Source organism: Rhodovulum euryhalinum (genome assembly GCF_004342445.1).
Taxonomy (GTDB): domain Bacteria; phylum Pseudomonadota; class Alphaproteobacteria; order Rhodobacterales; family Rhodobacteraceae; genus Rhodovulum; species Rhodovulum euryhalinum.
In genome coordinates this window covers 1-53,705 of sequence record NZ_SLWW01000006.1, presented here as the reverse complement: position 1 = coordinate 53,705, position 53,705 = coordinate 1, and the positions used below count along the sequence as shown (strand labels likewise).

The 53,705-nt window shown below is 67.4% G+C and carries 66 protein-coding genes and 1 tRNA gene (1 of these 67 running past the window's edge); 34 read left to right on the top strand and 33 right to left on the bottom strand.

The window, feature by feature from the left end:
• The 5 genes in view from narH to EV655_RS08615 are tightly spaced (at most 12 nt apart) and all read left to right on the top strand, a layout consistent with a single transcriptional unit that may run on beyond the window.
• Positions 1-1,175, top strand: partial view of a nitrate reductase subunit beta gene (gene narH, locus EV655_RS08635; RefSeq protein ID WP_132543842.1) — the 3' portion only. 349 nt of this gene lie to the left of the window's left edge; the window shows 1,175 of its 1,524 coding nt (coding positions 350-1,524); its start codon lies beyond the left edge, outside the window; the stop codon is at positions 1,173-1,175.
• Complete coding sequence (gene narJ, locus EV655_RS08630; protein ID WP_132543840.1) at positions 1,175-1,888, top strand: nitrate reductase molybdenum cofactor assembly chaperone; 714 nt, start codon at positions 1,175-1,177, stop codon at positions 1,886-1,888. The genes narH and narJ overlap by 1 nt, the downstream gene beginning before the upstream one ends.
• 12 nt (positions 1,889-1,900) lie before the next feature.
• The gene (narI, locus tag EV655_RS08625; RefSeq protein ID WP_132543838.1) at positions 1,901-2,671 is read left to right on the top strand and encodes a respiratory nitrate reductase subunit gamma; all 771 of its coding nucleotides are present in this window, start codon (positions 1,901-1,903) and stop codon (positions 2,669-2,671) included.
• A 5-nt stretch (positions 2,672-2,676) separates the two neighbouring features.
• Positions 2,677-3,477, top strand: coding sequence for a peptidylprolyl isomerase (locus EV655_RS08620; RefSeq protein WP_132543836.1), 801 nt, complete (start codon positions 2,677-2,679; stop codon positions 3,475-3,477).
• Between the two features lie 11 nt (positions 3,478-3,488).
• The gene (locus EV655_RS08615; RefSeq protein WP_132543835.1) at positions 3,489-4,055 is read left to right on the top strand and encodes a hemerythrin domain-containing protein; all 567 of its coding nucleotides are present in this window, start codon (positions 3,489-3,491) and stop codon (positions 4,053-4,055) included.
• A 55-nt stretch (positions 4,056-4,110) separates the two neighbouring features.
• On the opposite strand, the gene EV655_RS08610 is transcribed toward EV655_RS08615, so the two are convergent.
• Positions 4,111-4,353: a DUF2478 domain-containing protein gene (locus tag EV655_RS08610; RefSeq protein WP_243645045.1), complete on the bottom strand. Its 243-nt coding sequence runs from the start codon at positions 4,351-4,353 to the stop codon at positions 4,111-4,113.
• A 20-nt stretch (positions 4,354-4,373) separates the two neighbouring features.
• On the opposite strand from EV655_RS08610, the gene EV655_RS08605 reads away from it, so the two are divergent.
• From EV655_RS08605 to EV655_RS08575, 7 genes are all read left to right on the top strand, one after another.
• Positions 4,374-4,787: a hypothetical protein gene (locus EV655_RS08605; RefSeq protein ID WP_132543833.1), complete on the top strand. Its 414-nt coding sequence runs from the start codon at positions 4,374-4,376 to the stop codon at positions 4,785-4,787.
• Positions 4,788-5,024: 237 nt separating this feature from the next.
• Positions 5,025-5,573: a hypothetical protein gene (locus EV655_RS08600; protein WP_132543832.1), complete on the top strand. Its 549-nt coding sequence runs from the start codon at positions 5,025-5,027 to the stop codon at positions 5,571-5,573.
• Positions 5,574-5,646: 73 nt separating this feature from the next.
• Positions 5,647-6,282 carry a hypothetical protein gene (locus EV655_RS08595; RefSeq protein WP_132543831.1) on the top strand — a complete coding sequence of 212 codons (636 nt, stop codon included), beginning with the start codon at positions 5,647-5,649 and terminating at the stop codon, positions 6,280-6,282.
• A 2-nt stretch (positions 6,283-6,284) separates the two neighbouring features.
• A complete protein-coding gene (locus EV655_RS08590) occupies positions 6,285-6,647 on the top strand; it encodes a GlsB/YeaQ/YmgE family stress response membrane protein (RefSeq protein WP_243645032.1) in 363 nt (120 codons plus the stop codon).
• Positions 6,648-6,740: 93 nt separating this feature from the next.
• Positions 6,741-7,046 (top strand): hypothetical protein, encoded by a 306-nt coding sequence (locus EV655_RS08585; RefSeq protein ID WP_132543830.1) that lies wholly within the window; start codon positions 6,741-6,743, stop codon positions 7,044-7,046.
• A 78-nt stretch (positions 7,047-7,124) separates the two neighbouring features.
• Entirely contained in the window at positions 7,125-8,723 is a 1,599-nt protein-coding gene (locus EV655_RS08580; protein ID WP_132543829.1) for an alpha/beta fold hydrolase, read from the top strand.
• Between the two features lie 18 nt (positions 8,724-8,741).
• A complete protein-coding gene (locus EV655_RS08575) occupies positions 8,742-9,113 on the top strand; it encodes a hypothetical protein (protein ID WP_132543828.1) in 372 nt (123 codons plus the stop codon).
• A gap of 423 nt (positions 9,114-9,536) precedes the next feature.
• Here the strand turns inward: EV655_RS08575 and EV655_RS08570 are convergent, their stop codons facing one another.
• On the bottom strand, positions 9,537-10,199 hold the full coding sequence (locus tag EV655_RS08570; RefSeq protein WP_132543827.1) for a helix-turn-helix domain-containing protein: 663 nt from the start codon (positions 10,197-10,199) through the stop codon (positions 9,537-9,539).
• Positions 10,200-10,623: 424 nt separating this feature from the next.
• Here EV655_RS08570 and EV655_RS18630 point away from each other — a divergent pair, with 424 nt between their 5' ends.
• The 9 genes from EV655_RS18630 (at position 10,624) to EV655_RS08535 (ending at position 15,740) form a co-directional block, all read left to right on the top strand.
• Positions 10,624-10,773 (top strand): hypothetical protein, encoded by a 150-nt coding sequence (locus EV655_RS18630; protein ID WP_165905308.1) that lies wholly within the window; start codon positions 10,624-10,626, stop codon positions 10,771-10,773.
• 39 nt (positions 10,774-10,812) lie between these two features.
• A complete protein-coding gene (locus tag EV655_RS18865) occupies positions 10,813-11,331 on the top strand; it encodes a hypothetical protein (protein WP_243645031.1) in 519 nt (172 codons plus the stop codon).
• The gene (locus EV655_RS19090; protein ID WP_341540301.1) at positions 11,223-11,462 is read left to right on the top strand and encodes a helix-turn-helix domain-containing protein; all 240 of its coding nucleotides are present in this window, start codon (positions 11,223-11,225) and stop codon (positions 11,460-11,462) included. The genes EV655_RS18865 and EV655_RS19090 overlap by 109 nt, the downstream gene beginning before the upstream one ends.
• 190 nt (positions 11,463-11,652) lie before the next feature.
• Entirely contained in the window at positions 11,653-12,981 is a 1,329-nt protein-coding gene (locus tag EV655_RS08560) for an SH3 domain-containing protein (protein WP_132543826.1), read from the top strand.
• Between the two features lie 94 nt (positions 12,982-13,075).
• Positions 13,076-13,372 carry a hypothetical protein gene (locus tag EV655_RS08555; protein ID WP_132543825.1) on the top strand — a complete coding sequence of 99 codons (297 nt, stop codon included), beginning with the start codon at positions 13,076-13,078 and terminating at the stop codon, positions 13,370-13,372.
• Between the two features lie 37 nt (positions 13,373-13,409).
• Entirely contained in the window at positions 13,410-13,682 is a 273-nt protein-coding gene (locus tag EV655_RS08550; protein ID WP_132543824.1) for a hypothetical protein, read from the top strand.
• A 31-nt stretch (positions 13,683-13,713) separates the two neighbouring features.
• Positions 13,714-14,016 carry a hypothetical protein gene (locus tag EV655_RS08545; protein ID WP_132543823.1) on the top strand — a complete coding sequence of 101 codons (303 nt, stop codon included), beginning with the start codon at positions 13,714-13,716 and terminating at the stop codon, positions 14,014-14,016.
• A gap of 60 nt (positions 14,017-14,076) precedes the next feature.
• A complete protein-coding gene (locus tag EV655_RS08540) occupies positions 14,077-15,054 on the top strand; it encodes a L,D-transpeptidase (protein WP_207901943.1) in 978 nt (325 codons plus the stop codon).
• A gap of 56 nt (positions 15,055-15,110) precedes the next feature.
• On the top strand, positions 15,111-15,740 hold the full coding sequence (locus EV655_RS08535) for a hypothetical protein (RefSeq protein ID WP_132543822.1): 630 nt from the start codon (positions 15,111-15,113) through the stop codon (positions 15,738-15,740).
• A gap of 590 nt (positions 15,741-16,330) precedes the next feature.
• Here the strand turns inward: EV655_RS08535 and EV655_RS08530 are convergent.
• From EV655_RS08530 to EV655_RS08515, 4 genes are all read right to left on the bottom strand, one after another.
• Positions 16,331-16,612, bottom strand: a complete 282-nt coding sequence (locus tag EV655_RS08530; protein ID WP_132543821.1) for a hypothetical protein — start codon at positions 16,610-16,612, stop codon at positions 16,331-16,333.
• Positions 16,573-16,932 (bottom strand): hypothetical protein, encoded by a 360-nt coding sequence (locus EV655_RS08525; protein WP_132543820.1) that lies wholly within the window; start codon positions 16,930-16,932, stop codon positions 16,573-16,575. Before EV655_RS08525 ends, EV655_RS08530 begins: the two co-directional genes overlap by 40 nt.
• Before the next feature lie 25 nt (positions 16,933-16,957).
• Positions 16,958-17,410: a hypothetical protein gene (locus EV655_RS08520; RefSeq protein ID WP_132543819.1), complete on the bottom strand. Its 453-nt coding sequence runs from the start codon at positions 17,408-17,410 to the stop codon at positions 16,958-16,960.
• Between the two features lie 746 nt (positions 17,411-18,156).
• Complete coding sequence (locus EV655_RS08515; protein ID WP_424511307.1) at positions 18,157-18,603, bottom strand: Lrp/AsnC family transcriptional regulator; 447 nt, start codon at positions 18,601-18,603, stop codon at positions 18,157-18,159.
• A 105-nt stretch (positions 18,604-18,708) separates the two neighbouring features.
• Between EV655_RS08515 and EV655_RS08510 the strand changes: the two genes are divergently transcribed.
• The 3 genes from EV655_RS08510 (at position 18,709) to EV655_RS08500 (ending at position 21,913) form a co-directional block, all read left to right on the top strand.
• Positions 18,709-19,308, top strand: coding sequence for a LysE family translocator (locus EV655_RS08510; RefSeq protein WP_132543817.1), 600 nt, complete (start codon positions 18,709-18,711; stop codon positions 19,306-19,308).
• A 541-nt stretch (positions 19,309-19,849) separates the two neighbouring features.
• Complete coding sequence (locus EV655_RS08505; protein WP_132543816.1) at positions 19,850-21,250, top strand: selenium-binding protein SBP56-related protein; 1,401 nt, start codon at positions 19,850-19,852, stop codon at positions 21,248-21,250.
• 3 nt (positions 21,251-21,253) lie between these two features.
• On the top strand, positions 21,254-21,913 hold the full coding sequence (locus tag EV655_RS08500) for a hypothetical protein (protein WP_132543815.1): 660 nt from the start codon (positions 21,254-21,256) through the stop codon (positions 21,911-21,913).
• On the opposite strand, the gene EV655_RS08495 is transcribed toward EV655_RS08500, so the two are convergent.
• The 5 genes from EV655_RS08495 to EV655_RS08475 all read right to left on the bottom strand — a co-directional run bounded on the left by EV655_RS08495 (position 21,910) and on the right by EV655_RS08475 (position 26,110).
• Positions 21,910-22,284, bottom strand: coding sequence for a DUF6538 domain-containing protein (locus tag EV655_RS08495; protein ID WP_132543814.1), 375 nt, complete (start codon positions 22,282-22,284; stop codon positions 21,910-21,912). The genes EV655_RS08500 and EV655_RS08495 overlap by 4 nt on opposite strands.
• A gap of 81 nt (positions 22,285-22,365) precedes the next feature.
• Positions 22,366-22,442, bottom strand: a tRNA-Arg gene (locus EV655_RS08490).
• Positions 22,443-22,524: 82 nt separating this feature from the next.
• Positions 22,525-23,940, bottom strand: coding sequence for a sensor histidine kinase (locus tag EV655_RS08485; RefSeq protein WP_132543813.1), 1,416 nt, complete (start codon positions 23,938-23,940; stop codon positions 22,525-22,527).
• Between the two features lie 27 nt (positions 23,941-23,967).
• Positions 23,968-25,380, bottom strand: coding sequence for a dihydrolipoyl dehydrogenase family protein (locus EV655_RS08480; protein WP_132543812.1), 1,413 nt, complete (start codon positions 25,378-25,380; stop codon positions 23,968-23,970).
• 1 nt (position 25,381) lies between these two features.
• Positions 25,382-26,110: a TVP38/TMEM64 family protein gene (locus tag EV655_RS08475; RefSeq protein WP_132543811.1), complete on the bottom strand. Its 729-nt coding sequence runs from the start codon at positions 26,108-26,110 to the stop codon at positions 25,382-25,384.
• A gap of 291 nt (positions 26,111-26,401) precedes the next feature.
• Between EV655_RS08475 and rpmH the strand changes: the two genes are divergently transcribed.
• The 3 genes from rpmH to yidD are packed head-to-tail and all read left to right on the top strand — an operon-like array spanning position 26,402 to position 27,218.
• Complete coding sequence (gene rpmH, locus EV655_RS08470; RefSeq protein WP_132543810.1) at positions 26,402-26,536, top strand: 50S ribosomal protein L34; 135 nt, start codon at positions 26,402-26,404, stop codon at positions 26,534-26,536.
• A gap of 23 nt (positions 26,537-26,559) precedes the next feature.
• Entirely contained in the window at positions 26,560-26,976 is a 417-nt protein-coding gene (gene rnpA, locus EV655_RS08465; RefSeq protein WP_132543809.1) for a ribonuclease P protein component, read from the top strand.
• The gene (gene yidD / locus EV655_RS08460; RefSeq protein WP_132543808.1) at positions 26,973-27,218 is read left to right on the top strand and encodes a membrane protein insertion efficiency factor YidD; all 246 of its coding nucleotides are present in this window, start codon (positions 26,973-26,975) and stop codon (positions 27,216-27,218) included. Before rnpA ends, yidD begins: the two co-directional genes overlap by 4 nt.
• A 4-nt stretch (positions 27,219-27,222) precedes the next feature.
• On the opposite strand, the gene EV655_RS08455 is transcribed toward yidD, so the two are convergent.
• A complete protein-coding gene (locus EV655_RS08455; RefSeq protein ID WP_132543807.1) occupies positions 27,223-28,143 on the bottom strand; it encodes an alpha/beta hydrolase in 921 nt (306 codons plus the stop codon).
• A gap of 125 nt (positions 28,144-28,268) precedes the next feature.
• Between EV655_RS08455 and ttcA the strand changes: the two genes are divergently transcribed.
• The 4 genes from ttcA (at position 28,269) to yihA (ending at position 32,608) form a co-directional block, all read left to right on the top strand.
• A complete protein-coding gene (ttcA, locus tag EV655_RS08450; RefSeq protein ID WP_132543805.1) occupies positions 28,269-29,126 on the top strand; it encodes a tRNA 2-thiocytidine(32) synthetase TtcA in 858 nt (285 codons plus the stop codon).
• A 220-nt stretch (positions 29,127-29,346) separates the two neighbouring features.
• Complete coding sequence (gene yidC / locus EV655_RS08445) at positions 29,347-31,215, top strand: membrane protein insertase YidC (RefSeq protein WP_132543803.1); 1,869 nt, start codon at positions 29,347-29,349, stop codon at positions 31,213-31,215.
• On the top strand, positions 31,212-31,958 hold the full coding sequence (locus EV655_RS08440) for an MOSC domain-containing protein (RefSeq protein ID WP_132543801.1): 747 nt from the start codon (positions 31,212-31,214) through the stop codon (positions 31,956-31,958). Before yidC ends, EV655_RS08440 begins: the two co-directional genes overlap by 4 nt.
• Positions 31,955-32,608 (top strand): ribosome biogenesis GTP-binding protein YihA/YsxC, encoded by a 654-nt coding sequence (gene yihA, locus EV655_RS08435; RefSeq protein WP_132543799.1) that lies wholly within the window; start codon positions 31,955-31,957, stop codon positions 32,606-32,608. The genes EV655_RS08440 and yihA overlap by 4 nt, the downstream gene beginning before the upstream one ends.
• 9 nt (positions 32,609-32,617) lie before the next feature.
• On the opposite strand, the gene EV655_RS08430 is transcribed toward yihA, so the two are convergent.
• Positions 32,618-33,349: an SDR family oxidoreductase gene (locus EV655_RS08430; RefSeq protein WP_132543797.1), complete on the bottom strand. Its 732-nt coding sequence runs from the start codon at positions 33,347-33,349 to the stop codon at positions 32,618-32,620.
• Between the two features lie 114 nt (positions 33,350-33,463).
• Here EV655_RS08430 and argB point away from each other — a divergent pair, with 114 nt between their 5' ends.
• Both argB and EV655_RS08420 read left to right on the top strand, forming a co-directional pair.
• A complete protein-coding gene (argB, locus tag EV655_RS08425; RefSeq protein ID WP_132543795.1) occupies positions 33,464-34,342 on the top strand; it encodes an acetylglutamate kinase in 879 nt (292 codons plus the stop codon).
• 24 nt (positions 34,343-34,366) lie between these two features.
• Complete coding sequence (locus EV655_RS08420; RefSeq protein WP_341540298.1) at positions 34,367-34,909, top strand: SixA phosphatase family protein; 543 nt, start codon at positions 34,367-34,369, stop codon at positions 34,907-34,909.
• A gap of 21 nt (positions 34,910-34,930) precedes the next feature.
• Here EV655_RS08420 and EV655_RS08415 read toward each other — a convergent pair whose 3' ends face one another.
• The 13 genes from EV655_RS08415 to EV655_RS08355 all read right to left on the bottom strand — a co-directional run bounded on the left by EV655_RS08415 (position 34,931) and on the right by EV655_RS08355 (position 47,401).
• Entirely contained in the window at positions 34,931-35,302 is a 372-nt protein-coding gene (locus EV655_RS08415; protein ID WP_132543791.1) for a 2Fe-2S iron-sulfur cluster-binding protein, read from the bottom strand.
• Between the two features lie 229 nt (positions 35,303-35,531).
• A complete protein-coding gene (locus EV655_RS08410) occupies positions 35,532-36,323 on the bottom strand; it encodes an amino acid ABC transporter ATP-binding protein (protein WP_132543789.1) in 792 nt (263 codons plus the stop codon).
• Positions 36,324-36,337: 14 nt separating this feature from the next.
• Positions 36,338-37,639 carry an amino acid ABC transporter permease gene (locus EV655_RS08405; RefSeq protein ID WP_132543787.1) on the bottom strand — a complete coding sequence of 434 codons (1,302 nt, stop codon included), beginning with the start codon at positions 37,637-37,639 and terminating at the stop codon, positions 36,338-36,340.
• 1 nt (position 37,640) lies between these two features.
• A complete protein-coding gene (locus EV655_RS08400; protein ID WP_132543785.1) occupies positions 37,641-38,897 on the bottom strand; it encodes an amino acid ABC transporter permease in 1,257 nt (418 codons plus the stop codon).
• Between the two features lie 147 nt (positions 38,898-39,044).
• A complete protein-coding gene (locus EV655_RS08395; protein ID WP_132543783.1) occupies positions 39,045-40,064 on the bottom strand; it encodes an amino acid ABC transporter substrate-binding protein in 1,020 nt (339 codons plus the stop codon).
• Positions 40,065-40,288: 224 nt separating this feature from the next.
• A complete protein-coding gene (locus EV655_RS08390) occupies positions 40,289-41,008 on the bottom strand; it encodes an ATP12 family chaperone protein (protein WP_132543781.1) in 720 nt (239 codons plus the stop codon).
• Positions 41,009-41,012: 4 nt separating this feature from the next.
• Complete coding sequence (locus tag EV655_RS08385; protein ID WP_132543779.1) at positions 41,013-41,678, bottom strand: HAD-IA family hydrolase; 666 nt, start codon at positions 41,676-41,678, stop codon at positions 41,013-41,015.
• On the bottom strand, positions 41,675-42,712 hold the full coding sequence (locus EV655_RS08380; RefSeq protein WP_132543777.1) for an RluA family pseudouridine synthase: 1,038 nt from the start codon (positions 42,710-42,712) through the stop codon (positions 41,675-41,677). Before EV655_RS08380 ends, EV655_RS08385 begins: the two co-directional genes overlap by 4 nt.
• Positions 42,709-43,089: a fluoride efflux transporter CrcB gene (gene crcB / locus EV655_RS08375; RefSeq protein ID WP_132543775.1), complete on the bottom strand. Its 381-nt coding sequence runs from the start codon at positions 43,087-43,089 to the stop codon at positions 42,709-42,711. Before crcB ends, EV655_RS08380 begins: the two co-directional genes overlap by 4 nt.
• Positions 43,090-43,305: 216 nt before the next feature.
• A complete protein-coding gene (locus EV655_RS08370; protein ID WP_132543773.1) occupies positions 43,306-44,625 on the bottom strand; it encodes a replication-associated recombination protein A in 1,320 nt (439 codons plus the stop codon).
• Between the two features lie 23 nt (positions 44,626-44,648).
• Positions 44,649-46,034: a trypsin-like peptidase domain-containing protein gene (locus EV655_RS08365; RefSeq protein WP_132543771.1), complete on the bottom strand. Its 1,386-nt coding sequence runs from the start codon at positions 46,032-46,034 to the stop codon at positions 44,649-44,651.
• A 107-nt stretch (positions 46,035-46,141) separates the two neighbouring features.
• Positions 46,142-46,732 carry an acyl-homoserine-lactone synthase gene (locus tag EV655_RS08360; protein ID WP_132543769.1) on the bottom strand — a complete coding sequence of 197 codons (591 nt, stop codon included), beginning with the start codon at positions 46,730-46,732 and terminating at the stop codon, positions 46,142-46,144.
• Between the two features lie 57 nt (positions 46,733-46,789).
• Complete coding sequence (locus EV655_RS08355; protein ID WP_132543767.1) at positions 46,790-47,401, bottom strand: autoinducer binding domain-containing protein; 612 nt, start codon at positions 47,399-47,401, stop codon at positions 46,790-46,792.
• 137 nt (positions 47,402-47,538) lie between these two features.
• Between EV655_RS08355 and EV655_RS18625 the strand changes: the two genes are divergently transcribed.
• Positions 47,539-47,688, top strand: a complete 150-nt coding sequence (locus EV655_RS18625; protein ID WP_165905307.1) for a hypothetical protein — start codon at positions 47,539-47,541, stop codon at positions 47,686-47,688.
• Positions 47,689-47,768: 80 nt separating this feature from the next.
• Here EV655_RS18625 and rplQ read toward each other — a convergent pair whose 3' ends face one another.
• From rplQ to rplO, 7 genes are all read right to left on the bottom strand, one after another.
• The gene (gene rplQ, locus EV655_RS08350; RefSeq protein ID WP_132543765.1) at positions 47,769-48,188 is read right to left on the bottom strand and encodes a 50S ribosomal protein L17; all 420 of its coding nucleotides are present in this window, start codon (positions 48,186-48,188) and stop codon (positions 47,769-47,771) included.
• Positions 48,189-48,343: 155 nt separating this feature from the next.
• Positions 48,344-49,360, bottom strand: a complete 1,017-nt coding sequence (locus tag EV655_RS08345) for a DNA-directed RNA polymerase subunit alpha (RefSeq protein WP_132543763.1) — start codon at positions 49,358-49,360, stop codon at positions 48,344-48,346.
• Between the two features lie 110 nt (positions 49,361-49,470).
• The gene (rpsK, locus tag EV655_RS08340) at positions 49,471-49,860 is read right to left on the bottom strand and encodes a 30S ribosomal protein S11 (protein WP_132543761.1); all 390 of its coding nucleotides are present in this window, start codon (positions 49,858-49,860) and stop codon (positions 49,471-49,473) included.
• A gap of 15 nt (positions 49,861-49,875) precedes the next feature.
• Entirely contained in the window at positions 49,876-50,244 is a 369-nt protein-coding gene (gene rpsM, locus EV655_RS08335) for a 30S ribosomal protein S13 (protein ID WP_132543759.1), read from the bottom strand.
• Between the two features lie 188 nt (positions 50,245-50,432).
• Positions 50,433-51,080, bottom strand: a complete 648-nt coding sequence (locus tag EV655_RS08330; protein ID WP_132543757.1) for an adenylate kinase — start codon at positions 51,078-51,080, stop codon at positions 50,433-50,435.
• On the bottom strand, positions 51,077-52,435 hold the full coding sequence (secY, locus tag EV655_RS08325) for a preprotein translocase subunit SecY (protein ID WP_132543755.1): 1,359 nt from the start codon (positions 52,433-52,435) through the stop codon (positions 51,077-51,079). Before secY ends, EV655_RS08330 begins: the two co-directional genes overlap by 4 nt.
• 106 nt (positions 52,436-52,541) lie before the next feature.
• On the bottom strand, positions 52,542-53,018 hold the full coding sequence (gene rplO / locus EV655_RS08320) for a 50S ribosomal protein L15 (RefSeq protein ID WP_132543753.1): 477 nt from the start codon (positions 53,016-53,018) through the stop codon (positions 52,542-52,544).
• Between the last annotated feature and the right edge of the window lie 687 nt (positions 53,019-53,705).

The following is a 53,705-nucleotide window of genomic DNA, read 5'->3' as shown; positions in this document are numbered from 1 at the left end:
TGGAGGCCTTCCCGACCGCGCGGCCCTATTCCAAGATCACCGGCGCGCGGATCGAGAAGATCGAATGGGCGCCGAACTGGGAGGAGATCCTCGGCGGCGAATTCTCGAAACGGTCGCAGGACTACAACTTCGAGGGCGTGCAGAAGGAGATCTACGGGGAATACGAGAACACCTTCATGATGTATCTTCCCCGGCTCTGCGAACACTGCCTGAACCCGACCTGCGCGGCCTCTTGCCCCTCGGGCGCGATCTACAAGCGCGAGGAGGACGGCGTCGTCCTGATCGACCAGGAGAAATGCCGGGGCTGGCGGATGTGCATCTCGGGCTGCCCCTACAAGAAAGTCTATTACAACTGGGACACCGGCAAGTCCGAGAAATGCACCTTCTGCTATCCGCGGATCGAGTCGGGCATGCCCACGGTCTGTTCGGAAACCTGCGTGGGGCGGATCCGCTATCTGGGCGTGATGCTCTATGACGCCGACGCGATCGAGGCGGCGGCGAGTTCCGAGAAGGTGACCGACCTTTACGGCGCACAGCTCGACGTCTTCCTCGACCCCAACGACCCGGTGGTGCGCGAGATGGCGCTGGCCGATGGCGTGCCCCAGGAATGGATCGAGGCCGCCCGGAACTCGCCGGTCTGGAAGATGGCGATGGAATGGAAGGTCGCCTTCCCGCTGCATCCTGAATACCGGACGCTGCCGATGGTGTGGTACATCCCGCCGCTGTCGCCGATCCAGAACGCCGCCGAGGCGGGCAAGATCGGCCATGATTGCGAGATGCCCGACGTGCGCAGCCTGCGCATCCCGGTCCGGTACCTCGCCAACATGCTGACGGCGGGCGACGAGGCCCCGGTGGTTTCCGCGCTGGAACGGATGCTGGCGATGCGCGCCTACATGCGCGCCAAGACTATCGACGGCGTCACCGACGAGGGCATCGCCGCGCGCGTCGGCCTTTCGGGCCGGGTGATCGAGGACATGTACCGGATCATGGCGCTGGCCAATTACGAGGACCGCTTCGTGATCCCGACGACCCACCGGGAACTCGCCGAAGAGGCGATGGACCTGCGCGGCGGCTGCGGCTTCACCGATGGCAACGGCTGTTCCACCGGCATGTCCGAGGGCTCGCTCTTCGGCGGCAAGAAGAAGAAATTCACCCTTCCGTCGGAGGCGTTCTGATGAAGATCACCCTGAAGGCCCTTTCGGCGATGCTGAGCTATCCCAGCGCCGAATTCAAGGCCGCCACCTGGGACATCGCCGACGCGATGCTGGTGGAAGACCTGCTGACCCCGGCCGTGCGCCGGCAGCTTCTGCCGCTGTTGGACGAACTGCACGACATGGATCTGCACGACCAGCAGGAGCGGTTCGTGTCGCTGTTCGACCGGTCGCGGTCGCTGTCGCTGAACCTGTTCGAGCATGTCCACGGCGAAAGCCGGGACCGCGGCAGCGCGATGGTCGACCTGATCGAGACCTATCGCCGGGGCGGGTTCGAGCCCGCGACCGAGGAACTGCCCGATCACCTGCCGGTGCTTCTGGAATTCCTGGCGCACCGGCCCAAGGCCGAGGCGCGCGAGACACTGGCCGATGCGGCGCATATCTTCGAGGTGCTGGCGCAGCGGCTGGACAAACGGCAAAGCCCCTATGCGGGCGTGTTCCGCGCGCTTCTGCATCTCGCGGGCGAGACGGCCGACGCCCGGACCGTGGACGCCCTGCTGGCGCAACCCGAGGACGACCCCGACGACCTCGCGGCGCTCGACGCCGTCTGGGAGGAAACCCAGGTCACCTTCGGCCCCGACCCCGGCGCGGGGTGCCCCCAGGTGCGCGACATGCTCGCGCGCATGGATACCCCCTGCAACGACGTTCCGGCCCCGGGCCGGCACGCATCCCACTGACGGAGGCACGTCATGCACAACTTTCTCTTCGGGATTTACCCCTACATCGCGCTGGCGGTGCTGGTCCTCGGGTCCATCGCGCGTTATGAACGCGACCCGTTCACCTGGAAATCCTCGTCCTCGCAACTGTTGCGGCGCAGGCAGCTGATCCTCGGCTCGGTGCTGTTCCATGTCGGCGTGATCGTGATCTTCTTCGGCCACCTGATCGGGCTTCTGACGCCGATCTGGGTGTTCGACGCGGTCGGCATCAGCCACGGCGCGAAACAGACGCTGGCCGTCGTCGCGGGCGGCATCGCCGGCGTGATGGCGCTGGCGGGCGGGATCCTCCTGTTCCACCGCCGCTGGACCGACCCGCGCATCCGCACGACATCGAGCTTCGCGGACATCGGCATCCTGGGGCTGCTGATCGCGCAGCTTGTGCTGGGCCTGCTGACGATCTTCGTCTCGCTGCAGCACCTCGACGGGCACGAGATGACCAAGTTCATGTCCTGGGCGCAGGGTATCTGGACCTTCGACAGCGCGGCGGCCAGCTACATCGCGGACGTGAACATCCTGTTCAAGCTGCACCTGTTCCTGGGGCTGACGATCTTCCTGCTGTTCCCGTTCACGCGGCTCGTGCACATGCTCTCGGTGCCGCTGCGCTATCTCTACCGGCCGGGCTACCAGATCGTGCGCTCGCGCCGCCGCGTGGCCCTGCCCGAGCGGACCGGCGCGGTCCCGCACCGCGCCCCCGAACGCCGCGGCGCCCCCGTCGCCGGCACCCAACCCCGACCGGCGGAGTAGACCCGATGAGCCCCCTGTTTCCCGAAATCACCGTGAACGGCGTCGCAATCGCCCCCACCGCCATTGCGGCCGAGGCGCAGAACCAGCCCGCACCCCCCGACAAGCCGGGGATCGCCTGGCGCAAGGCGGCCCGCGCGCTGGTGATCCGCGAGGCGATGCTGCAGGAGGCCCGGCGCGCCGGGCTGGCAGCCAGCCCGCACGAGCTTGCCCCCCACCGCCGCGAAACCGAGGACGAGGCCCTGATCCGCTCGCTGATGGAGGAACGCATCGACCCCGTCCCGGTCACCGAAGCCGCGATCCGCGCCGCCTATGACGCCGCGCCCGAGCGGTTCCGCACGCCCGACCTTTGGCAGGTGTCGCATATCCTCTATGCCGCGAAGCCCGAGGACGACACGGCGCGCGCCGAGGCACGGGCCCAGGCCGCGGCGGCGCTGCGGCGGCTGGCCGAGGCCCCCGACGCCTTCGGCCGCATCGCCGGGCAGGAAAGCGACTGCCCCTCGCGCACGGCGGGCGGGCAGCTGGGCCAGATCGCGCCGGGCGACACCGTTCCCGAGTTCGAGGCCGCGCTGGCCGGGCTGGCCGAGGGTCAGATCATCAGCGTCGAGACCCGCTATGGCGTGCATGTCCTGCGCGTGGATGCCCACGCGGGCGGCACGATCCGGCCCTTCGACCTGGATACCGTCCGGGCCGAGATCGCCGAGGCGCTGGAAAAGGCGGCCTGGGCGCAGGCGGCCCGCGACTTCGTCGCCGACCTGCTGGAGCGGACCCGCGTGACCGGGCTGGACCCGGCCCGCCACATCCTCTGAGGAGAAAGGCCATGTGCCCCCAGATCGACCACGCCCCGCCCCGCGACGACGGCACGCGGCCGGTCGATCTGCGACGCTATGCCAATCCGCTCGATGCGCTGGCCGCGGACCATTACCGTCAGCGGCTGATGCTGGCGGAGCTGGAGCGGCTGGCCGCGTCGGCAGGGCGCGACACCGCCCAGGCGGCGGCCCTGCTGACGCATATGGAAACCGAATTGCCCGTGCACACGCTCGACGAGGACCAGGACCTTTTCCCGCTGCTCAGGCGCCGCGCCGCGCCCGAGGACCGGATGGACCATCTTCTGGCGCAACTCGATGCCGAGCATGACGCGGTCAGACCCCAGGCCGCCGAGGTGCGCGGCATCCTGCGCGCGATCCTGGCCGGAGAAACGCCGCGCGACCTGGCCGCGCTGCGCGGCTTTGCCTCGGCCTATCGCCGCCACATGATCCTTGAAAACGCCGTCCTTTTGCCGCTGGCCCGCGCGCGGCTGACCCGCGCCGACCTTGCCGACCTGCGCAACCGGATGGCCGCCCGCCGCGGACTCGACCTGACACCGGGGACCGCGAACGCCCGGTGACCCGTTGCGCTGCAACGTGGCCTCAGGCAGCGATCGCATCCATTGCGTCGAGGCATCAGGCCCGGATGGCCTCTTGATCCGGCGGGAGGACTTCGGCCAGTCCGCCGGCGAAGTCGTCGAACGCTTCGAGATTGAAGCGACCGACACCCATCAGCACGGGAAGACCCCGTTCAGGCGCGCACGCGATCGAATCCCGGAACCCGCGCCCCTCTGCCTCGTGCGGCCCGAACTTGTTCAGAAGCAGGATTTCGACCGACCCTGAGAGCCGCCGATCGACCTCGACAACGGCGCGTGCCAGCGCGTCGGGGTTCAGGCGGCATGCGCACCGAGGCGGCCCTTGCGGCCGACCAACCGGGCGGTACGGCGCTGGTCCGTTCGGTCCAGACGCGGTTCAACCTCAACGCCACGGCGGGCGAGGGCGGGACCCATGTGGCGACCGTCAGCGCCAACCTCCTGGGCGACGAGATCCGGGCCACAACGCTGGACGAGATCACCGACCGCTGGCAGGCCGCGGGCGACGCGCTGCTGGCAGAGGTCGCGGCCTGTGGCGGGGTCTGCAACGCCACCCACGGCCTGCGCCCCGGCCCATCCGAACTGCGCCTGCGGCTGAAGGAGGGGGCGGTGGCGCTGAGGCTGACCGCGGCCGATGTCGCGGGGCAGGTATGCGCGGCCGAGGGCATGGACCTCGCGCGCACCGACTGGGACACGCCGCCCGAAAAGCGATCACGCTGACATTTCTTCGGTTCGCATATTTTCGCCCTTCTCGCAGCAACGACCTTGGTCAACGGTTGCAAAGCGTCGATTCTGGAGGGGACCGAAAAGTCGGGGATCGGCAATGCAGGCGCATCACCGCGCCAGGACGTTCACCTTTGCCGCAGCGGCCACGGTCGCACGGGATGCCGACGGGAAAGACGGCCGTATTTTTTTGCACCCAGACCGAAAATGAATATGCCTTGGAAGGACTTGTGAATGAACCGGACCGCAATCGCCGCGACGACAGTTCTGTTCGTCATGTCAACCCTGCCCGTCCACGCCAGCGAGGAGAGCGACAAGGCCGCCCTCGCCGCGCTCGCGATCCTCGGGATCGCGGCCTTCGCCCATCACGAAGACCATTCCCGCGAGGGCCATGCGCTGCAAACCGGCCAGGACAAGGCGGATTTCGAACGCGGCTATCGCTACGGGCTACATAACAAGCCCTACGATTCCGCATGGTCGAGCGCCGCCTATGGCTCGGGCTATGACCCCGGCCACACCGAACGCGCGAACCGGCTGGCCTACAAGCGGCACGATGCGGCACAGGGTGCGCCCAACCTCGCGATGCGGATCTGCGTAAGCGAGGCCTCGGCCCAATGGGGGCGCAACCCCCGCGACATCCACGTGGCCGGCTCGGCGATGGGAACCTTTTCCCAGGCGGGGGGGCAGGAATACCGGGTCGAGGTCGCCACCGGCCATCGGCATGGCGTCTGCAACGTCAACGCGGAAGGCACCGTCTTCAGCACCGAGGACGGACGTCTCTGACCGGGGCGGCCGGGCCCGGCTGCCGCATCCGCCAACAGTTTCCACGGCCCGATCGTTCATGGAGAACCAGAAGATGAAGACCTTCACATTCATCCTCGCGACAGCCTCGATGGCGATCGCCCTCGGGATCACCCCGCCCGCATCCGCCGACGAGCAGTTCGCGATCGACGGCTGCATCGAGCGGCTGCGCGCCGTGGGCGGCCCGGACGCCCAGGCCGGCGGTGAAGTCCTCAGCAGCGAATTCTCCGAGGCGGGCACGCTGGTGATGCTGCGCGACGGGGGCGGCACCGTCTGGCGCTGCATCGGCTACAATGACGGCTCGGTGGGCGAACTGACCGTCGCCGAGGGCGCCGAAGATGGCGGCGGGGCCATGGCCGGCGCGGCGTCCGAGCCAGCGACCTCGTCCGCGCGGGTGCGGTTCGACGCCGGCGCGTCGGGGGCTGAACTTACGGGCACGCTGTCGCCGGGCGGCAGCGCGCGCTACGTGCTCGGCGCCAAGGACGGCCAGAACCTCTACGTCCGCGTCGCGACCGGCGATGCCGGCGTCTCCTACCAGATCTTCAACCCCGACGGCACGTTCCTGCTCGAGCAGATGACGCCGGACCGCGAGTATCGCGGCCAGCTGTGGCAATCGGGCGATCATGTGGTCGAGGTCATCAACCGCGGCGGCGGCACCGCCGCGTACAACGTCATCTTCGGGATCGACTGACCATGAAACAGCTTCGTCTTTCGCTTTTCCCCGGTCTCGCCGCAGGGCCCGCCCTTGCCCAGGATCCGGCCGTGCAGGCCGCGCAGGCGGTCGGAGCCGGTGTGGGCTTTGTCATCGGGCTCGTCATCATGATCGCCGTGGGCGCCATCGTCGGCTGGCTCGCAAGCCTGATCGTCAAGGGCGGTGGCTCGGGCTTTCTGGTGGATGTCCTGATCGGGATCGGCGGGTCGGTCCTGGCCGGGTTCCTGTTTCCCGCGCTCGGGCTGTCGCTCGGCGGCGGCCTGGTCGGGGCCTTCGTGCCCGCAATCATCGGCGCGGTCCTGCTCCTGCTGGTCGTGCGCCTGATCCGCAGGCTTGCGGGCTGACCGGCGCCCTGCCGACATCCACGCCCTGCCGGGTCATGTCTGGCCCGGGAGACTCATCGCTACCGCTTTGTTCTTAAAAGGAAAGGAAAACCAATGACCCTGAAACTCAAACTCGCCGTGACCACCGCCGCGCTTGTCGCGCTTTCGGGCTGCGTCGAGGATACCGCCTCGACCGAGGCGGGCCGACCGATGGTCGGCAGCGAATACGACCTGTCCTCGTTCGAGGGCGCGCGGGCCGGTCAGGCCGAGATGGGCATCACCAATCTCGGCTACGAACCCGTCCGGACGCAGGGCCTGACGACGTGGTGGTTCAACCGCTCGACCGGCGCCTGTGCCCGGATCACCACCTCGAACGGCCGCTATTCCGACGTGACCATGCTGCCCGCACAGGATTGCTGACGGGAAACCGGCCCTCTCCCCCCGGGAGGGGGCCGACCCGCACGACCGGCCCGCGACCCCTGTCAAATGCTCGAAAGCGTGGACCCCGTGAACAACACCCATGACAGCCTCTTTGCGATGAACGGCGCCGCCCTGATCCGGGCGGCCGGCCTTGTCTGCCTCGGCGCGGCCTCAACGGCCACGGCCGCCGCGGCACAGGCGCGGGTCGAACCGCTGGCGGACTGCTTCTTCGCCGCCCCCGAGACCACGCCGCCGCTGACGCAGGAGTGCGGCTACGTGGTCGTGCCCGAGAACCCGGACCGGGCGGACAGTCCCGAAATCAAGCTGGGTTTCCTGCGGTTGTCCGCCCGGACGGACGACCCGCAAGCGCCGCTCTTCATGCTGTCCGGTGGTCCCGGCAACACCTTCATCAAGCCCGAAAGCCTCTTGCTGTTCGGGGACGGGTTCCTCGGCCCGGTCCTGGATGAACGCGACGTGGTCTTCCTCGACCAGCGCGGCACGGCGAACGCGGTCCCGGTGCTTGACTGCCCCGGGATCTACGGCCTGCCCTGGACCGCCCACGAGCGCGGGCTCGACGAGGCCGGAGCCCTGGAACTCGGCCGGGAGGCCCTGGCGGGCTGCGTCGCGGAAGCGCGCGCCGCCGGCATCGACCTTGCGCAATACAACAGCGTCCGGATCGCCGCCGACGTGGACGCGGCGCGCGCGGCGCTGGGCTATGACAGGATCGTCTATTACGGCGCCTCCTACGGGGCGCAGCTGGGCCAGCACTTCATGCGCGATTTCCCCGACAGCCTGCAGGCCGTCGTCCTCGACGGCGCCAATTCGCTGTCCCGGAAAAGCTGGGTGCAGGAGCGCGTGCGCGATGTCGACGTGGCGACCGACAAGCTGGCCGCGCTCTGTGCCGCCGACGCCAAGTGCGCCCAGGCCTATGACATTCCCGCGCTGATCGGCCAGGCGATGGCGCTGTTCGACAACGGCCCGATCCGGACGACCTACCAGGACCCGGCCGACCCCGGCATCCGGCTCGATCTGACGCTGACCGCGGCCGACCTTGCCAATACCATCTTCGGGTTCCAGACCGGCCAGATCGGCATCCGGTCGCTGCCGGCGGTTCTGACGGCCATCCTCGCCGATGGCCGGACCTCTGCCGCGGAGATCCTCGGCCAGCAGAAGGGCACCGCCATCGTCGCCTCGCGCGGGGCGACCAAGGGCGAGTCGGCGATTCTGATGCACATGGCCGTCGTCTGTTCGGACGATCCGGTGAATTCGGCCGACGACATGATCGTCGACCCCGACGCCAGCGCCTATGCCCGTGCCTACGGCGCCGCGGTGCTGGAGGAATACATCGAGTTCTGCCGGGCGGTCGACGTGCCGCCGCTGCCCGACGACACCGACGTGGACGTGACGACCGACGTGCCCACGCTGATCCTGGCAGGCGACCTCGACGCCCGCACGCCGGTGATCCGGAGCGAGCTTGTCGCCGCGACCCTGCCGCGCGCCACCATCGTCGAATTCCCCGAAGGCACGCATGTCCAGCTTGGCGAGATCAACCAGTGCGCCGGGCAGATCCTGCGCGCCTTCCTCGCAGATCCGGCTGCCGCGCCGGACACCGGCTGCATCGCCGACATGCCCCGCCGCGGCTTCGTCCTGCCGGACGGAACGATCAGCGTGCAATAGGCGGCAAAAGGGACAAGCGTGGTCGTCCTGTTCCGGGCCGTCTATCTCGTGGCCATGGCGTTCAGCCTCTCGGCCGGGGCGCTGGTGACGGCCAGCCTGTTCATCGCCGACCACGCGCCGCAGAGCGGCACGTTTCTCGGCATCAGCCTGGCCGTCACCGCCATCTTCCTGACCCTTGGCGTCCTGCTGTTCGGGATACAGCGCCATGTCGCCGCCATCGCCGTGGTGGCGCGGCGAAGTGATGACCCCACCGCGCAGAACCTGAGGCCGGACGTGGCGCGGTTGGTGGCCTACCTGCTGGCGGGCGGGGTCCTGCTGGCCGCGATGCTGGGGGTCGTCACCTACGCGATCCTGGCCCGGATCGACCAGGGTTTCGCGGCCTTCGGCTGAACGACCGCGCGGCCCCGGACCGCCACGGGATGACGCGCGGCACGGGCGCCCGTCCAGTCGGACGATGCGGCGGAAGGGGCGGCGGCGACGGGGGGGGCGGTCGTCGGCCGGTTCGCCGAGGCTGCCGGCCGTTGCCAGGTGCGGCTGGATCGCCAGCACAGAAATCAGAAGGATGGGTGCACGATACCTGGGGGGCTCCGCCTCGGGTCAGAGGGTCTTTCGCGGTCACCGCGGCGGCATCGCGACCGCGCAGGGCCAGCCGGGCCTTTCATGCCAGCGCCGATGGGTGGCCACGCCCGGGCTCCGGTTCGTTCCCCCCGATGGGCTATCGGACCTGTCGGCGCGGCTGGACGGGCAAAAGACTGCGTTTCGCGTCATCGCGCCTGCGATCACGCAGCGGACCTGACCCGACAGGAGCCTCCTTCAAAGCCGCAACACCTGGGCAGGCCCTTGCCGGATCGCCCCGGACCTGACCCCCTCGTGCAGCAGGACAAGATCGCTTCCGTCGGCCGGAATGAAATCGACGCGCTCGATGGAAACGTCGCCGTTGTCCGGAAACGCGAAGTAGGACGCGACGTAGGTCAGCACCCCGACGACCCGGCCGTCTTCGAGCAAGGGTTCCCAGATGGTCGTGTGTCCCGCCCCCCGGAAGTTGGCGGTGAAGCGGAACAGAAGCGAATCGCCGCCCTGCAGTCCCGACCGCAGGAGGTGCTCTGCCAGCTCCGGGCAGCCCAGGCGGTCGGTGTATCGTTCGAAATCCGTGCCGAGCAGCGCGGACGGGTCGTACCCGCGTGCCCGGAAATGCGCACGCCCCGTCGCCGAGACCTCGACCAGCCGCAGACGTGCGTCGAGCAGCGCGGCCGTCTGCACGTCATGGCGAACCAGCGCGAGGCTCCGGGCCAGGTGGCGCCGGTCTTCATTGTCCCGCAGCAATTTCAGCAGTTCTGCCTCCCGGCGGGGCCGCGGGCGCTCGACCCCGCGTTCCCAGCGGCTGACCGTGCCCTGGTCGACGTCGAGCCGGTCGGCCAGTTGCCGCTGCGTGACCCCGAGGCGCCGACGCATGTGCCGGATCGTCTTTCCGTCCAAGATGCTCTCCGCCCGACGCAGGATGGGAACTTGGCAAAAGATTAACAGATTCGTGTCTGGAAGACGCGCGCATTTCAAGAAACACCGCGCGAACCTCTGCCTTCGCGTGCGCCGATCGCCCGCCAAAGGCAAGAACAGCCGATCTTTCGGCCAACGGCGGGAAGAGAACGGTCCGACCCCCGCATCCTCCAGGACCGAATTGGGCTGCGCGGGCCGGGCAAGACTTTGCCGCCCGTTCCTGCTAGCATCATCTGGAACCGCCGCGTGGCCGATGGCAGGGGACCGCTCCAGGAAGATGCGCTTCGAGACCTTGATGACGCACAGGACCGGGGCCTCCGGACATCGGCCCTCGGGCCTGTTCAGCGGATGCGACAGCCTCACGCTCTTGCCGGCGGCAAGCGCTTTCTGCAGGATCGACCGCGCGATGGTGGGGCCGCTTGCGGTGGGCCGTGTCCAGTCGACCGGGCACGAGGTTGATCTGTCCGAACATGTCTCGGTCAGCCTCGTCGCCCCGGTCTCGGGGCGCCTGTTCTCGGCGGTGGGGGAAACCGGGCTGTCCGCGCGGCCGGGCTAGGCGCTGCTGTTTTCGCCGAACCGGCGGCGAACCCGTGCGGTGGGGGACGGGGGCCACGCATTCCTGGGGATCCCTGTAACCCTGCCCGTCGACACCGTCGAGGACGCGGCGAACCGGCTTGACACCGTCACGCGGAGGTTCCGGTTCGGCGACGTCGCGCTGGCGCTGGGCCGCACGCCGTTGCCCGAACTGGACGAACTGCTCGGCCTCGTGCGGGTCCTCGTGTCCGAACTGGAACGGGGCTCGCCCCGGGTGGCGCAGGCGGCCTCCTGCCTGAACTGGACCCGGATGCTTTCGGAAAAGCTGGTCGAGGTACTGGCCGCGGCCGAGGTCCTGCACCTGCCCGCCGCGGTCGAGTTGCGCCCCGCCTACCGGCATGTCGGCAACGCGCTCGACCACATGCGCGCGCATTTCTCCGAGATCGAGACGATGGTCGAGGTCGCAGAGGCCTGCGGCGTCAGCACCCGGACGCTGGAGACCGCCTTTCGGCTGGTACTCGGAACGCGCCCGCACGCCGTGCTGACCGCCTCCGGCTGGAGGAGGCGCGGCGCCTTCTGAGCCTGCCCGACAGCGCGCCGACGGTGACGGAGGCGGCTATCACTTGCGGGTTCGGCCATCTTGGCCGGTTCTCGGCGGCCTATCGCGCGCGTTTCGGCGAAGCCCCGTCGCAGACGCGGGCCAGGCGGTAAGGCGCGCCGATTGTAGGCCCGCGACCTTTTTTCGCGCGGCTGCGCGATCCGGATAGGGCCTGCGCCAATCGGATTGTTTCCATTGCCGCACCGCGCGACATCCTTTCCGGACGGGTAAGGTTCACGGGACGGGAGCGGGCCTCTTGCGGGCCGCGCCACGGAACCTGACCTGAACGAGGGGATCGAGACGATGACGAAGACCAGCCCGACCCGGCCCTGGGCCGCCGCGGCGCGCCGCGCCGCCCCGCTTGGCTGCGCGGTCGTCCTGCTGGGGGTCCTTGGCGGCGCTCCGTTGGCGCGGGCCGAGGCGGATGGCCCGGATTTCTTTCGTGTCACCGGGGTGGCGGCGAGCGATGTGCTGAACCTGCGCGCCGCGCCGGACGCAAGTGCCGCGAAGCTCGGGGAAATCCCGCCCGGCGCGGACGGCCTGAGCAACCTTGGCTGCGAGGGCGGCCTGAGCTTTGCCGAATGGCAGGCCGCGACCGAGGCCGAACGCGCGGCCGGGGTGCAAGCCCGCTGGTGCCGGGTCGCCTTCGGGGGCGTCGAGGGCTGGGTCGCGGCGCGGTTCCTGACCGAGGGCAGCGCCCCCGCCCCGGCGGCCGCGGCGGCTGGCGACCTCGTGCTCTGGCGCCTCGTCGCGGTGAACGGCGCCCCGGTCGAGGGAACCCCCGAGATCGACTTCGCGCCCGATGGCGCGATCTCGGGCGGCACGGGCTGCAACCGGTTCCAGGCGCGGGGCCGGATGGAGGGCGGCAGCCTCGTCATCGAGGGGCCCGTCGCCACCACCCGGATGGCCTGCCCGCCGACGCTCGACGCCCAGGAAAGCCGGATCCTCTCGGTGATGCAGGGACCGATCGCCGTCGCCTTCGATCCGCTGACCGGCCAGCTCGGGCTGTCGAATGCCGGTGTCACGCTGGCGCTGGCGCCCGGTGGCGCACCGCAGGCGGAGGCTCCGGCCCACAGATTCAGCCCGGCACCGGGCGAGGCGGCGGAGTACTGGTCGGTCTTCGGGGTCGAGGGCCATCTCAACCTCCGTGCCGAGGCCAGCACCGGGGCCAAGGTGCTGGCGCAGATCCTGCCCGGCACCGTCCTGCGCACTTCCGGCTGCCGCGCGGGCGACGGCCAGAACTGGTGCGAGGTCGAGATGCTGGACGGCACCCAGACCCGCGGCTGGGCGGCGGCCGAATACCTGGAACCCGCCGGGTCCGCCCTTCGCGCGGGGCAGGACATCTTCGACGCGATCGGGCATGTGCCCTGCGCCCAGGCGGTCGGCCAGCCGATGGGCCGGTGCGAATTCGGCGTGGCGCGCGACGGCGGCGGGTCCGCCACAGTGGTCGTGATCCGGCCCGACACGCGCAAGCGCGCCCTGTTCTTCCAATCCGGCGCCTTCGTGAGCGCCGACACGTCCCAGGCCGACGGCTATCCCGAAACGACCGCGACCCGCGAGGGCGACCTGACCCAGGTTCGGGTGGGCGCGGAACGCTACGAGATCCCCGATGCCGTCCTTTTTGGCGGCTGACCGGGGCAGGAGGAAGAATGCCATGAAGATCAGGATTGTTATCGCCGCCGCGGCACTAGCCGGACGGAAATCCAGCAGGGAAAGGAAATCACAAATGAACAAGACACTGGTTCTGGGCGCGCTCGCGCTTTCGGGGCTTGCCGGGTGTGTCGAGACGACCACGTCCGGTGCGCCGTCGGCGGCCGAACAGGCCTGCCTGCGCGACGTGTCGCGCGCGGCGAACAACGGCGACGTGATCGTCCAGAGTTCGAGCTTCTCGGAAGCCGGGACGGAAGTGATCGTGGGCGTGGGCGCCGGCGAGTACGGCCGCGCGCCCTGGCGCTGCATCGCCTATCGCGACGGCACCACCGCCGGGATCCAGTATATCGGCGGCGGCGAAGGCGGCCTGTGACGGGCCCTGAACCGGCGCGGCGGGACAGGAGGGGGCCATGACCCGGGCCTGTACCATCGTGACCGTCGGGTTCGCGCTGCTCTACCTCGTGGCGCTCGGGCTTTTCGCGGTCGGGACGCTCGGGCTGTTCGGGGCGGAAAGGGACCCGCTTGCGGGGGTGTTCCTGATCCCGTTGGGGCTGCCCTGGAACCGGCTGGTCGATACCTTCCCCGAGCCGTTATGGCCCTGGCTTGCGGCCGCGGCGCCGCTGCTGAACGTCGCGATACTGACAGCCCTGTGCCGTATCCTGCGGCGCAGGCGCGCACGCTGATACTGCGAATCAGAACGGAAAGGACGGGAAGATGGGCAAGATTCTGATCGGGCTGGTGATCGGCCTCCTGCTGGGGGGCGTCGGGGCCTTCTTGACCCTGGGCGTCGGCGCGGGCGTCGGTGTCGCAACGGGGCTCTCGACGGGCATCTGCGCGACGGTCAAGGCGGCCGGGGATCTCGGGATCATGACGCCCGAGCAGGTGGACGAGGTGCTGACCCGCGCGGCGCAAAGCGTCTCGGGCGCGGTCGACCTGCCAGAGGGCGAGCCGATGGTCGGCAGCGCCGCGGAATGCGAGGCGTTCATGGCCCGGCTGAAGGACGCCGCCGCCAAGTGACGGCATCGCCGCGGCGCCCCTGCCGGGGGCTGCGCCCAGAGGGAAGGGGACACAGGGAAAATGACACGGGATCGAACGGGCGGGCTGAGCCGCCGGGCCATGCTTGCAGGGGCGGGCGGGCTGGTGCTGATGGCCTCGGGCGCGCTTGGCCAGCAGGTCTTCAAGGAAATCCACGAGCTTCAGCCGGGCGAATTCACCTGGCATCCCGAGCGCCAGCCCACCGGGCCGGTCGCGGTGATCGTCTCGCTCGACGAACAGCGCGTGCATGTCTACCGCAATGGCGTGCGGATCGCGGTCTCGACCTGCTCGACCGGCAAGCCGGGGCATTCGACACCCACCGGCGTCTTCGTCGTGCTGCAGAAGGACCGCAATCACCGGTCCTCGACCTACAACGACGCGCCGATGCCCAACATGAACCGGCTGACCTGGGATGGCGTGGCTCTGCACGCGGGCAACCTGCCGGGCTATCCGGCCTCGCATGGCTGCGTGCGGCTGCCGCTGAAGTTCTCGGCGCTGCTGTTCGAGGTGACGCATCTGGGCACGCCCGTAATCATCGCCGACAGCCACACCGCGCCCGCGGAGGTGGTGCATCCGGGTCTGGTGCTTTCGGGCTATGCGGAGCACGAGTTCGAGGACGTGCTGGCCACGCTCGACGACAAGAAGCACCCCGCCGATTGGGCGCTGGACGACGGTTACCCGATCAGTTCGATGATCGCGTCCTCCTACGACGCGAAGATCGTGGTGATCGAGAACGACCGCGAGGTGGCCGAGGGCAAGCTGCTTTGGGACGGCAGGCCGCTGGGCAGCCATGTCTACGTGCTGCAGGGGCCGCACGAGGGGCAGAAGGGCATGCACTGGTCAGCGCTGACCTATGGCGATCCCGCGGCCGAGGCCCACGACCTGCGCCGCGTGCGCACCGAGGAAAGCTTTGCCGCGGATCTGCGCCGCTACATCCATCCCGGCATGATCTTCATCTTCACCGATCTGCCCCTGCACCCCGACAGCCGGTCGGGCCGGGACTTCGTCATCATGTCGTGACGGGGACGCCCCCGCCGCGGCACGCCCGCCAGACCCTTGCCCATGGAGACCCCGCAATGAAATCCCTCGCCCTGACCCTTGCCCTCGCCTCTGCGGCCGCCGTGCTGGCCGCGCCGGCCCCGCTGCGCGCCGACGCGCAGGCCGCCATCGACGGCTGCATCGACCAGTTGCGCCGGGTCGGCGGCCCGGATGCGCAGGCCGGCGGCACCGTTCTCGGCCAGGAATGGTCCCAGGCCGGGACGCTGGTGCGCCTGCGCGATGCCGGCGGCACGGTCTGGGAATGCATCGGCTATGACGATGGTGCGGTGGGCAGCCTGCGGGTCGTCGGCGCCGCCGATGACGGCGGCGGGGCGATGGCCGGGGCCGCGTCGCCGGGCGGCGAGCAACGCATCCGCTTTGCCGCCGGAACGTCGGGCACGCAGCTGTCGGGCACGCTCGCCCCGGGCCGGTCGATGCGCTATGTCCTGGGCGCGCGCAAGGGCCAGTTCCTGCGCGTTTCCGTGCAATCGCGCGGCGGCGCGCTGGACTACCGGATATTCAACCCAGATCGGTCGGCCCTGCTCGACCTGATCTCGTCAGACAAGCCCTATCGGGGCCAACTCTGGCAATCGGGCGACCACGTGGTCGAGGTCGTCAATGCCGGGGCGCGGCCCGTCTCCTACGACATGGGCATCGGCATCGACTGAGCGGAAGACGAAGGGTCGGCACGATCCGGACCTCCGGCCGCTGGAGGAGTCACACGGCGACAAGGCCGCGAAAAACTGGAACGCAGACGCACGGCAGGCCGGCCCGGTCGACGGTCGCGCATATGCACCGGAAGACGGGCAACTGCGGGCCGTGCAACTTCTGCTTGGGCAGAGCAGGATGAACAGTACCGGCCGCCACCTTGGCGCCAGCCAGGGGCGCTCTGGAGAACCCACAAGCCTTTGAAAGTTAAATTATTATTTCCGAATTTGCGAGTAACCTGCTCTCGAATGGCTGACATGCCCCCTCCTCGCTCGACACCGATCTTTCGGCCATCGACGCCGGCGCCCATGGCGGCAGATGCGGCTAAATGGGGGCTTTCAAGCAGGGGGAATCCGAGCACTGCGGTTTCACCGCGGTGCCTATTCTGCGGGTTGTTCCGCTTTCCGTGGCATGGTCCGCCTGCGCCCATCTGCCGCCGCGTCGACCAGAACCATGGATTTCCGCCCGGCCAGCCATTTCTGGACGGCCTTCCGCAGGGCCGGGATGCCGGTCGCCTGCACCGCCATCGGCGAACAGCTGAGCAACCCGGTCAGCGCATCGGGCCTGAGCCCTTGGCGGGCCAGTTCCACCACCCCGCCGAGCCCGCCACCGCGTCGCCGCAGGCAAAGACCAGGCCCGAGATGCGGTCCCGGAACCACGGATCGGCGACCAGCGCCGCGGTTTCCCGCTGATAGAGCCCGTTGGCGACCTCCATCACCGCGATGTCGCAGTCCCTTTCCACCGAGGCGGCCAGCAGCCGTTCGATCCCCGCCCGGACACGGCCCTGCGGGATCAGCCGGGTCGCGGGCTGGATCCGTTCGTTGCGCGCCACCATCCGCCCGATGCAGCCGCCGCCCGCAGCAGATCGGCGCCATCCGCCGCGATCTCTGCCAGCCCTTCGAACTGGTCCGGGGCATAGCGGGCACCGCAGGCCAGCACGACGTGGTCGCCGGGAAAGATGTCGGACGGGTGGCCGGATTGCAGCTGCACGCGGCGGTGCTGGCCGATCCGGTCGACCTGGGCCAGCACCAGGTCGCCGGGCCGGGCATGGGCGAAGTCCTGATCCATCGCAGCGATCGCGGATCGGGCGACGCGCCGTGTGGAAAAGGTCCATTTCGCGGTGTCGAGAACGGTTCCGAAGGTCGGGGTCATGGGGATTTCCTCCTTGGGTGGGGTGTCAGACGGCGGCGGCAAGGCGCCGGGCGGCGCGGCCGGGGGCGGCGACCATCCGCGCCAGCCCGGCCGTATCGATGGTCCAGGCCACGTCATGGGTGCAGCCCGGCAGTTCGGTCAGGCTGACGCGATCGGGCAGTCCGGCGGCCTGCGCCGCGGCCCAAAGGGCTGCCGCATCGTGGTGCGCCCGCGCGTGCCGCGTCGATCCCTGGAGGGCGTCAAGCGCAGGGGCCTGGCGCAAGGTCTCGTCGCGGGCGGTATCCTCGGTGCCGATGTAGAGATGGACCGGGCGGTTCAGGAATGCCCTGAGCCGCGCCCGCATGCGCCGGGCCCACAGCATGGTCTTGCCGTCGTCGTCGGCCGCCAGCCCGTAAGGATACGCCATTGTCTCGTCGGGCAGGCAGTACCTGCCCGCCGCGGCCAGGTGCAGGGCGCCCACCCGCTGCGGGTAGAGCATGGCGAAGCAATGGGCAAGTTGCGCCCCCCGAATGGCCGAACAGGTCGACCGGCCCGGCCGCACCGGGCAGCCGCGCGGCGATCGTGTCGACCAGCGCCAGAAGCGCGAGATCGGGGCGCGCCACCGGGCCCGGGCGCTGGAAATGCGGCACGATCACCAGCCGGCCGGTCCGCTCGGCCTCGTCCCGGAACGGCCGCGAAAGCTCTGCGGCGTTGCGCGAGATGCCGTGCAGCACGACCAGCGGCGGCTGGTCGGCGCGGACATGCGGCACGATCAGTTGGGCGCCGAGCGGACCGGCCGGGCTGCTGCTGCAGAGGTGGAGTGCATGGCTTCCCTGAAAGATGGCGTCGGGGGCGTGTTTCACGAAAGTCTCCCTGGACAAGGGCGATACAGGGAGCATAGGCGGGCGCGGGGTCCTCGACAGGCGCCTTGAGCACATCGCGTCAGTTCCCCGGCGTCGCGGTATCACTCGCTATTGGCTCGGAGCTGACCTGCGGCGGTGAAGAATGGAGAGCGTCCCACCAAGTGGCAATTCCGGCGGAGATGGCGGGATTGCTGTCATTCTCCACGCCAGCGCCCCGGTCGGGCCACAGTGTAAAAGGGGCCGCCATTCAAGCAACGTCGAAGCCGAGCCTCGTTCTGCACCACCGCAAGGCAGTACCAAGCCATTCCGCGACATCCCCAAGGGATCGACCTCCGGCCTCCGGCGATCACCGGCCCATGCGCGGGTCGTGCCGAAGGTCGGATCAGGCGGCGCGTTCGTCCTTGGACGAGCCCATCACGATGTAGGAGGTGATCGCGTTCACGTGGGATTGCGTGCCCAGGACCTCGGTGTGAAAGCGCTTGTACTCGGCCAGATCGGCGCTTTCGACGCGCAGCAGGTATTCGAAGGCCCCGGCGATGTTGTGACATTCGACGACTTCGGGCGCGACCGCCATGGCGCGCTCGAACCCCTCCTGCGCGGCCTTGGTGTGCGACGACAGGCCGACCATGACATAGACCGCAAAGCCGCGGCCCATGCGCTCGGGATCGGTGACGACCCGGTAGCCGCGGATCACGCCGGTCCGTTCAAGGTCCTGCACGCGTCTGAGGCAGGCGGAGGGGGACAGGCTGACCCGCTCGGCCAGCGCCACGTTGCTGATCCGGCCGTCGCGCCGAAGCTCGCGCAATATTTTCAGGTCTATGGCGTCCATGACGATCATTCGTTGTGCGACTTTGCCGCCCGACGGCATCTTGAGCCAAACATTGCGGCGATCTCCGTCTAATGTTGCAGTGTTCCAGCCAAGGAGGCAAGTGCCGTGAGTTTCGCTGTCCTGACCGCCCTTCTGGGCTTTGCCTTCGTGTCGACCGTCACGCCGGGGCCCAACAACCTGATGCTCATGGCCTCGGGCGCGAATTTCGGCTTTCGCCGGACGCTGCCGCACATGCTGGGCATCGTCGGGGGCGTGACGGTGATGGCGCTGCTGGTGGGGGCGGGGCTGATGGCGGTGTTCGACGCCGTGCCCGCGCTGACCGTCGTGCTGAAGATCCTGTGCATCGGTTACCTGCTGTGGCTTGCGGCCAGGATCGCCATGGCGGCACCGCCGGAGGACCGGGCGGCGGACAGCCAGCCGATGACCTTTCGCCAAGCCGCGCTGTTCCAGTGGGTGAACCCCAAGGCCTGGGCCATGTGCCTGTCCGCGGTCACGCTCTATGCCCCCGACCGGTCGCTTCTGTCGGTCGCCATCGTGGCGGGCGCATTCGCGCTGGTCTGCTTTCCAGCGATCTCGGCCTGGGCCTGGCTCGGGACGGTGGTCCGCCAGTGGCTGTCGAACGCGACGCGCCTTCGGGTGTTCAACGTGACCATGGCGATCCTGCTGGTGGCCTCGCTCTATCCCGTTCTCGGTCTCGGCGCGTGAGCGGCGCCGCCGAAGCCGTTCGCTACGGTGGCGGATAGCAGGTCCGCCTCGATGGGCCCGTCCACGGCCTTGTCCATGCAAGGCAGCCATCGCAGCGTCAGTCCGTGAGCGGCCCTCCCGCTTCGGGCTGCCTCCGGCGGCCAAGGGGGAGGCCGGGCGGCAGGGCGTCCGGCGATCTGGGGGTCCGGCTTGACGCGATGCTGCGCCATGGATGGATGACGGCTTCGGTCAAGACGCATCGCGGCGTTCCGTGACGTCGCCGGGTTCGGTCAGGGCCGCAAGGAACCGGACGCGTCTGGCCGCCGATCAAGCTCCGCGGTCCCCCGTCCTTCCTTTGCCCGCCCTCTGGTTCTTGCCGCATTTGGCAGTGGGTGCCTTGATCCTGGAGCCCGGAAGTCCCGCCAGACCGGAGGATGCGCGTGCGTTGCAGGCCATGCCACCACGGCAAGGGTCAAATCATTTGCCCTGAAACGTTGTGACATGAGATGCTTGCCTCAGGCGTCGGGGGAGGATCGGCGCTTTCGTCAAGGGAGGACCAACCATGAACCTGCGGCCGGATCCAACGTTCCATGCCACACCCAAACTCGCCATGGAGGCGCCTGCGGAGACACTCGCTTTCACGCTGATGCTGAGCCCGGACGGGTCGCAGCCCGATGGACTGGCGGTGGTCGATGTCGACCCCTCGTCGATGAGCTATGGCCAGATCGTGCACCAGCTCATCATGCCCCACACGGGCGACGAGTTTCACCATTTCGGCTGGAACGCCTGTTCCTCGGCGCTGTCGCCGCTCACCGGCCACGCCTTTCTGGAACGCCGCTACCTCATCATCCCGGGCATCCGGTCCTCGCGCATCTACGTCATCGACGTCAAGGAGCCGCGCGCGCCGAAGATCCACAAGGTCATCGAGCCCGAGGAAGTCTTTGCCAAGACCGGCTATTCCCGTCCGCACACCATCCATTGCGGCCCCGAAGGCATCTATGTCAGCACGCTGGGCGGTGGCGGGCCGGACGGCACCGACGGCCCGCCCGGCATCTTCATCATGGATTGCGAGACCTTCGAGATCCGCGGCCGCTACGAGATGGACCGCGGCAGGCAGAACAAGCACTACGATTTCTGGTGGAACCTGCCGCGCGACTACATGGTCAGTTCCGAATGGGGCCTGCCGCCGCAATACGAGAACGGGATCGTGGCCGAGGACCTCCTGTCCAACAAGTACGGCCATTCCATCCATTTCTGGAAGCTGCGCGAGCGGCGCAACGTCCAGACCATCGACCTGGGCGAGAACCACCAGATGGCGCTGGAGGTCCGCCCAGCCCATGACCCGGGCAAGGATTACGGCTTCGTCGGCGTGGTCGTGGACACCACCAACCTGCAGGGCGCGATCTTCACCTGGTGGCGCAGGGACGACGGGACCTTCGAGGCGAAAAAGACCATTACCATCGACCCACAACCGGCCGATGCCGCCGACCTGCCGGACCTGCTCAAGGGCTTCGGCGCGGTCCCGCCGCTGGTGACCGATATCGACCTCAGCCTTGACGACCGGTTCCTCTACGTGTCGTGCTGGGGCACCGGCGAGATGCTGCAATACGACGTCTCGGACCCGATGGCCCCGAAACTGGCGGGCAAGGTCGAGATCGGCGGCATCGTTAAGAAGACCCCGCACCCGAACGGCAAGGTCTTCGGCTATGGCCCGCAGATGGTCGAGATCAGCCGCGATGGCAAGCGCGTCTACTGGACCAACTCGCTCTATTCCACCTGGGACGACCAGTTCTACCCGGGCGAGGGCGGCGGCGCGATGGTCATGGCCCATGTGGGCCCGAACGGCGGGCTGACGCTGGACGAGGATTTCTTCGTCGCGTTCCCGAAAGGCTACCGCAGCCACCAGATCCGCCTCGAAGGCGGCGATTGCTCGACCGACAGCTTCTGCTACCCCTCGGTCTGAGGCGTGGACAGCGTCGAAACGGCGACGGCCCTCTGGGGGGCCGTCGTCGCCTCGGGCATCTATCACGGCGTCAATCCCGGCATGGGCTGGCCGCTGGCGGTGTCGGCTGCGCTGATGGAGCGGCGGCCCGCCAGCCTCTACCGGGCGCTGGCCGCGCTCGCCGCGGGCCACCTGCTGGCCATGGCGGCGATCCTGTTTCCCTTTACCGCGCTGCTGTTCCTGGCGGAATGGCAGCGCGAGATTCAGGTCGGCGCGGCCTGCCTGGTGATTGGGCTTGGCCTCTACCTGATGGTCAACCGCCGTCATCCCCGGTTCCTGGCCCGCGTGCCGCCCTCGCGCCTGGCGCTCTGGTCGTTTCTTGCGGCCATGGCCCACGGCGCGGGCCTGATGCTGGTGCCGATCTACCTCGGCATCTGCGCAACGGTCGAGACCGATGCCGGCCACGCGGCGGCGGCCGACCTGATGGCGGGCAATGCCCGCGTCGCCGCGCTGGTCGCGCTGGTCCACACGCTGGCCATGACGCTGTCGGGCGGGGTGCTTGCCCTTGGCGTCTACGAATGGCTCGGGTTGCGTTTCCTCTCGAGGAGTTGGTTCAACCTCGATCTGTTCTGGGCGGCAAGCCTGATCTTGGTAGGGACGATCTCCCTGGCTTTCGTCCACTAGGTTTGTCGGCTTGCCGAAGAGCCGAAGCTGGTGCAATAAACGTCCCGTTTTTCCGCGCTGCGCAGACTCGGATGCTGTCCCGGAGCGTGGTGTAGGTTCTGGCTGAGGTGGTCACCGGGGATGTTCCGGTAGGGTCTGGTTGCTGACACCAACCTGGACCGGGGATTCTGACGTGCGTGCATATCGGCCAGTTTAGCGGCCTTCATCTTGTCGCCGGTCTTTAACGAGAAGAACAACTGGCCCTTCTTGCTGGGATAAAGCCGCCTGACGTCATCTGGTATTCGTCGCCGGAAATACCAAACGTTTCCTTTGAATAGCAGATAGCTCACTTCGATCCGAATCGCTCCGAAGTTGAACAGGACGAAGGACACCTCGTGTTACTCCTTGTGTCACCTCGCACAAGAGCAATCAACACCCAAGGCACTGATTTTATTCAGTAAAGTTTGGATTAATGGCGCGCTGGGGAGGATTCGAACCCCCGACCCCTTGATTCGTAGTCAAGTACTCTATCCAACTGAGCTACCAGCGCGTGGGAGGTGCATGTAACGCCCGAAACCGGGCATTGCAAGGGGCAATGCGGTTTACGCCATCCGCAATCACCGGCCGGGCTTTCAGGGCGCGTCCGGCTCCTGCCCGGAGAGCACCGTTTCGGATTTCGGCAGGCGAATCTCGAAATCCGTGCCGGTTTCGTCGGTGCGGCGCAGCGTCAGCGTCCCGCCATGGCCGCGCACCAGTTCCACCGATATCGCAAGGCCGAGCCCGGTACCGCCCTTGCGCGTGCCGCCCTGGAACGGCTGGAACAGGTGCTCGCGCGCCTTCGGCGGCAGGCCGGGGCCGGTGTCGGTGACATGGATCATCCAGGCGGCCTCGTCCTCGTCGGCGCGGATGCCGATCTCGCCGGGCGTGGCGGCCGCGGCAATCGCCTGTCGGGCATTGCGGATCAGGTTGGTCAGGACCCGGTGCAACTGTTCGGGATCGGCGCGCAGCGTCAGCCCTGCGGGCACATCCTCGGAAAAGCTGATGTCGCAATCGCCTGCGGCCAGCCGCTCGGCATCGACGACATCGTTCACGATGGCCGCAAGCCGGACCCGTTCCAGCCGCGGCGGCGGTTCTTGCGCCCGGCCGAAGGCCAGCGTCGATTCGCACAGGTGAACCGCCCGGCTGATCGCGCCGACGATCTTGGGCGCGGCGCGTTTCACGGCCGGATCCTCGCTCGCCTCCATCCGGTCGGCGAAAAGCTGGGCGGTGGTCAGGATGTTGCGCAGGTCATGGCTGATCTTGGCGACGGCTGACCCGAGCTGTGCCAGCCGCTCTTTCTGGCGCAGGGCGCCCGTCAGGTCGTTCTGCATCTTCTGCAGCGCGGTTTCCGCCTCGTTCAGCTCGCGCACCCGGGCGGTTGGCGAGATGATCCGGCGGGTGTCCTCGGGGGCGGCAGCGTAAAGCTGCATCGCCCGCACCACGCGCTTGATCGGCGTCACCAGCAGGCGGCGGACCGCAAGAAACAGCAAGAGCGCCGTCAGCACCGAGATCACCGCCGACAGCAGAAGGATGCGCACCCCGTAATCGATCATCGCCGCGCGCAGGCCCTCGGTGCCCATCGTGACCTCGATCAAGAGGCCCGCGTCGCGCACCGGCTCGCCGATCACGCGGATCACGCGCGGCACGGGGTCGAAGAACTGGCGCAGCGCGTCCGCGATCAGATCGGCCGGACCGGCATTGCGCAGATCGAAACTCTGGTGCACGGGCTCGGGGATCGGAGAGGACAGGACCAGTTCGCGCGCCTGGTCGCGGCGCAGCGCCACGTTGTAGACGCCCGCGTTTTCCAGAAGTTCGGCCTCGAGATCGGGCTCGATCATCTGGTCGGTCGCCAGAAGCGCCAGCGAGGCGATCTGGGCGCGCTCCAGCCGCGACAGCAGATAGTCTTCGCGGAACCGGGCCACAGAGGGCACGAAGATCAGCACTTCGGCCAGCATGACGAAGAGGATCGTCAGCATCAGGAAGCGGCCGGAGAGCGAATTCAGGAACATGCCTTGCGCCCATGTGCCCCCCGGGGCTCAGGGCAAGAGGCGCTGCACGACGCGAACGACCCGCTTGACCCAGGGGTTTTCAAACAATCTGGGCGAGAAGTAAGCACCCGCCGCCCTCTTGTTAACCTCGCCCAGCGTCGGATAGGGCGCAACCATGTTCGCGACATGGGTCATTTTCAGGTTGTTGGCGAGGGCCAGTGTCCAGGGGCCGATCAACTCGCCCGCCTCGGCGCCCGCGATCGAGACGCCCACGGGACGGCCCTTGACGACCATGACCTTGATCAGGCCGTCGGTCTGGCCGGTCGCGATGGCCCGGTCGTTTCCCGAGAACGCAAAACGGGCAACCGATAGCCTGGCCCCATGCTCGGCGCGGGCCTCGGCCTCGGTCGGGCCAATCTGGGCAAGCTCGGGGTCGGTATAGGTGACGCGCGGGATGTGGGCCGTCCGGGCGCTGGCGGGCAGGCCCAGCAGGATCGGGCGGATCACGACCCCCGCATGATAGCCTGCGACATGGGTGAATTGCAGGCCCCCTGCGGCATCGCCGATGGCATAGACGCGACGGTTGGTGCTGCGCAGGTCTGGGCCGACCTTGACGCCGGCCCTGGTGGTCTCGACGCACGCGGCGGCAAGGTTCAGCCGGTCGAGGGCAGGCGTTCGGCCCACGGCAACCAACAGATGCGTGCCGGTGAAGCTGCCCTGCCCGGTCTCGACGGTGATCGCCCCGGCCTTGCCGCTGACCCGCGTCGCCTGCGCCCCCTCGGCGATCCCGACCCCCTCGGCGCGCAGGCGATCAAGGACGATCTTCGCAAGCTCGGGATCGTCGCGGTTCAGCGCCCGGTCGCCCTCGATCACCGTGACTTTCGTGCCCAGCCGCACATTGGCCTGCGCCATCTCCATCCCGATCGGCCCGCCACCGATGATCAGCAGATGGCCAGGCCGCTCGCGCAGATCGAACAGCGTCTCGTTGGTCAGGTACGGGACTTGGTCAAGCCCCGGAATTGGCGGCAACAGCGGGCGCGAACCGGTGGCGATCACGAATCGCCGGGCCCGGATCACCTCGCCGCCTGCCTCAAGCTCGCGGTCGTTCAGAAACCGGCCCCAGGCCTGGATGACGCGGACGCCCAGACCCTCGAACCGCTCGACACTGTCATGGGGCGCTATGGTGGCGATGGCCGACTGCACATGGGCCATGGCGGCGGCATAGTCCACTTGCGGGACGACCGGCGCGATGCCAAAGCCGCCCTCGCGCACCGTCTGAGCCTGCTTCGCCGCCGCCAGCAAAGCCTTGGACGGCACGCAGCCGTAGTTCAGGCAGTCGCCGCCCATCCGGTGACCCTCGACCAGCACCACGCGGGCGCCCATCTGCACCGCACCCGCAGCCAGCGACAGCCCGCCGGAACCCGCCCCGATGATGCAGAGATCGGTCTTCATGCGCGCCATGTCAGGTGTCCTTGCGGCGAACGAGGCGCAGCACCATCGGCAGTGCGGCCAATGCCGCGAGGCCCAGCAGCGGCCCGAGGATCTGCGGCTCGAAAATGATACCTAGATCGGGCGTCTCGCCCCGGGCGAAGACCTCGCCCAGCCCGGCGCCGACCCATGTATAGACCAGCGCCCCCGGCATGATCCCGAAAAACGTGGTGACGGCAAAGCGGCCCAGCCGCACGCCCACCAGCGCCGGCAACAGGTTGGCCACGAAGAACGGCACGGCTGGCACCAGCCGGATCAGGAACAGCACCGACAATTCGTTCTCGCGCAACCCCTCTCGCAGCCGCTTCACCCGGCCTTCGGAGGCGTCGATCCGGGCCGCCAGCCGCTCGCCCAGCCCTGCGCGGGCGGCGAGGAAGATCGCGATCGCGCCCAAGGTCGCCGCCGTCACGTTGAACAGCACGCCTGGAAAGACGCCGAAGAGGAACCCGCCGGTCAGCGTCGCCACAAGGGCACCCGGCAGCGAGAAGGCGACGATGACGACATAGGCCGCGACAAAGCCCATCACCGTGCCCGCATAGTTCGCGTCGCGAAACCCGATCAGCGCCTCGCGATGCTCGGCCAGCGCGTGAAACGATAACTGGTCCCGCAGCGTCACCGCGCCCAGCGCCGCGATCAGCAGGATCGCGATCAGCGGCAGGCGGCGCGCGACGCTGCGCCCTTGGGTTTCCGTCATGTCGCTCATCGGTCCTGCCGTTCGTTGACGTTGCGTTGCCCGGCGAAGATGCGCCTTTGACGCCCTGCCCGACAGGGGCCTCACGGCGCCTTGATCGGTGGTGACCCAGCGGAACGGTTTCCGTGCCGTTTTGCAACGCGTTCGTAACACTGGCGGCATCGAAAGCGCCGGATGTTGCAACAATTTCGGTCAGGGGTGAATTGACTTGTCCCGCCCGACCCCCTAAAGACCGGGCTTCGAACAACACGGGGCCTTCGAATCCGCACGCGATTTAGGCCTGAGCGAACGGAGCGAAGCGCGATGAAACGCACTTTCCAACCCTCTAACCTGGTGCGCGCACGGCGCCACGGTTTCCGCGCCCGCATGGCCACCAAGGGCGGCCGCAAGGTCATCAACGCCCGCCGCGCCCGCGGCCGCAAGCGTCTGACCGCCTGAGGCAACCGCACGAGGCCATGGTAATGACACCGCCGGGGGCGCGGGTGGCAGGCGAGACGCCGGTGGCCACGGACGCGCCCCCGGCGGTTTCGTCATGTCTGCAGGTGCTGCGGAAGCGGGCCGATTTCCTGCGTGCCGCCCGCGCGCGGCGGCAGGGCACCCCTGCCTTTACCCTTCAGGCACGCGAACGCCCCCCCGGCGAGGCCGAGGGCATCCGGGTCGGCTTTACCTGCTCTAGGAAGGTCGGCAACGCCGTCGCCCGCAACCGCGCCAAGCGGCGGCTGCGGGAGGTTGCCCGGCTCGTCCTGCCTTCCCATGGCCGCGCCGGCTGGGACTACGTTCTGATCGGCCGCCCCGAGGTGACCGCGACCCGGGACTTTGCCACATTGCAGGCAGATCTGAAACGCGCCTTGGCCAGCGTCCACGCGCCCCCCCGATGACCCCGCTGGCCCGCCTGCTTGCCCTGCCGATCCGGGCCTACCGGCTGATCCTGTCGCCCTGGATCGGGTTCAATTGCCGTTATCAGCCGACCTGCTCGGCCTATGCGCTGGAGGCGCTGGAAAAGCACGGGGCGATCCGCGGTGGGTGGATCGCCGCGAAACGCATCCTGCGCTGCAACCCATGGGGCGGCTGCGGCTACGACCCGGTGCCCGACCCGAAGGACAAGGCGCCGGACGCCTGACCGCTCAGGGGCGGAGCGCCAGATTGCCCTCGGTCGTCGGCAGCCGCGTCGGGAACTCGTGCCGGTCGAGATTGCCCTGCACGGTGAAGAAAATGTCCTTCATGAAGTGGGCATCCTCGAAATACCAGTTGTGGGCGATACTCGGGTCGTCGCCCAGCATGTCCTTGTGGCGGTCGAAATACTCGCCGCAATAGATGTTCACCGCCTTGTCCGGCCGCCGCCCCGGCAGGCCGATCCGCCCCGCGCGCGGCGCCACCCCGATCCGCTTGATGTTCGACAGGGACAGCACGTTGTCGAAGGGATTGTAGTAGTTCGTCAGCCGCACGCAGTGCCGGAACAGTGACGAGCTTTTCGGATTGCCGTCCTCCAGAGACGCGGCCGAAACATCGGCAGCCACCAGCATCACCTGGCTGACCGACCAGCTGTGCGCCGCGACGGCCGGCCGGTCGTCGGCATCATCGAACGCCTCGCGCACGACATAGCAGCCCATCGAATGGGCCAGCAGATGCAGGTTGATCCGGCAATCGGGCCGTTGCAGTGCCGCGAAGGCCGCGATTCCCTCATCCACCAGTTTCAGCGCGGTCTTCTTGGCGTCGGTCCGGTCTTCGAGATAGTTCAACGTGCTGTCCGCGCTCGGCCAGTCGAAGCTGACGACGGCACCGCCGAAGCCATGCGCCTCAAGCCCCTTGCGGATCTTGCGGTGGCGAGCCAGCATCGTCTTCTGGCTGTTGTTGTAGCCGTGGACATACATCACGATGTCACCCGAAGGATGGCCCGCGAACGTCCCGGATATGGCGTTTTCCTGCACCTTGGCAAACCAGTCGCGCTTGCCGATCCGGTGGTCGGGGCTCGGCTCCGCCGCCGCCCCGGGCTCGGATCCGAATTCCCCGGCACGCACGCTCCGAACACAGAAGACATAGTCCATTCGCTTTTCCCGCCCTTCGATTGCGCACCACACGCAAGTTTTACCCCAAACGCGCGAATCGCAAAGGTCTTTACGCGCGGGCCGGCGCTTGCGATATGGCAGCAACACTCCCGGGGGCCTGCGCCATGTTCGACGATGCCGACGACATCCACCCGCTGTTCCATGGTGCGCCGTCCTCGACCGAGTTTCGCAAGCTGCGCAAGCGCATCGTTCGCCAGACCCGAGAGGCGATCGAGCAGTACGGCATGATCGAACGCGGCACGCGCTGGCTGGTGTGCCTGTCGGGCGGCAAGGACAGCTTCACGCTGCTGGCCGCGCTCTATGAACTGCAATGGCGCGGCCTCTTGCCCGTTGACCTGCTGGCCTGCAACCTCGACCAGGGCCAGCCGGGGTTCCCGGCGACCGTGCTGCCCGAGTTCCTGACCCGGATGGAGGTGCCGCACCGGATCGAGTATCGCGACACCTATTCCATCGTGATGGACAAGGTGCCCGAGGGGCGGACCTATTGCGCGCTCTGTTCGCGGCTGCGGCGCGGCCACCTCTACCGGATCGCACGCGAAGAGGGATGTTCGGCCATCGTGCTGGGCCATCACCGCGACGACATCCTGGAAACCTTCTTCATGAACCTTTTCCACGGCTCGCGGCTGGCGACGATGCCGCCGAAGCTGGTGAACGAGGAAGGCGACCTTTTCGTCTACCGCCCGCTCGCCCATGTGGCCGAGGCCGATTGCAACCGCTTCGCCCGTGCGATGAACTACCCCGTGATCCCCTGCAACCTTTGCGGCAGCCAGGACGGGTTGCAGCGGATGCAGGTCAAGGCGCTTCTGGACCAGTGGGAGGCGAACCACCCCGGCCGGCGGCAGAAGATGTTCCGCGCGCTGATGAACACGCGGCCAAGCCACCTGCTGGACCCGGCGCTGTTCGACTTTGCCGGGCTGACGCGGACCGCGGGCGCCACCGGAGACGACTCAGCCGACCTCTGAAGACGCGCCCGGCCCCGAGGGTGGAACCGGGGCAATTCCTCGGGGATGAAGCCCCCGGCATGCGCCGTCACTGCCCGAACCGCCAAACTGGCCGGGCACCGGCGAACCGGACGCCGGACAGGGGCGAAACCGGCCCCGTGCGTCGGGAAAACAGCTTGACCTTGCCCGGTGCAATCTGTTGAACCACCCACACCTCCAAAGGACAGGGCGGCGGTCTCCCATGGACGAACAAGGCAAGAATCTTCTCCTCGCGACGGCGTTGAGCTTCCTGGTGATCCTGCTGTGGTACACCGTGGGGCCCAAGGTCGCGCCGGACTGGTTCCCGGAACCCGAGCCCGCCGCGATCGAGACGGTCGAGACCGCGCCCGGCGCCCCGGCCACCGGCACAGCCCCCGAGGTTGCGCCCACCCCGCCGGCACCCGCGACCGGCGAGGCGCCCGCCGCCACCACCGGCACTGAACCGGAAACCGGCGACGCGCCGCGGATCGAGATCGACACGCCGCGCCTGACCGGCTCGATCTCGCTTCTGGGCGGACGGATCGACCAGCTGGCGCTGAAGGACTACAAGGAAACGATCGACCCGGGCTCGGACATCGTCCCGCTGCTGTCGCCGGTGGGCAGCACACGCCCCTATTACGCGCTTTACGGCTGGGCCCCGGCCGGTCAACTGGCCTATGAACAGGTGCCGGGCGCGAATACCAGCTGGACGGTCGAGAGCGGCGAAAGCCTGGGCGTGAACAGCCCTGTGACGCTGGCCTGGGACAACGGCGCGGGGCTGACCTTCCGCCGGACGATCCGGGTGGACAAGGATTACCTCTTCACCATCGAGCAGAGCGTCGAGAACCAGAGCGGCCAGACCGTGCGCCTGGCCCCCTATGGCATCGTCGCGCGCCACGGCCAACCGGACACGACCGGGTTCTTCATCCTGCACGAGGGCGTCGTCCGTCAGCTTGACGACACACTGGAAGAGATCGACTATTCCGACCTGCTGGATGCCACCTATGTCGAGCGCGAGGCCGCGCGCGTCGAGATCGCCGAGGTCGAGACGAACGGCTGGATCGGCTTTACCGACAAGTACTGGATGACGACGCTGATCCCGGCACCGGGCCAGCGTTTCACCTCGGTCGCGAAATATGTCGAGGGTTCGGACATCTATCAGGTCGAATCCCGCCTTCCGGTGATCGAGGTCGCCCCCGGCGCCACGGCCGAAAGCACCACGATGCTGTTCGCTGGCGCCAAGGAATGGGAGACCATCCGGCATTACGAGCGCGACCTCGGCATCTACCGCTTCATCGACTCGATCGACTGGGGATGGTTCTTCTTCTTCACGAAGCGGATCTTCTGGCTGCTGCACTGGCTGAACGGCACCTTCACGCAGATGGGTATTCCCGGCGCGATGGGCTGGGCGATCATCGGGCTGACGCTGATCATCAAGGCCCTCCTGCTGCCCTTGGCCTACAAGTCCTACACCTCGATGGCGAAGATGAAGGAACTTCAGCCCGAGATGGAGAAGATCAAGGAGCGCGCGGGCGACGACCGCCAGAAGCTCCAGATGGAGATGATGGCGCTCTACAAGAAGGAAAAGGTGAACCCGGCGGCGGGCTGTCTGCCGCTCTTGGTGCAGATCCCGATCTTCTTCTCGCTCTACAAGGTGATCTTCGTCACCATCGAACTCAGGCACGCGCCCTGGATCGGCTGGATCAAGGACCTGTCCGCGCCTGACCCGTCGTCGGTCTTCAACTTCTTCGGGCTTGCGCCCTGGGCCGCGCCCACGCCGGGTTCGTTCCTCGCGCTGATCTTCATCGGCCTGCTGCCACTGATCTTCGGTGTCTCGATGTGGCTGCAGCAAAAGCTCAACCCGACACCGACCGACCCGACCCAGGCCATGGTCTTTGCCTGGCTGCCCTGGATCTTCATGTTCATGCTGGGTGGCTTTGCCAGCGGCCTGATCATCTACTGGATCGCGAACAACATGATCACCTTCATCCAGCAATACGCGATCATGCGCAGCCACGGCTATCACCCGAACGTGTTCGGCAACATCAAGTCGAGCTTCAGCCGGAAGAAGCCGGAACCGGGCGGCAAATGACCGCCCTTCTGGCGCAGATCTGGCGTCATCCCATAAAGGGACACGGCGCCGAGGCGCTGGACGAGGTGACGCTGGAAGCGGGGCGAACCCTGCCCTGGGACCGGGAATGGGCGGTGGCGCACCAGGCGGCCCGGACGGACGGAACGGCATGGGCACCGTGTGCGAATTTCTCGCGCGGGGCCAAGGCGTCGGAACTCATGGCGATCATGGCCCGGCTTGACGAGGACACGGAAACCGTGACGCTGAGCCACCCGGCGCGGCCCGATCTGACCTTTTCGCCCGACCGCGAGGCGGCGGCCTTCCTCGACTGGGTGGTCCCGCTGATGCCACCGGACCGCGCGGCCTCGGCCCGGATCGTACGGGTGCCGGGGCGGGGGATGACCGACAGCGATTTCCCCTCGGTCAGCCTGCTGGGCCTTGCTTCGCTTCGCGCGCTGTCCGATGCGGTGGGCCGGCCGCTCGACCCGCGCCGGTTCCGCGGCAATTTCTGGATCGAGGGACTCGCCCCCTGGGCGGAGTTCGACTGGATCGGGCGGCGGGTGCGGATCGGCGGCGCGGAACTCGAGGTGCGCGAGCGCATAGGGCGCTGCATGGCAACCACGGTCGATCCCGAAACCGGCAAGCGCGATGCCGACACGCTGGGCGCACTGGAACGCCACTGGGGCCATACCGATCTGGGCGTCTATGCCGAGGTGGTGACGGGCGGCCGGGTGGCCCTGGGCGACAAGGTGGAACCGCTATGAAATCCCTGCCCTTCCCGCTCGCCCCCGAGCCCGATGCCGAAACCGCCGAGCGCGGCCGCAAGCTGTTCGCGGGGCAGGTGGAGTTCCTCAAGGGCGTGGTCGCGATGGACGGGTTGCCGCCCGCCGACCGGGCCGAGGTCTGTTTCGCGGGCCGGTCGAACGTGGGCAAGTCGAGCCTGATCAACGCGCTGACCGGCCGCAAGGCGCTGGCACGGGCGTCAAACACGCCGGGCCGGACGCAAGAGATCAATTATTTCACCCTGGGTGAAAGCCATTACCTGGTCGACCTGCCGGGCTATGGCTATGCCGAGGCGCCGGTGGCGGTGGTCGAGAAATGGCAGCGCCTTCTGAAAGCCTACCTCTCGGGCCGCCAGACGCTGCGCCGCGCCTTCGTGCTGATCGACACGCGGCACGGGGTGAAACCCGTGGACGAAGAGATCATGCGCCTGCTCGACAGCGCGGCGGTGACCTTTCAGGCGGTGCTGACCAAGGCTGACAAGGTCAGGGAACAGGACCGCGAAAAGGTGCTGGAACAGGTGCGGGCCGCACTCGCCCGGCACCCGGCGGCCTTCCCGGATCTGGTGCTGACATCCTCGGAAAAGGGCGACGGCATCACCACGCTGCGCGCCATCGTTGCCGGGATCGCCTGAACCTGCCGCTCAGACGTGCTGCCCGGCATTCACCTCGACCTCGGCCCCGGTGACATAGCTCGATTCCTCCGAGCACAGGAACCAGATCACGCTTGCCACCTCTTCGGGCTGGCCGAGGCGGCGCAGCGGAAGGGTCTCGACGATCTTCTCGGTCCCGGGGGACAGGATCGCTGTATCGACCTCGCCGGGCGCGATGGCGTTCACCCGCACGCCCAGCGGCCCGAAATCATGCGCCATCTCGCGCGTCAACGCGGCCAGTGCCGCCTTGGACGTGGCATAGGCCGCGCCCGCGAAGGGATGCACCCGGCTGCCCGCGATCGAGGTCACGTTGACGATGGCGCCCTTCGCCGCGGCCAGTTCGTCCTGAAGCCCGCGCGCCAGAACGATCGAGGCGAAAAAGTTCACGTTGAACACATGGCCCCAGGTGCGCAGGTCGGTTTCCAGCGTGTTCAGCCGTCCGCCCTCTTCGGACTTGGGCGAGATCCCCGCATTGTTGACCAGCGCGTGCAGCCTGCCGTCCTTCAGCTTGCCACGGATCACCTCTATGGCGCATTTGGTCGCCCGTGCGTCGGCAAGGTCGATCTGGATGTGATCCTCGGCACCGCCCGGCCAGGGACAGCGCGGATCGAACGGCTGGCGCGAACAGGTCAGAACCCGCCACCCCTCGGCCGAGAACCGTTTCACCGTGGCATGCCCGATGCCCCGGCTCGCGCCGGTCAGCAGCAAGATCTTCTGGTCCATGACGCGTCCACTCCTTGCGGCGCCACCCTACGCAGGTGCAGCGAAAAGACAATCACCCTTGGCGGGAAGCGCCGCGCGGGATAACACATGGCCCCAGGCACCGGACCCCGAGAGATGAGAAAACAGACTGCCATGAACCGCGACTGGATCGCCACCGCCCGGACCCTGTCCGAGGCGCTTCCCTATCTGCAGCGCTATACTGGCGCCATCGTGGTCATCAAGTTCGGCGGCCATGCCATGGGCGACGACGCCGAGATGGAAAGCTTTGCCCGTGACGTGGTGCTGATGCGGCAGGTCGGCGTGAACCCGGTGGTGGTGCATGGCGGCGGTCCGATGATCAACGAGATGCTGGCCAAGCTGGGGGTGAAATCCGAGTTCGTCCACGGCAAGCGGGTGACCGACGCCGCCACCGTCGAGGTGGTCGAGATGGTCCTGTCGGGCCGGGTGAACAAGCGCATCGTTCAGGCGATCAACGACCAGGGCGGGCGCGCGGTCGGCCTTTCGGGCAAGGATGGTGGGCTGATGACCTGCGACCAGACCGACCCCGAACTGGGCTTTGTCGGCACGCCGGCCGAGATGAACCCAAAGGTGCTGCACAGCCTGTTCGAGGCGGGCTTCATCCCCGTGGTGGCGCCCCTTGGCGCGGGGCGGAACGGCGAGACCTTCAACGTCAACGGCGACACCGCGGCCGGCGCGATCGCCGCAGCGCTGAAGGCCGACCGTCTGTTGCTGCTGACCGACGTGGCCGGGGTCAAGGATTCGAGCGGCGAGGTGGTGACGGAACTGACGCCGGACCATATCCGCGATCTGACCGAACAGGGCGTGGTCGCGGGCGGCATGATCCCCAAGACCGAAACGGCGCTGGCCGCCATCGCGGGGGGCGTGCGCGCGGTGGTGATCCTGGACGGCCGGGCGCCCAATGCCTGCCTGCTGGAACTTTTCACCGATCACGGGGCGGGTTCGCTGATTCGCGCCCCGCGCCAAACGGGCTAGGCGGCCCGGGAAAGCTGTGACAGGATGCCCCCAACCGACGAGCAGCCGGACGGCCCGCCGATGACCTTGCGCCTGATCCTGGTCCGCCACGCGAAATCGAGCTGGGACGATCCCGCGCAGGACGACTCCGATCGTCCGCTGAACGCCCGCGGCCGGGACGCCGCGCCCCGGATCGCCGCATGGCTTGCCGAACGCGGCCATATTCCCGCCGAAGTCGTGTCCTCGACCGCGCGCCGGACAGTCGAGACCTGGGAGCGGATGGCGCCCACGCTGGGCGAATGTACCGTGATGCGGCGCGATCCCACGCTCTACCATGCACCAGCCCAACGGATGCTGGAGGTTCTGAACCATTGCGCGGCCTCGCCCGTCCTGATGCTGGGGCACAATCCGGGTATCGGGGAATTCGCGGCGCGTCTGTTGAAGGCGCGGCCCGACTCGGCGCGATTCACGACATTTCCGACCTGCGCGACGCTGGTGGCAGACTTCGACGCGGGGGACTGGAGCGAGGTCGGCTTCGGCTCCGGCCGGGTCGTGGAATTCGTGACACCCAAGGACATCACCGGCTGACCCGGCCGACAGCCATGCCGGTCAGTCGGACCCGCCCGGCGTGCCGGTGAAGGTGATGGTCACGTCCTCGTCGCGCGCGATGAACTGGCAGGCCAGGCGATAGCGTGGCGGCATGTCGCGCACCTCGGCATCCTCAATGTCCTGCTGGGTCAGCTTGCCCAGTTCCTTGAGCGTCAGCTTTTCCTTTTCGGTCAGCATGATGGCCTTCTTCCGCTCGGGGTTGTCGTAGGTGACCTCGATCAGGCACGAAGCGCAATTGCCGTCCCGGCACTCGAACGGGATCGGGATCTTGTGTTCCTCGGCCAGCGCAAGCGCCGTCCGCGTGTCGCCGGCGATGGCGTAGACCGCCTTGTCCTTGTGCATCAGCGGCGAAGAGAAAGTGACGATGGCCATGTCGCATGTTCCTTGTCAGGCCTCCGCCCGGCCGGGCGGATGGCGGGTTGTCGGGTTCGAACCGGTCGCACGTTTCCAACCGTCAACTAGCAAGGACCATGCCAGCACCGGGGCCAGAGCCCGGGAAACCGGCTATCGGACTTTCATCGGACTTTTTGTCGGATAACCGACAGGGCACGACCGCCCGCGGGCGCGGGCGCCGGGGCAGGTCACGAAACCGCAGGGCCTGTCAGTGGCCGAGGATCTGGCTGAGGAACAGCTTGGTCCGGTCGGATTGCGGGTTCAGGAAGAAGGCTTCGGGTTCGTTCTGTTCGACGATCTGGCCCTGATCCATGAAGATCACGCGGTTCGCCACCTGGCGTGCAAAGCCCATCTCGTGGGTGACGCAGATCATCGTCATGCCCTCCTGGGCAAGCTCGATCATGGTGTCCAGAACCTCCTTGATCATCTCGGGATCAAGCGCCGAAGTGGGTTCGTCGAACAGCATGATCTTGGGCTTCATGCAGAGCGAGCGGGCGATCGCGACGCGCTGTTGCTGGCCGCCCGACAACTGGCCGGGATACTTGTTGGCCTGTTCGGGGATCTTCACCTTTTCGAGGAAGTGCATGGCGGTTTCCTCCGCCTCCTTCTTCGGCACCTTGCGCACCCAGATCGGGGCCAGCGTGCAGTTTTCCAGGATTGTGAGGTGTGGGAAGAGGTTGAAGTGCTGGAACACCATCCCGACCTCGGAGCGGACCTTGTCGATGTTCTTGAGGTCGTTGGTCAGCTCGATGCCGTCGACCACGATGCTGCCCGCCTGGTGTTCCTCCAGCCGGTTGATGCAGCGGATCAACGTCGACTTGCCCGACCCCGAGGGGCCACAGACCACGATCCGCTCGCCCTCGTAGATGGTCAGGTTGATGTCGCGCAGGACGTGGAACGCCCCGTACCACTTGTTCATGTTGGTGATCTGGATCGCGACGTTTTCCGAGACGGCCATCCTCGAGCGGTCGATTTCGCGGTTCGCGGCAAGGTCGGACATGGGGTGCAGGCTCCTCAGCGGTTCTCGGTCCGGAGCTTGCGCTCCAGGTACATCGAGTAGCGGGACATGGAGAAACAGAAGACGAAGAAAAGGGCCGCGATGAAGCCGTACAGCTCCCACACGACGCCGTTCCATTCGGCATTGGCGCGGATCGAGTTCGAGAAGCCCAGCGGATCCAGAAGGCCGATGATCGAGACCAGCGTGGTGTCCTTGAACACCCCGATGAAGGTGGACACGATGCCGGGGATCGAAATCTTCAGCGCCTGGGGCATGACGATCAGCCGCTGCGCCTTCCAGTAGTCGAGGCCCAGCGCATCGGCGGCCTCGTACTGGCCCCTTGGCAGGGCGGCGAGGCCGCCCCGGATCACCTCGGCCATGTAGGCCGAGGCGAACAGCGTCACCATGATGATGACGCGCAGAATGATGTCGAAATTGGTGCCCGGCGGCATGAAGTAGTTCAGCAGCAGGGAGGCCACGAACAGCAGCGTGATCAGCGGCACGCCGCGGATGAACTCGATGAAGCCCACGCAGATCGCCTTGATGATCAGCAGGTTCGACTGCCGGCCCAGCGCCAGAACGATGCCGATGGGCAGCGACAGCGTGATCGCCACCAGCCCGATGGTGATCGACAGCATGAAACCGCCGAAGGCGCGGCTTTCGACCGGCGTGATGCCGAACGGCAGGATCGCCTGAAGAAGCCCCGCCGCAACCCAGGCAAGAAACAGCCACCACAGCACCGGGACGACGCCCGCCGCGATCACCCCCGCAAGACCGCCAGCGGCCGCGGAGACAACGCGCAGGGCGGCAAGGCCCAGGCCAAAGCCCAGCGCCACGCAGACCGGCACCCAGACCGACCCGCCCCACAAAAGCCACGGCACCACGAAGGGCGCGGCCGCCGACAGCCACAGCAGGCGGCGCGGCAGCGCGGTGAACAGGACCGGCGCCAGCGCCAGCAGCGCCAGGCCAAAGGCCAGCAGCGGCCGCCAGTAGAGGTCGGACGGGTAAAATCCGAAGAGCAGTTGCAGATAGCGTTCGCGGATCACCGCCCAGCAGGCGCCGGTCGTGCCCTCGCCATGGGCGGCCGCGATCTGTTCGCGACATTCTCCCAGCGAACTCGCCGTCCAGCTGGATAGGACGATCCACGGCAGGGCATGGGACAGGACCCACCAGATCAGGCCGAGCGACAGCAGCGTCAGGATTGCGTTCAGAGGGCTGGAGAACAGGTTCTCGCGCAGCCAGCCGCGCGGCCCGACAGAGGTGGCGGGCGGCGCCTGTTCCGGCACCATCTCGTGGCGCACGAAGGTCAGATCGGCCATCTCAGCGCTCCACCAGTTTGACGCGGGTGTTGTACCAGTTCATCACCGCAGAGATGAGCAGCGAGATCACCAGGTAGATCAGCATCAGCAGCAGGACACATTCCAGTTCACGCCCGGTCTGGTTCATGGTGATCCCGCCCAGCGTGCCGGTGATGTCCATGTAGCCGACCGCGATGGCCAGCGACGAGTTCTTGGTCAGGTTCAGGTATTGCGAGATCAGCGGCGGGATGATGACCCGCATCGCCTGCGGCAGGATCACAAGCGACATGATCCGGCCCGGGCGCAGGCCCAGCGCGGCGGCGGCCTCGGTCTGGCCCTTCGAGATCGCCAGGATGCCGCCGCGCACCGCCTCGGCTATGAAGGCGGCGGTGTAGAACGACAGCGCAAGCCACAGCGCGATCAGCGAGTTGCGCATGTGGATGCCGCCCTGGAAGTTGAACCCCCGCAGTTCCGGATAGCCGAGGTGAAAGCCCAGCGCGACCAGCAGGGCGATCAGCGGCAGCAGGACGACGCCGAGGCGCAGGTACCAGGTGGTGGGCCGGATGCCGGTGGCGTTCTGGATGCGGTCGGCGCGTGTGCGGATCAACCCCGAGGCGAAGAGGCCCGCCCCCAGCACGGCAAGGATCGCCAGGAAATCAAGGCTGATGTCGAACGCACCAAAGACCGGCAGATCGCCCAGCGTGCGCGCAAACAGCGGTTCGGGGACATAGAAGCCGCGGTTGGTCAGCGCGACGCTGTCGCCGAACAGCATTGCGGCGGGCGCGTCCTCGCCGCGGAAATCGCGGGGCGCGGGCAGGCTTTCGATCAGGATCGCCATGGCGAAGACGATCCACAGCAGGACCGGCACGTTGCGGAACAGCTCGACATAGACGGTCATGATGCGCGCGACGAGCCAGTTGCGGGACAACCGCAGGATGCCCACCAGCACCCCCACGACGGTCGCCAGCGCGCAGCCCATGACCGCCACCAGAAGCGTGTTGAGCAACCCCACGGCCGACGCCCTGAGATGGCTGTCCTGATTGTCATAGGCGATCAGGGTCTGGTTGATGTCGTATTGCGCCGCGGTCGAGAGAAATCCGAAATCGATGGGCTTGCCGAGCGAAGCGAGGTTCTGGACGGTGTTGTTGATCAGCCAGGCGGCCAGCAGCATGAAGGCGAACAGGGCGACAACCTGGATGGTCAGCGCCCGGTACCGGGTGTCATAGATCAGCATGCCGAGGCGGAACGAGTCCTTCGGCGGATCCGTCAGTGTCGTCATGGCGGGCGCTCCCTGTGGCTCCCTCCCGGGCAATGACGTTCTTGCTGGTGCGCGCCGCTCGTCGGCACGCCCCGCCCCGGGCCTGTTGTTGTTCCTGTGTCAGATAGACGAAGGGCGCGGAATGTCCCGCGCCCTTCTGTGTCTTTCTTACCGGAAGGGCGGTGCGTAGAGCAGTCCGCCTTCGGTCCATTGCGCGTTCAGCCCGCGCGCCAACCCGATCGGGGTGCTCTGGCCGATGTATTTCTCGAACAGTTCGCCGTAGTTGCCACCGGCCTTGATCGCCTTGACGGCCCAGTCGGCAGGCAGGCCCAGCATCGCGCCCAGATCGCCCTCGGTGCCGAGCAGGCGGTTGATCTCGGGGTTCGAGGTGGGGTTGGCCACCAGTTCGTCGATATTGGCCGAGGTCACGCCATATTCCTCGGCCGCGATCAGGGCGTTCAGCGTCCAGCGCACGACATCGGCCCAATCGTCGTCACCATGTCGCACCAGCGGACCCAGCGGTTCCTTGGAGATGATCTCGGGCAGAATGACGTGGGCCGTGGGATCCTCGAAGGTGGCGCGGGTCGCGGCAAGGCCCGAGGCGTCGGTCGTGTAGGCGTCGCAGGCCCCGGCCAGGTATTGCTGCTGCGCCTCGGCGCTGGTCTCGATCGGAACCGGTTCGTAGCTGATGTTGTTGACGCGGAAGAAGTCCGCGAGGTTCAGTTCGGTTGTGGTGCCGGTCTGGATGCAGACCGTAGCACCGTCGAGTTCCTTGGCCGAACTGACGCCGAGCGATTTCGGCACGATGAAGCCCTGGCCGTCATAGTAGTTGACGCCGACGAAGGTGAACTTGAGATCCACGTCGCGCGAGAAGGTCCAGGTGGTGTTGCGCGCCAGTATGTCGATCTCGCCCGAAGCGAGCGCGGTAAAGCGCGTCTTGCCGGTGGTCGGCACGAATTCGACGGCGCTCTGATCGCCGAGAACGGCCGCGGCCACCGCGCGGCAGAGGGCGACGTCGAAGCCCTGCCAATCGCCGTTCGCGTCCGGGGCAGCAAATCCGACGAGCCCGGTATTGGTGCCGCAGTTCAGCTTGCCGCGGGACTTGACGTCGTCCAGCGTCGCCGCGGCGGCCGCACCGGCCACAAGGCTGGCGACGGTCAGCGCGCCAAGAAATACGGGATTCTTCATATTTACCTCTTCCTGACTCTCCGCCCCTGTGGCGGGTTCTTTTTCTGACCCCGACTGGGCAGGGTCCTACGCAAGAGAATGTCCCCCCCTATGCGCCGCAAGTTTGGGCAAATTCGCGCCTATAGGTCAAGGGCGCTGTGCCGGACGTGTCCCGACGAAAACCCGCATATCGCCGCAGTCCTGCCGTGCACAGGAAATGGGCAGCCCGGCCCGGGGACGAGGCATCACGCGGATTTCCGTGCCAGATCGCGGAAGCGGCGCGCCTGCACGAAGTCGCGCCGCCGGATCGACGCGGCCTCGGCCGCCTCGGCATCAACGCCCCAGTGTTCCTGCTGCCAGGTCTCGTCGATGCGCGACATCTCCCACAGCCGCTCGATCGGGGCGACGGCGTCGTCCATCGCGGCCAGCCCGATCACCAGCGAGCCCGACAGGGCCACCAGATCGGACAGCGCGGTCAGCGCGAAGTCGTCCAGCCCGGACACGCGCGCGTGCAGGGCGGCCAGGCTTTCGGGCGGCTGGGCACGGGGCAGGATGCCCACCGTGGGGATCAGCGGCGCGCCCAGCGCGGCGCGCGCCCAGTCGAGCAGCGGATCCCACGCCGCCACCTGGCGGGCGGCAAGTCCGGCGGGCGCCTCGGCGCGGTGGCAGATCAGGTCGCTTTCGCCATAGGCCGCGATCAGGGCCGCGACCTCGGCATGCTGGGCGCGCACCTTGTCGATGGCCGCATTGGCGGCGCGGGTGACGGGCATGGTCTGGGGCCGGATCTCGCGCTCCTGCGCGTCCCATTCGGCGGCGGCGGCTTCGGCCATGGCGCGGGTCGGCAGGATCAACGGAGCCTTGGCGGGGGTGCGCACCGGGCGTCCGTCCAGCAGCACGGTAAAGCCGCCCTCGGCCTCGGCAACCTCCGCCGCTGTCCAGAACCGTTTCGGCGCCCAGTCCGCCATCGCTTCAGCCTCCCCGGAGCCGGTCCACCGCGGCGGGCAACGAGGCAAAGCTGTCGATGACCGCATCGGCCGCCGCCAGCCGGTCGGGCGCGTGATAGCCCCAGGTGACGCCCAGCGTGCGCACGCCGGCCGCGCGCCCCATCTCGATGTCGAACTCGGTATCGCCGATCATCACCGCATTTTCCGGCGCCACCCCGGTTTCGGAAAGCGCGGCCAGCACCATCGCCGGATGCGGCTTGGACGGATGGTCGTCGGCGGACTGGCGCGTGACGAAGTGCGACCCGAGGGCGTGCGTCTCCAGAATGGCATCAAGCCCGCGGCGCGACTTGCCCGTGGCGATGCCCAGCAGCGTGTCGTCCGCTGCCGCCAGCGTCTCGACCGCCGCGCGCGCGCCGGGGTAAAGCGGCGAGGCCTCGGTGCCCACCCGCAGCGCGAAATACTGCTGGCGGTAGCCCTCGACCATCCGGGCCAGGCGGTCCCCGGGCAGGTCGGGGGCAAGCCGCGCGATCGCCACCGGCAGCGACAGGCCGACCACGCCCAGGATCGCGGGCAGCGGCGGCACGGCCAGCCCCTCGGCCTGAAAGGCGGCGGCCATCGAGGCGGCGATGTGCGACTGGCTGTCGACCAGCGTGCCGTCCACGTCGAAGATCACCAGCCTGAGCGCCGTCATTCGAGATCGCCGAACGGGTCGGCGGGCACGTCGGCCTCGGACCAGCCCAGCATGTCCCAGGTGCGGCGCATGTGCTCGGGCAGCGGTGCGGTAAGGGTCAGCGCCTTGCCCGTGGCGGGGTGGGTCAGACGCACCATGCGGGCATGCAGGTGCAGCTTGCGGCTGATCTCGCCGCCCAGTTGCGCACCCCAGCCCTCGCCCTCGTTCACCTGCCCGCTGCCGCCATACTTGCCGTCGCCGACGATCGGGTGGCCGATCTCGGCCATGTGGGCGCGCAGCTGGTGGGTGCGGCCGGTGACAGGCACCAGCGCGCACCACGACACCCGTTTGCCCAGCGAGGACAGCACCGCGTAATCGGTCACCGCGCGCTTGGCGTCGGGGGTGGCGTCCACCTTGTCGGGCAGGATGCAGCGCATCTTCTCGCCCTCCCCCCCCGACCCGTGGCCGGGCGCCTTGACCAGGCCATAGCGGATCGTGCCCATCGCGGGGCTGGGGGTGCCGGCGACCGCGGCCCAGTAGATCTTGCGCGTCTCGCGCGCCCGGAAGGCGGCGGTCAGCGCCTTGGCCATGGCCAGGGTGCGCGCCAGCAGCAGCACGCCCGAGGTATCGCGATCGAGCCGGTGGACCAGGCGCGGTTTCTCGTCGAACCCGAAGCGCAGCGCTTCGGCCAGTCCGTCGACATGGCGGCTTTGCCCGCTCCCCCCCTGCGTGGCCAGCCCCGGCGGCTTGTTCAGCGCGATGAGATGATCGTCGCGATAGAGCACGCAGCCGCGGATCATCGCGGCATCCGCCTCGCTGACCACGGCGCGCGGCGGCGCCTCGCCCGGCGCGGGCAGCGGCGGGATGCGCACCTGCTGGCCCGCTTCCAGGCGGGTCGCGGGCTTGACGCGGCCGCCATCCACCCGGATCTCGCCCTTGCGGCACATCTTCTCGATGCGGATCTGGGTGACATGCGGGAACTGGCGGCGGAACCAGCGGTCAAGCCGCTGGTCGCCCTCGCCCGGCGCCACGGTCAGCGTCCGGACCCCGGTCATGGCATCAACCCCCGCGCCACCGCAAGCCCCGCCGCGATCGCCGCCAGCGACAGGACGACCGAGGCCAGCACATAGGTCGCGGCCAGGTGGACCTGCCCGCGTTCATAGATCGTCAGCGCATCCAGCGAGAACGCCGAAAAGGTGGTGAACCCGCCAAGCATGCCGGTCATCAGGAAGGGCGCATAGGCGTTGCCGAACTTCTTGGCCAGGACCACCACCACGACCCCCATCAGGAACGATCCGACGACGTTCACCGTCAGCGTGCCCCAGGGAAAGCCCGGCCCCATCAGGCGGATCGTTGCGACCCCCGTGAGGTATCGCCCCACGGCGCCGATCGCGCCGCCCAATGCCACCTGAAGGATCGTTCCGCCTGTCATGGGTCTCCCTTCGCGCCGCGGCCCGCGCTTGTCAACCGCTCCGCGTACCGGGGGCGCACGCCGCCTGGCCCGGTTGCGGCCGGCGGTGCACTGCGGGCCTGCAACCTTCTTCTTGGCGGAAATACTCCGGGGGGTCTGGGGGGCAGCGCCCCCCAGACGGTCGCCTTGGCGCAGCCAAGGCGAAACCGGTCCCTGGCCTGCGCCGCCCGCCCCGCGCTAACCCCCGCCCTGGCGCTGGCCGCGCAGCCTGGTGAAATAGTCCAGCCGGCGCTTCAGCTCCCGCTCGAACCCGCGTTCGACGGGGGAGTAGTAGACGCCGCGCTTCATGCCCTCGGGGAAGTAGTCCTGGCCCGAGAACCCGGCCTCGGCATCGTGGTCGTATTCATAGCCCGCGCCATAGCCCTGCTCCTTCATCAGCCGGGTCGGCGCGTTCAGGATGTGTTTCGGCGGGGGCTCGGACCCGGTGCGTTTCGCCGCCGCCCGCGCGTTCTTGTAGGCGGCGTAGCCCGCGTTCGATTTCGGCGCGAGGGCGAGGTAGATCACCGCCTGCGCCAGCGCCAGTTCGCCCTCGGGACTGCCCAGCCGTTCATAGACCTGCCACGCGTCCAGGCAGAGCGTCTGCGCCTGCGGGTCGGCCAGCCCGATATCCTCGATCGCCATCCGGGTGATGCGGCGGGCCAGAAAGCGGGGATCCTCGCCGCCCTCCAGCATCCGCGCCAGCCAGTAAAGCGCGGCGTCGGGATCGGACCCGCGCACGGATTTGTGCAGCGCCGAGATCAGGTTGTAATGCGCGTCGCCCGACTTGTCGTATTGCGCCGCGCGGCGTTGCAGCCGCTGGGCCAGGGCCTCGGGCGACAGCGCGCCCTCGACCTTCCAGGCCGCGACCTGCTCGATCAGGTTCAGCAGCGCGCGTCCGTCGCCATCGGACATTTCCAGCAACTGCTCGCGCGCGGGGCCGGTCAGCGGCAGGGCGTGGCCAAGCTCGTGCTCGGCGCGTTGCGCCAGCAGTTCCAGGTGGGCAAGGTCGAGCCGGTCCAGCACCAGCACCTGCGCCCGGCTCAGAAGGGCTGCGTTCAACTCGAAGGACGGGTTTTCCGTGGTCGCGCCGACCAGCAGGATCGTGCCATCCTCCATATGCGGAAGGAAGCCGTCCTGCTGGGCCTTGTTGAAACGGTGGATCTCATCGACGAACAGCAGCGTCCCCTGCCCGTTCGCGTGCCGCATCTTCGCCGCCTCGAACACCTTCTTCAGGTCCGCGACCCCGGTGAAGATCGCGCTGATCTGCACGAAGCTCAGATCCGTCTCGTCCGCCAGCAGCCGCGCAATGGTGGTCTTGCCCACGCCCGGCGGCCCCCACAGGATCAGCGAGGACAGCGTGCCCGAGGCCAGCATCACGCCCAGAGGCCCGTCGGGGCCGAGGATGTGTTCCTGCCCGATCACGTCCGCCAGCCGTTTCGGCCGCAGCCGGTCTGCCAGCGGGCGCGGGCCCGGCCGGTGGGGGGTCTCGGGCTCGTTCCGGTCGAAGAGGTCAGCCATCGGCCGAGCCTAGCCCAGCCGCGTCAGACACGAAAGCGCAAGACACCGCGCTGCCCGCCGCGCAGGTATTCGACATACCAGTTCCGCCCGCCCTCGCGCGCGGCGCGGGCCACGTCGGCGGTGTCGCGGATCGCCCGGTCGTTGATCTGTACCAGGATGTCGCCGGGCCGCAGCCCCGCCCGCGCGCCGACCTCGCCCGGATCAGTGACCAGAACGCCCGCGGCGCCCGAGGGCAGGCCCGCCTCTTGCGCCACGGCGGGGTTAAGGTTGACGACCGACAGGCCCGCCAGCACGCTGCGGCCGCTGACGGTCACCGGATCGCGCGGCGGGCTGTCGGGTGGCGCGATCAGCGCCACGCGGGCCTCGCGCGTCTTGCCGTCGCGCAGGTAGGCGACCGCGATCTTGCCGCCGACCCCCTCGGACGACAGGCGGAACAGCATTTCCTGGGGCGTGTTGACCGCCGCGCCGCCGAGGTCGAGCACCACATCGCCCGGTCTCAGCCCGGCCGCGGCAAAGGGGCTGGCCGGGTGCAGTTCCGTCAGCACCACACCGCGCGGCAGGTCCATGCCCAGCGCCCCGGCCAGCGCGGCATCGACCGGCTGGCCCGAGACGCCGGCCCAGGGGCGCTGGAAACGGTCGGCCCCGGAGCGCGCCTGTTCGACGAAGTTGGACACCAGGTTCGCCGGGATGGCGAAGCCGATGCCGTTCGAGCCGCCCGAGCGTGACAGGATCGCGGTGTTGATGCCCACGAGCCGACCCGCCATGTCGACCAGCGCGCCGCCCGAATTGCCCGGGTTGATCGCGGCGTCGGTCTGAATGAAATAGCCGCGCCCGCCGCCGATCGACAGGCCCGAACGCGCCAGCCCCGAGACGATACCCTGGCTGACCGTCTGGCCCACGCCGAACGGGTTGCCGATGGCCAGCACCAAGTCGCCCACCTCGACCGTATCGGAATCGCGCAGCTCCAGCGCGGGCAGGTCGCGCGCGCCCGTCAGGCGCAGGATCGCAAGGTCGGATTCCTCGTCGCCCAGCAGCACCTCGGCGTCGAATTCGCGCCGGTCGGCCAGCACCACGCGAATTTCGGTCGCCTGGCCCACGACATGGTAGTTCGACACCACCAGCCCGTCCCCGGACACGATCACACCCGAGCCCAGCGAGTTCTGCACCCGGGGCTGCACCCGGCCGAAATCGCGGAAGAGCTGCGAGAAGAACGGATCGCCCGCGAACGGGCTGACGCGGTCGGCCACCACACGGCGGGCATAGATGTTGACCACGGCGGGCGCGGTCTCGCGCACGACGGGGGCGAAACTTAGGCTGATCTCGGCCGCCGACCCAGGCACCCGGCGCTCTTCGGCCGAGAGGGGCAGCGCGGCGAGGACAAGGCAGAGGATCGGAACGAGTCGGGTCATCGGCTGCTCGGGCGGTTCGCGTCGCCCAAGCATATGCGCGCGTGGCGTTCGAAGTTCAACGCCCGGGGCACGCCCCCCGCCCACCCAGGCGGGGGGTCCGGGCAGCATCAGTGCAGGTTGGACGCGAAGTTCATCGAGACGACCTGGTTGTTGATGCCGTCGATCTCCATCACCGGGCCCATGGCCGTCATGTCGATGCCCACGCGCTTGTACCACAGGGTCCAGTTCGCGTTCAGCAGCGTCAGGCACTGGGTTGCGCCGAGGTTTCGCGCGGCCTTGGCCAGTTCCTGCACGAGATTGAAGTAGATCGGGCGGCGCTGCGCCAGCGGCACCCGTTGCGACACGAACAGCCGCGAGCTTTCCCAGACGGTTTCGGAAACCGGCGCCTCGTCATGGAGAAGATGCGCGGGGATCGTGTCCAGCAGCCCCTTTTGCGCATCGCGGATCATGTAGGTGTAGATGCCACAGCGCGCCGTGGTGGGCGTCAGCCGGTTGCCGGCCAGCACCTGGCCCAGCTCGTCATGCACTACGACCCAGCGGCTGGCGGGGGTATCGTACTGGTCGTACTCCATGCCCATCGCCTCGGGCAGGTCCCATTTGTTGCGCTCGATGAAGAGTTCGCGGCGCGCACGAAGCATGTTCGCGAAAAGCTCGCCATGGTTGTGAAGATTTTCGAAGGAAAGAGTGGTGGTCTGCATAAGAGCCTCCTGCAGGGTTGGTGGTGTGGTCGTTAACCTTGCGGAAGGCGAAAGCCGTCAGAGCAGCCGGTAGTCCTTTGCGCGCTGTATCGCTTCGGCAGTCGTGCGCGCCATGAGCCGCTCGCGCGCAGATGCGAGGCGGGCCTTGAGCGCACTTTCCGATATCCCCAGCTTGCTTGCAGCGGCCGCATGGCGATCGCCGTCCGCAATGCATTTGAGCGCCTCGATCTGAGCCTTGGTCAGCTCTTGCGGTGGCTCGGTCATGTCGTGCAAACGACGCACGATGGCCTCGATCCTGTCGATCTCGGCATCCGTGAATTCCCGATCTGCTCGTGCCACACTCGCAATGGTCCTGGAGGTAATCGGCCCCCAGGAGATCGTCACGCCGAACCTCAACCCGAACCGCCTGGCATCTTCGAGGATGCCGAAAGGGTCCGGAATATTCTGGTTGCTCCACCGTGTCGCGCCAGTGGTTGAAAAGCCCCATGCGACCATAGGGTCGCGCAGGACATAGCCATGCTCGGTATAGTAGGCAAGCCACGCCGGGTCATAGGTCTGAAAGGTCATCAGGGGCGAGGTGAACCTGATATGCAAACCGATGTTGTACCCTTTGGGGGCCAAGGCATCGAGCGCCCTTAATTCCCGATCAAACACTGACTTTTCGAACATGACTTTTTAGACAAGTTGCATGAAACCCAGTCAACCTTAAATTGATCTCAGGGAGACCGCGAGGAAGGCCCTGGGAATTTTGTATTCTAGCGGAGTATTCGGTGCGCACAATCCATCCAAGTCTTTTCAATCGTCTGATGCGGCTGCCCGCGGGCATCCGCACGGACCTTCTCGAATTTGTCGGGGCAACGCCGGTCGCCGACGACCAGCTTGAGCGCATGCTGCGCGACGTCGACCGGGTGCTGGAAAACCAGCGCGGCATGGCAGGCGCCGAGCTTCTGGCGTGACCGGCGGACAGACCGGCCGGGAAAACGAACAAGGCCCCACCGAATGGCGGGGCCTTTCATGTTTCGAAGCACCGGGGGACTCATTCCTCGGCGTCGGCCTCGGCCTCGAGCCGGGCTCGGTCGGCGGCCCCCTTGGCTGCGGGGTCGCGGTCGACCAGTTCGACGATCGCCATCGGCGCCATGTCGCCATAGCGGAAACCGGCCTTCAGCACCCGGACGTAACCGCCCTGGCGTTCGGCGTAGCGCGGTCCCAGCACGTCGAAGAGCTTGGCGACATGGGCATCCTGCTTGAGTTGCGCAGCGGCCTGGCGGCGGGCGTGCAGGTCGCCGCGCTTGCCCAGCGTCACCAGTTTGTCGGCGATTCGCTTGAGCTCCTTGGCCTTGGGCAGCGTGGTCTTGATCTGTTCATGTTCGATGAGCGAACCGGCCATATTGGCAAACATCGCCTTGCGGTGTTCATGGGTGCGGTTCAGGCGGCGGTATCCGCTGGCGTGACGCATTGGTCTTCTCCGTTCGTGCCCTCTACGGGCGGTTTTGCTTTGTCCGGCAGCCCATGCGTGCGGGCCGCTCTCCTTGGGGCGGTGTGCCCGTGTCGTGACGGTGGGTCGACACCCACCCTACCCTTGCGGCGCAGGGTGGGTGAAACCCGCCGCTCTCAGAACTGGTCCTCGAACTTCTTGGCCAGATCCTCGATGTTCTCGGGCGGCCATTCCTCGACATCCATGCCGAGATGCAGCCCCATGCCCGAGAGCACTTCCTTGATCTCGTTGAGCGACTTGCGGCCGAAGTTTGGGGTCCGAAGCATCTCGGCCTCGGTCTTCTGGATCAGGTCGCCGATATAGACGATGTTGTCGTTCTTGAGGCAGTTGGCAGACCGCACCGAAAGTTCCAGTTCGTCGACCTTCTTGAGCAGGAGCGGGTTGAACTCCAGCCCCTCGTCCTCGGACTCGCGGCCGGCCGATTCGGGCTCTTCGAAATTGACGAAGATCGACAGCTGGTCCTGAAGGATGCGGGCGGCGTAGGCGACCGCATCATCGGGGGTCAGCGAGCCGTCGGTCTCGATCTTGAGCGTCAATTTGTCATAGTCGAGCACCTGCCCCTCGCGGGTCGGCTGCACGTCATATGCCACTTTTTTCACCGGCGAGTAGATCGCGTCGATCGGGATCAACCCGATGGGGGCATCCTCGGGACGATTCTTGTCGGCCGCGACATAGCCCTTGCCGGTGTTCACGATCAATTCCATGAACAGGTCGGCCCCCTCGTCGAGGTGGCAGATCACGTGGTCGCGGTTCAGGACCTCGATGCCGGCGGTTTCCGAGATGTCGCCGGCAGTCACGATGCCCGGCCCCTTGGCCGAGATCGACAGCCGCTTGGGCCCCTCGACCTCCATCCGCAGCGCGACACCCTTCAGGTTCAGCACGATGTCGGTCACGTCCTCGCGCACGCCCGCCACCGACGAGAACTCGTGCAGCACGTTGTCGATCTGCACCGAGGTGATCGCCGCGCCCTGCAGCGAGCTCATCAGCACCCGGCGCAGCGCGTTGCCCAGCGTCAGGCCGAAACCGCGTTCCAGCGGCTCGGCGATCACCGTCGCCTGGCGCGCGGGATCGTTGCCCGGCTTGACCTCGAGCTGGGTCGGCTTGATGAGTTCCTGCCAATTCTTGTGGATCATGTCTGTCTCCTCAATTCCTGCCCTTCGCCCATGTCCGAGGCGAGGGACGCCCGAGGGAAATAACGACAAACCCGGGCCGGCGGTCGCGGCCCGGGTGGAAAGTCACGCGATCAGACGCGGCGGCGTTTCGGCGGCCGGCAGCCGTTATGCGCGATCGGGGTCACATCGCGGATCGAGGTGATGTTGAAGCCAACGGCGGCCAGCGCGCGCAGCGCCGATTCGCGGCCCGAGCCGGGGCCCTGCACCTCGACCTCGATGGTTCTGACGCCATGTTCCTGCGCCTTGCGGCCGGCATCCTCGGCGGCCATCTGGGCGGCATAGGGGGTCGACTTGCGCGAGCCCTTGAAACCCATCGTGCCCGCCGACGACCAGGCAATCGCGTTGCCCTGCACGTCGGAAATCAGGATCTTGGTGTTGTTGAAGGACGAGTTCACATGCGCCACACCGGCGGCGATGTTCTTGCGTTCCTTGCGGCGGATGCGGGTCTTTTCGCGTGCCATACCTGATGCCCTCCCTTATTTCTTCTTGCCGGCAATGGCTTTTGCCGGGCCCTTGCGGGTGCGGGCATTGGTGTGGGTGCGCTGGCCGCGAACCGGCAGGTTGCGGCGGTGGCGAAGCCCCCGGTAGCAGCCCAGATCCATCAGCCGCTTGACGTTCATCTGCACTTCGCGGCGCAGGTCGCCTTCGACGGTCAGGTTGGCGTCGATATGTTCGCGGATGGCCAGCACCTCGGCATCCGAAAGCTCGTTGACGCGGCGCGAGGCTTCGATGCCGACAGCGGCGCAGATCGCCTCGGCCGAGGCCGGACCGATGCCGTGGATATAGGTGAGCGCGATGGGGACGCGTTTTCCGGTGGGGATGTTGACGCCAGCAATACGTGCCACGCGTATCTTTCCTTTCGTTGCGGTTCCGTAATTCCGGAACCTTTTTTCACAACTGAGGCCCGAAAGCGCGCTGCCTTCGGGCCGCCTCTGTCCCTGGCCGCAGCGGACAAGCCCGCCTGCGACAATAGGTCGATTCTTCTTCGAGACGCCGTGCCTAGGGCGAATCCCGCCTCCCGTCAAGGGGCGATTCACCCCTTGTCAAGCACCGCATTGATTTCAGCGGCGACGGCCTCGATCTCGGCCAGACCATCGACCGCCGAGAGCTGGCCCTTGGCGTAATAATAGCCGATCAGGGGCGAGGTCTTCTTGTAATATTCCATCAGCCGCTGGCGCAGGCTTTCCTCGTTGTCATCGGCCCGGCGCTTGAATTCGGTGCCACCGCATTTCGTACATTTGCCATCCGCGGGAATCGGCTTGGTCTGGTCGTTGTAGACCTCGCCGCAGCCGCCGCAGGTCGAGCGCGCGGTGATGCGGGCCACCAGAACCTCGTCATCGACCCGCATCTCGATCACGGCGTCGAGCTTCTGGCCCTTGCTGGCCAGCAACTCGCCCAGCGCGTCGGCCTGCGCCAGCGTGCGGGGGAAGCCGTCGAAGATGAAGCCGCCCTCGGCGCCCTGCTCCAGCTTTTCGGCGATCAGCCCGATCACGATCTCGTCGGTGACAAGCTCGCCCCGGTCCATCACCGCGGCGACGCGCTTGCCCATCTCGGTGCCGGAACTGCGGGCATCGCGCAGCATGTCGCCGGTCGACAACTGGACCATGCCGCGTTCCTCGACCAGCCTGCGGGCCTGGGTGCCCTTGCCCGCCCCCGGGGGGCCAAGAAGAATGATGTTCATCGACGCGCCGTCCCTCTCGGTTTGCCCTTCCGCTTGCGGCCGAGCTGTGATTTCTCGATCAGCCCCTCGTACTGGTGCGCCAGAAGGTGGGACTGCACTTGCTGGATCGTATCCATGGTGACCGACACGACGATCAGCACCGAAGTGCCGCCGAAGTAGAACGGAATCGCCAGTTGCGCGCGCAGCACCTCGGGCAACAGGCACACGAGCGCAAGATAGCCCGAGCCCAGCACCAGCACCCGCGTCACCACGTAGTCAAGATAGTCCTGGGTCCGCTTGCCCGGCCGGATCCCCGGAATGAAGCCGTTCTGGTTCTTCAGGTTGTCGGCCACGTCCTCGGTCTTGAACGACACGTTGAAGGTGTAGAAGTAGGTGAAGAAGATGATCATCGCCGAGAAGAAGGCGAGGTAGAGCGGCTGGCCCGGCCCGAAATAGGCCAGGACCACAGACATGACCGGCCCCGCCTGACCGTGCGAGAAGGTCGAGATCGTGGTCGGCAGCAGCAACAGCGACGAGGCGAAGATCGCCGGGATCACGCCCGCCGGGTTCACCTTGATCGGCAGGTGGCTGGACCCGCCGTCATAGATCTTCATCCCCACCTGGCGGCGCGGGTACTGGATGTGGATCTTTCGCAGCGCCCTTTCCATGAACACCACGAAGGCGATGGTGATGATGACCATCAGCATCACGCCGATGATGACCGCGGGCGACACCGCGCCCGAGCGGCCCTGGCTGAGGAACTGCGCCAGGGCGGCGGGCACCTCGGCGATGATGCCGACGAAGATGATCAGCGAGATGCCGTTGCCGACGCCGCGCGCGGTGATCTGCTCGCCCAGCCACATCAGGAACATGGTGCCGCCGACCAGCGTGACGACGGTGCCCGCGCGGAAATACCATCCTGGATCGGACGCAAGCCCGCCCGCCTCAAGGCTGACGGCAAGGCCATAGGCCTGGAAGGTCGCCAGGAACACCGTGCCGTAGCGGGTGTACTGGTTGATCTTCTTGCGCCCCTGGTCGCCCTCTTTCTTGAGCTGTTCGAGCTGCGGAACCATCGCCGCCAGAAGCTGCACGATGATCGAGGCCGAGATGTAGGGCATGATGCCAAGGGCGAAGATGCCCATCCGGCCCAGCGCGCCGCCGGTGAACATCGAGAGGATACCCCCGATTCCCGCCGCCGCCTGGTCCATGAAGTCCCTGAGCGCCGCGCCGTCGATGCCGGGAACCGGGATGTAGGTGCCCAGCCGGTACACGATCAGAAGGCCGAGGGTGAATAGGATCCGCTGCCTCAGCTCGGTGGCCTTGCCGAAGGCCCCCCAGCTCATGTTCGCGGCCATTTGCTCTGCTGCAGATGCCATGCTGAGCCTCTGTTCAAGGACAGCGCCGCCGGACCGTCTTCCGGCTCCGGCGGCGCATGGGAAAACTAGGGGTGATTTAAGCGGCGCGGGCGCCGCGAACAACCACTTATTCGGTCACCTCCGCCGGAGCGGCGGTCTTGAGCGTGCCGCCGGCCTTCTCGACCACCTCGATCGCCGAGCGCGAGGCGCCGGTCACGTCGATCGACAGCTTGACCGTCAGCCCGCCCTTGCCCAGCACGCGGATGCCGTCGAGCTTGCGCCGCACCAGGCCCGAGGCCACCAGCGCGTCCTCGGTGATGGGCGCGCTGGCGTCCAGCTTGCCCTCTTCCACGAATTTCTGGATCAGCCCGAGGTTGACCACGGCATAGTTCTTGCGGTTGGGCTTGTTGAAGCCACGCTTGGGCAGCCGCTGGTAGAGCGGCATCTGGCCGCCTTCATAGCCGTTGATGGCCACGCCCGAGCGGGATTTCTGACCCTTGATCCCGCGCCCGGCGGTCTTGCCCTTGCCCGAGCCGGGACCACGCCCGATCCGCTTGGCCTTCTTCGCCGCGCCCGGGTTGTCGCGCAGTTCATTGAGTTTCATGTCGCTTCTCCTTGGCCGGAACACCTCCCCCGAAGCGGTATGGGAGGGACACGGCGTTTCTTGGTGTTGGTTGTGCGGCCCGAGGGGGCCACCGGGGCGTATAGACGGGACGCAGAGTCCATGCAACCCTTTGCGCGAGGGGCCGCAACACGCATCCGGGAGGGCGCGATGATTTCGCTTGGGTGGGACGTCGGCGCGTGGAGCTGCGACCGAAATCGGAATAGCCGCGATGCGCTCGTGGCTCTCTCTGAGAAAGGCCGCCTGCTCGGAAGGACGTGGCGAGGAAATCTCCGTCAAGTCATTATTTCATCGGGTTCTTTTTCAGATTTCAGCGCTGAAATATTCCGACTCTGCGACATCCCCGCAGATCGCGCCGAGGCAAACTTTATTATGGCCGTCGACGCACCGCTTCAGTTTCCAAAAGCAGTAGCCCTGTTGGCAGCCGGCCAACTCGATAGTCCGGCCTGAACAACGGCGAAGTGGTTGATCTTCATCCTGAAACCGGAGGTTTTTGTCGCCATGGCCTGCAGGATTTCATAGGATTCCGGCCGTAACCCTGCACTTTCGGCCCGCCGCATGAAGCACCGTCCCCGCCCGCCCGAGCAGAACGATCTCTTCCGGCCGCGCCTCGTCGACATGATCGACATGCGCCATGAGCTGGTCACGCTGGCGGCGCTGATCGACTGG

Coding starts and splice junctions, on each gene's coding strand:
- narJ (WP_132543840.1), top strand. CDS start 1,175: ATGAAGATCACCCTGAAGGCCCTTTCGGCGATGCTGAGCTATCCCAGC.
- narI (WP_132543838.1), top strand. CDS start 1,901: ATGCACAACTTTCTCTTCGGGATTTACCCCTACATCGCGCTGGCGGTG.
- EV655_RS08620 (WP_132543836.1), top strand. CDS start 2,677: ATGAGCCCCCTGTTTCCCGAAATCACCGTGAACGGCGTCGCAATCGCC.
- EV655_RS08615 (WP_132543835.1), top strand. CDS start 3,489: ATGTGCCCCCAGATCGACCACGCCCCGCCCCGCGACGACGGCACGCGG.
- EV655_RS08605 (WP_132543833.1), top strand. CDS start 4,374: ATGCGCACCGAGGCGGCCCTTGCGGCCGACCAACCGGGCGGTACGGCG.
- EV655_RS08600 (WP_132543832.1), top strand. CDS start 5,025: ATGAACCGGACCGCAATCGCCGCGACGACAGTTCTGTTCGTCATGTCA.
- EV655_RS08595 (WP_132543831.1), top strand. CDS start 5,647: ATGAAGACCTTCACATTCATCCTCGCGACAGCCTCGATGGCGATCGCC.
- EV655_RS08590 (WP_243645032.1), top strand. CDS start 6,285: ATGAAACAGCTTCGTCTTTCGCTTTTCCCCGGTCTCGCCGCAGGGCCC.
- EV655_RS08585 (WP_132543830.1), top strand. CDS start 6,741: ATGACCCTGAAACTCAAACTCGCCGTGACCACCGCCGCGCTTGTCGCG.
- EV655_RS18630 (WP_165905308.1), top strand. CDS start 10,624: ATGGTGGGGCCGCTTGCGGTGGGCCGTGTCCAGTCGACCGGGCACGAG.
- EV655_RS08560 (WP_132543826.1), top strand. CDS start 11,653: ATGACGAAGACCAGCCCGACCCGGCCCTGGGCCGCCGCGGCGCGCCGC.
- EV655_RS08555 (WP_132543825.1), top strand. CDS start 13,076: ATGAACAAGACACTGGTTCTGGGCGCGCTCGCGCTTTCGGGGCTTGCC.
- EV655_RS08550 (WP_132543824.1), top strand. CDS start 13,410: ATGACCCGGGCCTGTACCATCGTGACCGTCGGGTTCGCGCTGCTCTAC.
- EV655_RS08545 (WP_132543823.1), top strand. CDS start 13,714: ATGGGCAAGATTCTGATCGGGCTGGTGATCGGCCTCCTGCTGGGGGGC.
- EV655_RS08540 (WP_207901943.1), top strand. CDS start 14,077: ATGACACGGGATCGAACGGGCGGGCTGAGCCGCCGGGCCATGCTTGCA.
- EV655_RS08535 (WP_132543822.1), top strand. CDS start 15,111: ATGAAATCCCTCGCCCTGACCCTTGCCCTCGCCTCTGCGGCCGCCGTG.
- EV655_RS08525 (WP_132543820.1), bottom strand. CDS start 16,932: ATGACCCCGACCTTCGGAACCGTTCTCGACACCGCGAAATGGACCTTT.
- EV655_RS08520 (WP_132543819.1), bottom strand. CDS start 17,410: ATGCTCTACCCGCAGCGGGTGGGCGCCCTGCACCTGGCCGCGGCGGGC.
- EV655_RS08515 (WP_424511307.1), bottom strand. CDS start 18,603: ATGGACGCCATAGACCTGAAAATATTGCGCGAGCTTCGGCGCGACGGC.
- EV655_RS08505 (WP_132543816.1), top strand. CDS start 19,850: ATGAACCTGCGGCCGGATCCAACGTTCCATGCCACACCCAAACTCGCC.
- EV655_RS08485 (WP_132543813.1), bottom strand. CDS start 23,940: ATGTTCCTGAATTCGCTCTCCGGCCGCTTCCTGATGCTGACGATCCTC.
- EV655_RS08480 (WP_132543812.1), bottom strand. CDS start 25,380: ATGGCGCGCATGAAGACCGATCTCTGCATCATCGGGGCGGGTTCCGGC.
- EV655_RS08475 (WP_132543811.1), bottom strand. CDS start 26,110: ATGAGCGACATGACGGAAACCCAAGGGCGCAGCGTCGCGCGCCGCCTG.
- rpmH (WP_132543810.1), top strand. CDS start 26,402: ATGAAACGCACTTTCCAACCCTCTAACCTGGTGCGCGCACGGCGCCAC.
- rnpA (WP_132543809.1), top strand. CDS start 26,560: ATGACACCGCCGGGGGCGCGGGTGGCAGGCGAGACGCCGGTGGCCACG.
- yidD (WP_132543808.1), top strand. CDS start 26,973: ATGACCCCGCTGGCCCGCCTGCTTGCCCTGCCGATCCGGGCCTACCGG.
- EV655_RS08455 (WP_132543807.1), bottom strand. CDS start 28,143: ATGGACTATGTCTTCTGTGTTCGGAGCGTGCGTGCCGGGGAATTCGGA.
- ttcA (WP_132543805.1), top strand. CDS start 28,269: ATGTTCGACGATGCCGACGACATCCACCCGCTGTTCCATGGTGCGCCG.
- yidC (WP_132543803.1), top strand. CDS start 29,347: ATGGACGAACAAGGCAAGAATCTTCTCCTCGCGACGGCGTTGAGCTTC.
- EV655_RS08440 (WP_132543801.1), top strand. CDS start 31,212: ATGACCGCCCTTCTGGCGCAGATCTGGCGTCATCCCATAAAGGGACAC.
- yihA (WP_132543799.1), top strand. CDS start 31,955: ATGAAATCCCTGCCCTTCCCGCTCGCCCCCGAGCCCGATGCCGAAACC.
- EV655_RS08430 (WP_132543797.1), bottom strand. CDS start 33,349: ATGGACCAGAAGATCTTGCTGCTGACCGGCGCGAGCCGGGGCATCGGG.
- argB (WP_132543795.1), top strand. CDS start 33,464: ATGAGAAAACAGACTGCCATGAACCGCGACTGGATCGCCACCGCCCGG.
- EV655_RS08420 (WP_341540298.1), top strand. CDS start 34,367: ATGCCCCCAACCGACGAGCAGCCGGACGGCCCGCCGATGACCTTGCGC.
- EV655_RS08415 (WP_132543791.1), bottom strand. CDS start 35,302: ATGGCCATCGTCACTTTCTCTTCGCCGCTGATGCACAAGGACAAGGCG.
- EV655_RS08410 (WP_132543789.1), bottom strand. CDS start 36,323: ATGTCCGACCTTGCCGCGAACCGCGAAATCGACCGCTCGAGGATGGCC.
- EV655_RS08405 (WP_132543787.1), bottom strand. CDS start 37,639: ATGGCCGATCTGACCTTCGTGCGCCACGAGATGGTGCCGGAACAGGCG.
- EV655_RS08400 (WP_132543785.1), bottom strand. CDS start 38,897: ATGACGACACTGACGGATCCGCCGAAGGACTCGTTCCGCCTCGGCATG.
- EV655_RS08395 (WP_132543783.1), bottom strand. CDS start 40,064: ATGAAGAATCCCGTATTTCTTGGCGCGCTGACCGTCGCCAGCCTTGTG.
- EV655_RS08390 (WP_132543781.1), bottom strand. CDS start 41,008: ATGGCGGACTGGGCGCCGAAACGGTTCTGGACAGCGGCGGAGGTTGCC.
- EV655_RS08385 (WP_132543779.1), bottom strand. CDS start 41,678: ATGACGGCGCTCAGGCTGGTGATCTTCGACGTGGACGGCACGCTGGTC.
- EV655_RS08380 (WP_132543777.1), bottom strand. CDS start 42,712: ATGACCGGGGTCCGGACGCTGACCGTGGCGCCGGGCGAGGGCGACCAG.
- crcB (WP_132543775.1), bottom strand. CDS start 43,089: ATGACAGGCGGAACGATCCTTCAGGTGGCATTGGGCGGCGCGATCGGC.
- EV655_RS08370 (WP_132543773.1), bottom strand. CDS start 44,625: ATGGCTGACCTCTTCGACCGGAACGAGCCCGAGACCCCCCACCGGCCG.
- EV655_RS08365 (WP_132543771.1), bottom strand. CDS start 46,034: ATGACCCGACTCGTTCCGATCCTCTGCCTTGTCCTCGCCGCGCTGCCC.
- EV655_RS08360 (WP_132543769.1), bottom strand. CDS start 46,732: ATGCAGACCACCACTCTTTCCTTCGAAAATCTTCACAACCATGGCGAG.
- EV655_RS08355 (WP_132543767.1), bottom strand. CDS start 47,401: ATGTTCGAAAAGTCAGTGTTTGATCGGGAATTAAGGGCGCTCGATGCC.
- EV655_RS18625 (WP_165905307.1), top strand. CDS start 47,539: ATGCGGCTGCCCGCGGGCATCCGCACGGACCTTCTCGAATTTGTCGGG.
- rplQ (WP_132543765.1), bottom strand. CDS start 48,188: ATGCGTCACGCCAGCGGATACCGCCGCCTGAACCGCACCCATGAACAC.
- EV655_RS08345 (WP_132543763.1), bottom strand. CDS start 49,360: ATGATCCACAAGAATTGGCAGGAACTCATCAAGCCGACCCAGCTCGAG.
- rpsK (WP_132543761.1), bottom strand. CDS start 49,860: ATGGCACGCGAAAAGACCCGCATCCGCCGCAAGGAACGCAAGAACATC.
- EV655_RS08330 (WP_132543757.1), bottom strand. CDS start 51,080: ATGAACATCATTCTTCTTGGCCCCCCGGGGGCGGGCAAGGGCACCCAG.
- secY (WP_132543755.1), bottom strand. CDS start 52,435: ATGGCATCTGCAGCAGAGCAAATGGCCGCGAACATGAGCTGGGGGGCC.
- rplO (WP_132543753.1), bottom strand. CDS start 53,018: ATGAAACTCAATGAACTGCGCGACAACCCGGGCGCGGCGAAGAAGGCC.